Origin of the sequence: Butyrivibrio sp. AC2005, assembly GCF_000424145.1 — a bacterium.
GTDB lineage: Bacteria > Bacillota > Clostridia > Lachnospirales > Lachnospiraceae > Butyrivibrio.
This window is the reverse complement of sequence record NZ_AUJI01000037.1, coordinates 1-57,671: the sequence shown is the minus strand read 5'-3', so window position 1 is coordinate 57,671 and position 57,671 is coordinate 1. Positions and strand designations below refer to the sequence as shown.

Here is a 57,671-nt window from a genome sequence, read left to right as displayed (position 1 = left end):
TGAAAGTGATTATGATGCGGATTATCGCTCAATTTCAGAATTGAAACAGTTTGCAACAGAAAAAGACTTAGCAATACTCTTGATTAGTCATAATAGGAAATTTGTTGACCCTACTGACCCATTTGCAAATATTCTTGGGAGTACTGCGTTAATGGCTGCATGTGATGCTGCCATTGTTATTTACAAAGAAAACAGAAGAGATGATGAGAGCAACATAAGTATCACAGGCAGAACAGTTCAAAACAATGACTTCAAGGGGATATTTGATACAAGTATTTATCAATGGAGATTACTAGGCACTCTTGATGATTATGTTGAGCAACAACAAGAAAATAAGTATAGGAAAAATCCTATTGTTATTACAATCAAGCTACTTTTATCAAAGTCAAATGATGGTACTTGGTGTGGCAGATTATCAGAACTTAAAGATGCTAGTTATCAAATGGATGTACCTATTCGAGAAAGTCCACAAGCAATAGGGAGACAAATCTCAAGTATAAGCCGTCAGCTAAAACAATACGACAATATCAGCATGATTGAAAAGAAAAATGGAAGCGGCTCAAAAAGATATGAATTTATAAGAACTGTTTAAAAGCAATTTAATATTGATTTTGTTGATATCCGTTGATGGCTATTGCTATATGCAAACGGATATCAACGATATCAACGGATTTTTTTCTTAGCAATGATATGTAATGGAGGGAGTCATGAAAAAGTTTATGAGTGGCGAGGAGTGTGCTGTTTGTATCAAATGGATAAAGCAAAACTTGTCAGGAATGACAAGAAAACAAGCTGATTCCTATGTTCTTAAGCATATTTTTCAGCGTATGACTGGAATTTATTCAACTGATGAGGAATTTCAAGAGATGATGAAAATATGTGGATATGAACCAATTGAGCAGACTAAGTCACTTTTTGAAGTGAAGGTTGATTCGGTAGTTATCAAAAATTATTACAGATAAAGGGAGGAGATAAAATGAGTCACACACAATGGTATTTTAATCAAGTACAGAGGCATAGAGCAGGACTTAAGGCACTACATGAAAAATATGATGCTGAACTCAATAAAATTGAACAGTATAGCGGTAGTGAAGGATATGAGCAGGAAAAAGCTGAAATTGAGAAAAATCGTAGGGCAGAGCTTACAACTTTTCAGCAGAAGTGCCTTAAGGACTTCATGGTTACAATAGGCGAGATGAGAAAAAGTGCAAAAAATAAGGAGATGATTGCTCCCACATCGGATGAGCTTGCTCTATTGCAGGCTCTTAAGATGAGAGAAACAATAAGCAAGGATGAGCTTGAGCAGGCGGCTCGTACCCTTAAAAATTGCCCAGTAGGATTGTCTATTCTCAATGAGATTGCTGAAAAGAATGAGCTTAGAGGTGTGCATTTTGGAGCAGAGGATACTGCAAGTGTATTAGCTCATATTGATTCTCTTGAGGACAGTGCTAAGCGAATAGCCGCCCTTGAGAGGTGTGATAGCAGGCAGGAAATGGCGGCTAGGGCAAGCATATATCATCCCGAACATATTTCTAATGCTATGTATAGTTTTCGTGTGGATAGGGACTTTAATAGCGAAGCTGATGCCCTTGCTTATCTTGGTGGTGTTAATGACTTGGAGAGCTTCCGCGAAGCAGTCAATGATTGATGTGGAGGTATAAGAATGGATGGTAAAAAATCGGTTTCTTATATTGCCTATGAATCTGAGATGGTTAGGCAGGAGCGGATAAATCGCCGCTTATGGTTTCTTTCAATTATTACCTTGATGGTGCTATTACTGACAAATTCCTTATGGATATTAAAGGTGGTGATGTAATATGGCAAGGCGACTTACTGATGAAGAAATCGTATCTGCACTCATAGAGTGCGGTACGATTAAAGCCGCCGCAGAGATGCTAGGTGTGCAGATAAAGACATTATATTCTCGCATGAAGCAGGAGCATTTTAAGGAGCTTTATGCTAGGGCAAAATCTGACCTATTAAAAGCGGCGACTGCAAAAATGCAGCGTAATCTTGTGGATGCCTGCGAAGTTATAGCCGAAATCATGAAGGATGCAGACACTGCTCAACAAATAAGATTAAATGCCGCTGACTGTATCATCAGAAATACTCTTAAGATGCTTGAACAGACCGATATTATGGAAAGAGTGGAGGAGCTTGAGGCTATTATCAAGGAGAGGAGTGATATCCTATGAGTAAATCCTTAAGACGTAGATTACAAGCCTTAAGAATGGACTTAGGCAGTGCTGAGGATGTGGGAGCTATTCTAAAACTCATTGATTCGGGCGCTTATTATGATGAGCTTACTGAGGAGGAAAAAGACGCTTATTGTAGGTATTTAGGAAGCAAGCGAGATGGATATGAAGAATTATACTGCTATGTCAACGGAGATTTGCACTTTAAACTTGAATATAGACAAAAGCCTGCATCCCAGTCTGAGTTCCTAAAAAATGTAAAAGAGGTTTCTGAGATAATGGATGCTTACACACGCCAATACAATTCACCCGAAGAAAAGGCGAAGCGAGATGCGGATTATCATGAACTTGTGAATAAAGGTAAGTTATTCAAGGCAAAATGCCATGAAACCACCACTTCAACAAGGGTGTGATTACTTGTTATCACGTTCAATTGCTTCATCAATAGCACGCTTAATAAAGCCATTTACTGTTTCTGATTTAGTTGAAGCGTGTTTCTTTATTTTATCATATTTTTCAAGTGATACATCTAAGGGAATACGCTTCAATTTTTTCTTGGCATATTCATTGTGATATTGAGATTTGTCAAAAGTCATTTCTTGTAAATTCTCCAATATAAGTATTTTAGGTATTTTAACATATATTGGATAAAAATATAACTTGAGTACGTACGTAAATAATGGTACAATACGTACGTAAACATAGACAAAGCTACACATCTATTGATAAGAAAAGGGGTATGTAATGGCAAAAATGAAAAAACGTTCAGATGGTCTATACTATCAGGACTTTATATATAATGGCAAAAGGTATTATGTATATGGACATACAAAGGCAGAGCTTGAAGAAAAAGCACGTCTAAAGAAGAATCAGCTTGTTGAAGGTAAAACGAGACATGATAATCCTTCTCTTGATGAGTTCCATGAAATGTGGACAGAATCTAGGAGAGGAACTGTAAAGGAGGCTACCTTAAGATGTCAGCATTTTCAGTATGAATCATGCTCGAATGTGGTTATTCAGAGCCTTAATAAACGTCTAGGTGATATTAAGTTAAAGGAAATATCTCCCGAGGATATCAGAACTGTTCAGAGGGCTCTAATTGAAGACAATGGTAATTCTGAGCAGACAGTCAATGATAAAATTGCTGTTTTAAATCATGTATTTAATGATGCACTTAAAGAGCGTTGGATTGATTACAATCCTTGCATTGCAGTAAAGAATTTACAAAGGTCAGTTCCTCCTGCAAGAGATACTTTTCATAGAGCTTTATCTCGCGAGGAAACAGAGAGATTCTTTAAAGAAGCAGAAAATTCTGCATACTATGATATTTTCAGATTAGCAGTAAATACTGGAATGAGAGTAGGCGAAATTGGTGCGTTGTTTGAATCAGATATTTCAGATGGAATGATTCATGTAAGACGGACACTTACAAAATCAGAAGTTGGAAATATGGTAATTGGTGATACTACAAAAACCATGAAGGGCACAAGAGATATTCCTCTTAATGATGCGATTATTGGCATATTAGAACATCAAAGACAGATTAATCGTATGTTATATGGAAATAAGGTTATATCATTCAATGATACGATATTCAAGGCTCCCGAAGGTGGTTTGATAGTAGTAGCTCCTACAAATAGAGAAATAAAGAGAATATGTAAACGTGCTCACATAGAGCCATTTACAATGCACGCATTTAGAGCCACTTTTGCCACAAGATGTATTGAATCGGGTGTAGAGCCTAAGACTTTGCAGGAATTGTTAGGACATACATCTATTAAAATGAGCTTGGATTTATATGCTCATGTTATGGATAGTACTAAGAAAAATGCTATGAGACAATTGAAAATAATTTGATTTATAAGGGGAGCTGTTAGCTCCTCTTTATTCTTGTGGAGGTATAAATTCTAAGATATCTTCAATTCTGCATTGTAGAACTGTACACATACGACCTAAAACAGCGCGGTCTAATAATGAAATATCACCGCTAAGATAGTGATTAAGCTGTGTTCGCTGCAATTCTGCTCTTTGAGCAAATTTATTTTTGGATAATCCCGATTTTTTTAATTGTTCTTCGAGATTTATTTTTATAGTACCAAAACCCACGATATGCACCTCTTTTCTTATGTAGAGTATAGATAATTGCACATGATTGATTAACGTGTAATATAACTTGTGTAATTAGTTGCACAGTGGTATCATAAGACGTTGCATTTTTTAGTTTTATTTATTTAGTGGAGGTTTTTATGTCACAATATGTAACAGCAACATCAGATAAGAGTAAGAGCACCGCATTGATGTTGTGTATTTTCTTGGGTTGGTGTGGAGCACATCATTTCTATGTGGGTAATTTTGGAAAAGGAATATTATACCTATTTACAGGAGGATTTTTCTGTATAGGTTGGTTTGTTGATATTATCAAGATTGCATCAGGCTCATTCAAAGATAATGTAGGCGTACCGATTAGAGAATAATGATTAAAAAAGGCAGCTATTTTTTAGCTGCTTTTTTGATAGTATAAAGTGAAATGATGTAAAAAATGATGTAGAACATTGAAATATGCAGTAAATATGCGGACTGTTATAAAAAGTCCCATCTTCTGCATGAATTTTTATCAGTATTCATAGAGTGTTATGGAAGTACCGGAACACTAGATGGATACTGATTTTTATTTACTTTCATATTGTTCATGGTGACCTGACGGAAATCGTCTAAAACTATCGTTTTCTAATCTAAGTGATGTAAAAAGTGATGTGTTATAAAACTTGCTGAGCGAGGATATATTTTACCGTTTACAGAGAGTTCCGGAGAGTCTATTTTCACCCATAATCATGAAATAAACAATACAGGATCATCATTTTACGGAATATAGAACAGAATTCCGGAGGCAGTAGACCCAAATTTATAAAAATACAATTTTAGACTGAATGATTTGTAAGCATTGGTCAAAATATTGAAAGAATTGATTGTTATTTGAACATAGAGTTAGCCCAAAAAGAAGCAAAGTAGAAAAATAGGTTGAACAAAAACGTAATAACGATAACTTTTTTAGAAATGTTTCAGTCAATATGAAAGATTTTTTACGAATTGGGTGAACAGGCAAAAATAGTGGTAACCCAAAATGAAGATTTGTTAGCAAATAGACTGAATATCAGCCTGAAAATATATCCGCAAGCTTGTCACAGAAAAATACATTGAGAAAATCCTGCCAACACAGATAAAAGTAATCTGTACTGCATATATTAAAACAGCATGTGCAACATGGCAAATAATAATGCGCGTAGCATAGAGCATATGGCAAAAGACGGGTTTATATTTTCCTGTCTGATGCCATAAGTATGCAGTTTCCGCCGCCCTGGCAGGGAACGATTCTGGTATATTTGAAAATATTCTTAAGGCTGGCATTGGTGAGATGTGTCTGCATGGAAATGACATCCTGAGCCTCGTTCATCATGTTAAGAGCGTATATTCCGTTAGGATTAAGAAGGGAATATACGCTTTTTAATGCATATTCAGATAAAATAGTCTTGGAAGCTGAGCTTCCGGTATAGGCATCAAAAATCACCAGGTCATACTTTGCAGCAGAAGGAGCTCTGTCATAGCGGACATCGTGGCTGTAGTTACTTTCGATACCGGCGTTGTGCATGGTGGCCTCTTTTATGAATTCAAAACCATCCTTAACAACAACCTTGATTCGTTTGTCGTTAAGGTTTAGCCCAAAGTACCTTTTGGCAAGTTCAACGTAACCACCATCGACTTCGACAACGGTTATCCTGCGCTCGGGATGCCATTTTAAATAGAGCCTGGGGATGACAAAACCACCACCGCCGATAAGGAGACAGTTGTTCAATCCGGGATTGTGCTCGACCATGGTCTTAAGAGTTTTCATGTAATTAAACAGAGGATCCCTGTCACCATATTCGTCCAGGTACATGCCGGACTCCCTTACTCCATCATACAGAAGAAGCCTTACGGCGCGGTGGTTTTCGATAGTATCCCTGATTTCAATATGTCTGTCCGCAGAGCGGAAACGTGTTTTAGGAAAAATATAAAGTGATAACTGTTCTAAAATATTCATGAAGAAATTTTACAACAAACAGCGTAAAAATATAAGGCATGACTTTTTACGCGAAAAAGCGGGAATCTACGCAGAAATCCTATGTTTTGCAGGACACTTCCTTCCCAAGTGAGGGCTTGGTCCAATACGATTATTCTTTCTCCTTCGAATTTATAATTTCATCAAATACATTTTTGTCAGCCATAATATCTTTTTCATTTCCTGCTGTAGCAATTCCTGCATGATCTATAATTTCCTCCAGACTTGTGGCTGCTTCGGACTGCATTGAGAGCGAGGCATTTTTAATATCGTTTATAGTGTCCGAAATCTCATGCTCATCAGCGCCCATTAGGGATAGTAATATAGCATGGTTGACATCATTCCATAAGCCTTCCTTAAGATTTGCGTTACCATAAGCTGTAAGGATGTAGCCTTTGAATTCTTCCTCTGTTAACTCAGCGTCCTTTACATAATCTGAGATTCCTTCAAAAACCTCGATGGATTTTTTTACATTGGGATCCATATAGGAATAGCAGAACAATGTATTATATATTTCAAATGAACAGAGCCCTGCGGAATATGCGCCGTATTGGAATCTGATCTTAGGGACGATGTATTTATCATTTGCAGCGTATATAAAGGGGATATATGCACCGCGAAAATTTTTATTGTTCTTATAGGATGAATATAGAGCAGTATAGTTCTGAGTTGTTTCGGCGATTACCCCAGTTTTGCGTTTTAAGGAAGGAAGTTCATATGCTGCTGTTTCCTCATCCTTTTCATCAAGAAGAGACAGCTTTTCAAAAGCTTTTTCTATTATTTCATCCTGTTCAGATTTGGAAGCGGCAAGTCCGAAGATAAGGTTTGATTTGGTATAGGCTTTCTTTCTCGCATTGTCGAATTTTTGGAGGAGTTTATCGAACGAGCCATCAGTACTTTTTACATCCTCTGCCGCAGTCTTCATATATGTATATAAATCAGATCCGGATACATCAAGTAGCAACCGGGTGGAATCTGAAACCGGCAGACCGGCTGAAGCCATGGAAAATTGCTTTGATAGATCATAGCCTTCTTTTTTACTCATATTATACTTTTCGACATTTTTTGAAATAATATATGCAATGTCGTCTGTATCACTAAGGTCTGTCTCTGTCAAAATATTGAGAAGCAGATTAAGACTCTTTTCAAAATCCTTTGTAAGACCTTCCCAGGTAAGTAAAAGCGCTGGGTAATCCTTCTGTGCATTATTATCATGGAGATAACAGAGGGTAGAACTAAACTCATATAAAAACTCGCATTTTAGGATATCCAGTTCTTCTGCAGAGTATTTGGAGGTATCAGTATTCAGGAAAAGATTATTGTAAGCCATGAGGTCCATAAGCTCGTCTCTGCTCATGCCACTTAAGTCAAAATAGATTGAATAGCATGCCGCTCCTTGTGCGTCCACGTCTCCTGATATAAAGGTAATATCGTCCCTTGTTTCCTTTGTGAGGGAAATAGGCAGGGTATCAGGGATATCCTTCGGATCAATCATGAAATCATTGTTTGGAAGTTCGATTTCATTCCATTCGTTAAAGGCTTCTGTTTCCTTTATAAAAGCTGCTATTTCTTCATCAGACATGCTGTCCTTCATCTTCTTTAGGTATGAGGCTAACTCTTCCTCATATTTTTCTGCTGTTCCGGGCTCGGGAATACTAGCGATAAGAGCACTTCGTTTTGGCTCCAATGCGGATTTGGCAAGAGATTTTATGAAATCCTGTTTTGTGTCCGCCTTAATTTTGAAAAGAGTGTCTTCAAAAGTAGCATAATAATCTGTTTTTAAATTTGCTGCCCAGTAATTAGATAGTTTTATTGCCTGATAAACAGCGACATTACTGGAGTTTCTCGCAAAAACAGTAGAAAGCTCTGTGTCCTTTAAAACAGCATCAAGAAGGGTTGAAGAAACGCCATTTTCAGCTATATCCTTAAGAGTAAACTCTGCAATTTTCTTAAGCGCTTGCATCTGATCAGCATTTGCATTACTCATCTTAAAAGTAACAAAGGGCTTTACATTATCCGTATCATATTCAACGGATACAGGATTCTCAATGCCTTCGGCAATAAGCTTTTTATTCATGACAGAAGATGGACGATTCAATATAGAACACAAAATTGTCCAGGCATGTAATGTTTCTATATCAGCGCCCTGCAGATCTATGGAATAGGTTATAAATCCGCTGTTTTCTACGGAGTCTCCTTCATAGGCAATGATGGGCAGTACTTTTTCTATATAACCACCTTCTGTCGGAGGATCCGTATATTTGCTTAGATCAGTTCCGTTCACTTCGTATTTTGATAAATATTCAGAGTCCAGAAAATCAAGGAAAGTATCTATATTTAAATCTCCATATAAAGTAATAAGGCTGTTGTCAAAGTAATAGTATCTTTCATAAGTTTCCAAAGTGTGCTCATAGGTGAGGTCATCATAATGAAATTCTCCCAAACCTTCCAAATTAGAGGCTATTTCTCCGGGGTATAATTCATGAATAATGTTGCTTCTAACGTTCTGTTTGGGATCGGTTAAATAGCCCAGATCCTCTGCGTAAACAGTTCCGTTTATACTTATGTCTTCATCGGGATTATTAAGTTCAAATCTGATGGCTTCCCTTTTGAAAATGTTTTCGTTTTTCAGAATATCAGGAGCAACCATACAGCTCATGTAAGCGTCCATCAGCTTTATTAGCTGATTCTGATCAAGACTTGCTACCGGGTACATAGTTATTAAAGGAAGAGTAACTGCGTTTATAAAAGTTGAATAGGATTTGTTATACAGGTCAAAGAAGAGATCTTTGGCAGGATATTTTTCAGATCCTGCTATGATTGCGTGCTCAAAGACATGGTTAGTGTCTGTTTCATCGATGTAGGGAGTTTTATAAGTAATGGAAAAAGCACATTCCGGGTCTGAATTCCTAATATACACAAGATCAGCTCCACAGCCTTCATGCTTGAAGGTGTAGATGTCCGAGTTTAGGAGCGTGCTGGAATATATGTCTTTCAAGGTAAAGCCATGATAGACGTTACCTACAGTCATTTCTTCAGATGTATTTTTACCTGAAGTCTGTACAGTACTTTCTTTTTTATTTGTACTCATGGCATTGACAGCCTGATTTGTGCAGCCTGCGAGCATGCAGCAGATAAGAAGAATAGATAATATTTTTGTCTTCATCCATTTTACCTCCTTTACGAATTCCATCATAATATATGTGCATGCAGAAAAATTGCGGTATATAGAAATATAAGAAAAATATTAGAAAATGGTTAGAACTTAAGCGCTATACCAAGAATTAATTTATTTGCATAGCGGGCAGCACGGACTTAAAATTATAGTAGGACTTTGTTTGGTGATAATTAATCATTACCAGAAGGAGGTGCCTATGAAGCTGAGTTTCATTGGTGCGGATCATGTGGTTACAGGTAGTTGTCACTACCTGAACATTGGTGATAAGCACATTCTTGTGGACTATGGTATGGAGCAGGGCAGCATAGCTTTTGAGCATGCAGAGCTCCCTGTCAGTGCGGCAGAGATTGACTATGTCCTGCTTACACATGCCCATGTTGATCATTCGGGAAATCTTCCCCTTTTGTATGCAAGAGGCTTTCGCGGGAAAATTTTCATGACGAGACCGACAGCTGATCTGTGTAATATAATGCTCCGTGACTGCGCACACATCCAGATGCAGGAGGCGGAGTGGAGAAGCCGCAAGGGTAAGAGAAGTAAGGATATCAAACAGATTGAACCGCTTTATACGATGGAGGATGCAGATAATACGCTGCGTCACATTGTGTCCTGCGAGTACAATAAGAAGATAGATATATGTGAGGGAGTTACGATAAGGTTTACCGATATCGGACACCTTCTTGGGTCAGCCAGCATAGAGGTATGGGCTACTGAAAAAGGAGCACAGAAAAAGATCGTATTTTCAGGAGACATAGGTAATTACGATCAGCCTATTTTGAAGGATCCGGAGCTTACTTCCACCGCGGATTATGTTGTCATGGAATCGACCTATGGTGACAGATATCATGAAAACGAAAAGCCTGATTATGTTGCTGAACTGACAAAAATATTGGACAGAACTTTTGCAAGAGGAGGAAACGTTGTAATACCTTCCTTTGCAGTAGGAAGGACTCAGGAGATTCTGTATTTTTTAAGAACAATTAAGAAGGACCACCTGGTCACTGCAGTGGACGATTTTCCTGTTTATGTAGACTCCCCTATGGCGGTGGAGGCGACGGAGGTGTTCGGAGATCATGCTCTTGACTGCTATGACGAGGAAGCGCTGGATCTGGTAAAAAAACACATCAATCCGCTATCATTCCCGGGACTGAATCTTGCTATCACAACAGAGGAGTCCAGGGCTATAAATGAGGAAGAAACACCAAAGGTAATCATCTCGGCTTCGGGAATGTGTGAAGCAGGAAGAATAAGGCACCATTTAAAGCACAATCTGTGGCGCGAGGATTCGACGATTCTGTTTGCGGGCTATCAGTCAATGGGAACGACAGGTCGCGCTATCCTCGAGGGTGCTGATGAGATAAGACTTTTCGGAGAGACGATTGACGTACGTGCGGAAATCTGCAAGCTGTCAGGTTTGTCCGGTCATGCAGACAAGAACGGCCTTATCAATTGGATTCAGGGCTTTAAGGAGAGACCGAAGAAGGTTTTCATTGTTCATGGCGATGATGCGTCATGTACGGCTTTTGCCAATTGCCTTAGAGAAGAGTATGGCTATGATACATACGCTCCGTTTAGCGGAACAGAGTTTGACCTGATATCGGGACAGATAACTAAGGAAGGTGTTCCGAAGGCAGTGGTTAAGAAGCCCGGCAAGCTTGTATCCGATGTATTTACAAGACTTAAGGCAGCAGGTGCAAGACTTACCGCGATCATTGCAAGAAGCGAGGGCATGACCAATAAGGATAAGGCTAAATTTGCGGACCAGATTCTTGCGCTTTGTGATAAGTGGGAGATAAAGGGCGATAGCCGAAAACAGGACTGGGATTAAAAACACAATAGTCGAAAACAGGACTGGGATTACAATTACATTTAGTCAAAGTGCGAATTGAGAAAAAATATATAAATCGGTATACTATAGGGAGTGTGTTTTAACAAATGCACTCTCTATTATTTTGTGGGGATTCCTATGAAATAAAATCATTTGAGGAGGATTGGCATGAGTAAAGCAGATGAGATTTTCATAAATATGTGCAAGGACATTCTTGAAAACGGAACCAGCACAGAGGGTGAGAAGGTTCGCCCCCACTGGGAGGACGGAACCCCTGCATATACCATTAAGAAGTTTGGCGTGGTAAACCGCTATAATCTTGCGGAAGAATTCCCCATCATGACTTTAAGGAAAACAGCGCTTAAGAGTGCTACGGACGAGATGCTTTGGATATGGCAGCAGAAGTCCAACAATGTAAATGATCTTCACAGCCACATCTGGGATGAGTGGGCAGATGAAAACGGTTCAATCGGAAAAGCCTATGGCTACCAGATGAGCGTTAAGCATAAATATAAGGAGGGAATGTTTGACCAGGTGGATCGTGTGATTTACGATCTTAAGAACAATCCCTTCAGCCGCAGAATCATGACCAACATCTATGTGCATCAGGATCTGTCAGAGATGAATCTGTATCCCTGTGCTTATAGCATGACCTTTAATGTTACACAGAAAAAGGGCGACGATAAGCTGACTCTTAATGCTATTTTGAATCAGCGCTCTCAGGATGTGCTTGCAGCCAATAACTGGAATGTTGTCCAATATTCTGTACTGGTACATATGCTTGCACAGGTATGTGATATGAAGGTTGGTGAGCTTGTGCATGTAATTGCGGATGCTCATATCTACGACAGACATGTGGATATCATAAAGGAACTCATTAAGCGTGAGCCCAAGCCTGCACCGAAGTTCCACTTAAATCCTGACGTTCATGATTTTTATGAATTTACCAGAAATGATGTATCGCTTGAAAACTACGAGGTTGCAGGCGAGCAGATAAAGGATATACCTATTGCAATATAAAAAGAGGACCCTGATAAATGCCTTCCCCCAAAGGGGGGAAGGTGTCAGCGCAGCTGACGGATGAGGGGATGGAGGAGAGCATGAAAATAATTTTATCAGCAGACGAGCACTGGGGAATCGGCAACAAGGGCCAGCTCCTTATCAGAATTCCCAACGACATGAAAAACTTCAGAGCAGAAACCATGGGTAAGGTTCTTGTTTATGGAAGAAAAACACTTGAGACTTTTCCCGGACAGCAGCCGTTGGAAGGACGAAAGAATATAATCCTTTCTACTAACCCTGATTATGTGGTGAAAAATGCAACAGTAGTTCATAATCTTGATGAGCTTAAGGACGCTATTGCAGAATACGATACAGATATCGTTTACTGCATCGGTGGTGCGAAGGTTTACGAGGAGCTTCTTCCTATGTGTGATACCTGTATAGTTACCAAGATAGACAGAACCTTTGAAGCAGACAGATTTTTCACTAATCTCGACGAGTCAGACGAATGGCAGCTTGTGGAGGAAAGTGAAGAGCAGGCGTATTTCGATACCACCTACACCTTCAGAACTTATAAGAGAGTGTAATATTATGACTTCTTGTGTGAATTTCGAATTTTCGCGCAAGAAGTTATTTTTTGGTCATTTTTATAAGAGGATTATCGCTGGTTATATGTTAATTCATTCGATAATCTGTAGGGTGTAGTTTTTAAGAAAAAAGTGTAAGAATAGTCGATAAGCTGTCCTGGATTAAGAAAGTATGGTTATGGTTGACCTAATCTTTTATTTGCGATAATATATAAAAAAGCACTTTGACAGTTTAAAGTGTCAAATTGCTTAAATTACTTCACATTTGCTATAAGCTGCGAAGTGATAAGTAATAGTTTGTGAAAAAATCAATTATTTTCAAAACGAGGAGGACAGTATGAAAAAGAAGATTCTTGCCGCAATTCTCAGCGGCGCAATGATTCTCAGTATGACAGGCTGTGCACGTACAGCAGGCGGAAACACATCAGCTCCTGCAGATACTCAGGCTGATGCTTCTACAGAGGCAGAGAGCACAGAGGATGCAGCTGCAGAGGAGAGCACAGAAGAGACAGCTGATGCTGCTACAGAGGAGAGCACAGAAGAGACAGCTGATGCTGCTACAGAGGAGTCTGCAGAGGCAACTGAAGAGACAGCAGATGCTTCAGAAGCTACAGGTGAGAAGCCTGCAGAAGGAACAACCTTCCATGTAGGTGTTATCCAGCTTGTTGAGCATCCCGCACTTGATGCTGCTACCAAGGGCTTTGAAGAAGGACTTCAGGAGGCACTTGAGGCAGACGGATATTCAGTTGAGTTCGATTATCAGAACGCACAGGGTGAGCAGGCTAACTGCGCAACAATCGCTACTAAATTCGTTAATGATAAGGATGATCTTATCATGGCAAACGCAACTCCCGCACTTCAGGCAGTTGCAGCAGCTACAGGAGATATCCCGGTAGTTGGTACTTCAATCACAGATTACAAATCAGCAGGTGTTATCAATGACAACAATGCACCCGGCACAAACGTAACAGGTGCTTCTGACCTTGCTCCTGTTGACGAGCAGATCAAGCTCCTTCAGAAGCTTGTTCCTGAGGCTAAGAACGTTGGTATTCTTTACTGCTCATCAGAGGCTAACTCAAAGTTCCAGGTTGACCTAGCAGCAGCAGCTCTTGATGAAGCAGGTATTGCTTACAAGGAATACACAGTTGCTGATTCAAATGAAATACAGTCAGTTGTAACTAATGCAATTTCAAACTGCGATGCTCTGTACATCCCTACAGACAACACAATCGCTGATAACATGTCTATCGTTAAGAACGCAGCATGGCCTGAGAAGCTTCCCATCATCTGTGGTGAGGAGAACATGTGTAAAAACGGCGGCCTTGCAACTCTTTCCATCAGTTACTACGATCTTGGTGTAACAGCTGGTAAGCAGGCTTACGAGATTCTTGTAAACGGCAAGAACCCTGCAGAGATGCCTATCGAGTTTGTATCAGAGGGAATCACATCTGAGTACAATCCTGAGACAGCTGCAGCTATCGAGTTTGATGAGAGCCTCCTTGAAGGTCTTACAGCAATCGAGATGGGTGAGTAAGCATTGAATAATGCTATTGCATGAAAATAAAGAAATATAGTGACTTCCCCTTACAGGGGAAGGTGTCTGCGAAGCAGACAGATGAGGGTAAACAAGCGAAGGTGCTCGTGAAATTGGAGCACCTTCTTATCTTGTTTTTCCAGGGAAATTCATCCGCATTTTTGAAAATTAAAGCGGACAGAGAACTATGTATGCGCCTGTAGGAAGGCATATATACTATGATGAGCGAGAGAGGAAGATAGATAAAGTCTTTTTATTTATGCCTTCCCGAAGGCGCATATATAGTTTTCTGGCCGCGTACTATAACAATATTAAAGGAGTATTTTTATGGTTTCACTATTACACGCACTGCCGGGGTCAGTAGCCCAGGGACTTATTTGGGGAATATTGGCAATCAGTGTTTTCTTAACATTCAAGGTGCTTGACTACGCCGACATGACAGTTGACGGATCATTCTGTACCGGAGGCGCAACCTGCGTAATGCTGATGCTTTCAGGACAGAGCGTATATGTAGCACTTATTTGCTCATTCTTGGCGGGAATGTGTGCCGGTTATGTCACCGGATTATTACACACCATGTTGAAAATTCCGCCGATACTTTCAGGTATCCTCACACAGCTTGGTCTGTATTCAGTTAACCTGGCTATCATGGGAAAATCAAATCAGGCTATAAGCGTCGATCAGTATGCACTTATCGTCAGCCTGAGATTTATCAATTACTCAATTCTCATGAGCGTGATCATTGTGGCTATAATAATCTTCCTTCTTTACATGTTCTTTGGAAGTGAGATAGGATCTGCTATTCGTGCAACCGGTTGTAACCAGAACATGGCAAGAGCGCAGGGTATCAACACCGGAAGATGTATCAGAATCGGACTTGTTGTAAGTAACGGTCTCACAGCTTTTGCCGGCGGACTCTATGCACAGTATCAGGGAAATGCGGATGTAAACGCAGGCCGTGGCGCTATCGTTATCGGACTTGCTGCAGTAATTATCGGTGAGGTTATTTTCGGATCAAGACATAATTTTGCAGTGAGAATGGGAGTATCTGTTGTAGGTGCAATCATCTACTACATCGTAATCGCAGTAGTATTGCAGCTTGGTCTTCCTTCAACTTATCTTAAGCTTCTCAGTGCCGTACTTGTTGCTGTATTCCTTGGAATTCCTGCAATTCAGGGTTATCTTGGAATCAAGGTTAAGCAGAGATAATATAACGGAACTGTTGAACTATAGTTGCTTATGAAAAGTGACAATTTTTCATGAAAAGAAATAAGCTAAGAGGAAGCGTAAATTATGTTAGAGATAAAGAATCTTGTAAAAATTTTTAATAAAGGAACTATCAACGAGAGAGTGGCTCTTAACGGCGTAAATCTCACACTTAATGATGGTGATTTCGTTACTGTTATCGGCGGTAACGGTGCAGGAAAATCGACAATCCTTAACGCTGTTGCTGGCGTATGGCCCATTGATGAGGGAAGCATTGTACTTAACGGACATGACATCACAAAGCTTCCTGAGTACAAGAGAGCAAAGTATATCGGCCGTGTTTTCCAGGATCCCATGATGGGAACAGCTGCTACTATGCAGATTGAGGAGAATCTTGCACTTGCTGCAAGAAGAGGTCAGAGCAGAGGCTTAAAGAGCGGAATCAATAATTCTGAGAGAGCACAGTACAAGGAGCTGTTGAAGTCACTTGACCTTGGCCTTGAGGATCGTCTCACAAGTAAGGTTGGACTTCTTTCAGGTGGTCAGAGACAGGCGGTTACACTTCTTATGGCATCACTTAAAAAGCCTGATCTTTTACTTCTTGATGAGCACACTGCTGCGCTTGATCCCAAGACAGCCAAGAAGGTGCTTGAGATTTCTGAAAATATCATCAAGGAGCATGGCCTTACAGCCCTGATGGTTACTCACAATATGAAGGATGCTATCGCACATGGTAACAGACTTATAATGATGAGTGAAGGAAAAATCATCTATGATGTTTCCGGAGAGGAAAAGAAAAACCTCAAGGTTGCAGATCTTCTTCAAAAATTCGAAGAAGCCGGCAACGATGAGGTAAACGACTCCATGGTATTGTCGTAAAGAGGACGGCGCGTATGCATACGCGCCGCTTTTTTAATTCAAGGCTTCAATTAAGGCATCTCTGAGTTTTGCCGCAAGTTTAAGGTTGCTCTCAAGGGTGGGGCGGATTTCTTCGTTTCGCAGATCGTCCGTAAGCTCGCACATTACCTGGAAGAGAGGCGTGAGCGAGAGATCTGCGCAGGAGCCTTTGATTCTGTGAGAGATTACAAAGGCGTCCCTGTACTGCTTTTTATCTAGCAGGGTGCATAGATCGCGCCAATCGTTATTTGACAGAAAGGCATCTATAAGCCTCAGGTAGAAGGCTTCATCGCCAAGCATTCTTTTTATCGCTGATTCAGTATCTGCTCCCCATACGTTAAGTGCAGCTATTTTTTTGTTGTCCATACAATATCTCCATAAATGATAAATATAGCATCAGATTTCATCCAGCTGCTTCTGGATGGCTTTTGCCAGACTTGAAAAGAGCTTGTTCTGGTCAATGGGCTTTTCCAGTATCTGATCAATGCCTGCATCTGCGCATCTGGTTTCTACATCATTAGCCATATCTGCTGTGAGTGCAAAAATCGGTATGACAGCGGCATCCGGAGTAGCGAGAGATCTGATTTCTTTCGCCGCATCAAGCCCGTTCATTACAGGCATCATGAGATCCATGAAAATCGCCTGATAGTGGTAAGGGTCACGGCTTATGAACATATCAATGGCCTCCTGACCGTCTCTTGCCACCTCTGTGTGAATACCCTTTGTTTTCAACAGCTTAATAATAACCTCTGCATTTATGGTGTTATCTTCGGCGAGAAGTACTGTTTTTCCATAGAGGATCTGATCTTCATATTTTTCAGACTGGTGTGTTTGCAGGCTTATCTGCTCGTCGGTTGCGAGAGGATAGGTGAGTACAACCGTGAACTCTGTACCTACGCCCACATGGCTGGTGCAGGATATGGTTCCACCCATGAGCTCAACGAGACTCTTACAGATGTAAAGCCCAAGTCCTGTACCTTCCTGGTACGGATCATCGGAGTCGCGATCCTGTTCAAAGGGAAGGAACATTCTCTGCTGAAAATCTTCGCTTATGCCTATTCCGGTATCTCTGATTGTATAGGTGTGGATAGAAGCAGTATCGGTATAGGTTATATCGGTGGTAAAGATAATCCTTCCGCCTTTAGGAGTAAATTTGATGCTGTTGGATAACAGATTAAGGATTGATCTTTCCACATGCTTGGTGTCCATAAGAACATATCTGTCCTTGGAACCGTTTATCTTACATTCAAAGCCAAGACCGGCTTCACGCGCCTGCTCATCAGTGATTGTTGAAATGGATGTAATAAGGTTCTCTTCTCTGACAGCTGAACTGATGGAAACAACTTTTCCTGCGTTAATCTTGCTTGTCTCAAGTATTTCCTCTATAAGAGTCAGCAGATATTTGCTGGAGGTCATGATCTTATCAAGGTTATCCTTGAGTGTAGGTGTTATGCAATCCTCCTGGAGCGATAACTGAGTAAGTCCGAAAATCGCAGTAAGAGGAGTTCTCATATCGTGAGACATCTGTGAGAGGAAGCTTTCCTTTTCGTGGCTGGATCTTACCGCAGCACGGAGTGCTTTTCCCATCTCATCAATCTGTTCCTGATCATCAATCTGCTTGGTGGTATCAACAAAGGTCAGAACAAGACCCTTGATATCGCCGTTTTTACTGTCGAGAGGAAATCCTGATTCTGCATTTCCACTCATCTCGCGGTATGGTGCTATACGAATAAGATAGGTTTTCCCTGCAACAGAGGCGCATCTTTGCTCAACGGGTACGTGGGTGTTCAGTACTTCACGGCATAGTGCAAGCAGATCGATTGTTGCAAAGTTAAAGCTTATATATCGAAGTGAACGTCCGACATCCTGATCGGCCACACTGAATTCAGAAGAGATATATTCCGTGTATTTTCTGATATTAAGATCGTTGTCGACCATAAGAATACCGACCAGAGTAGAGGCCAGGAAGTTGGCCATGTCATTGTTGCTGACGGCAAGCTCAGTAACCTTGGTCTGGTACTCGGAATTGACGGTATAGAGCTCTTCATTAACCGACTGAAGCTCCTCGTTACTGGACTGAAGTTCCTCGTTGGCAGTAAGGAGCTCTTCGTTTGCAGCCTGCAGTTCTGCATTGGTTGATTCGAGTTCTGTAACTGTCTGGCGAAGGGAACTCTTGGTTACCTTAAGCTCCTGCTCCAGATCCGAAATACGATGGGATGCAGCGAGGTCGACCTTGTATTCGGCCATATCGATGTTCTCAATCTCGCGTCCCCTAATAAAGGAAACAGCAGTGAAATCAGTTTTTTCGCCGTGGTTATCGCATATAGGATGTGCGACAATTGAGACAAATTCGGCCTTTCCATCGATTTCAACAGGGATATCGGAATATGCCTTGCGCGCCTCGGATAGTCTTGCTTCTTTTAATGCAGTAGATAACGCAATTTTCAGATCAGCTCTTATCAGCTGGAAAATATCCAGGGTTACCTGTCCGGAAGGAAGAGAGATAAGTCTCTTACAATCGCCGTAGCTTCTGACAAGTTCGTTCTTTTCATTCACAAGAACGGTTGCAGGCATGAGTGCCTCCAGCACAGAGGTATCAAGCTCATGGGCCTTGTAATAGATGGAATCCTCGTCCTCAATTCCTGAGACATTTATTGGCTCGATAGGTGTTTCAATATTGCTCATTGAATAAGCAAACTGCTCGTGTGCGGGAGCATTGCCCTCTGCATAGTGTATGAAAATCTTTTCATCAGCGCATACAACGCGGAATACATCTGCGTAGTCAATGACTGATTCCGATCGTCCAAGGAACAGATATCCTCTGTCGGATAGCGCCATGTGAAAAATAGCAAAAAGGTTACGCTGCAGGACTGCCTGGAAATATATAAGTACATTTCGGCAGCTGATTAAATCCAGTTTTCCGAAGGGCGGATCCTGGAAAACGTTGTGCTGGGCGAAGATGATCATTTTTCTTATGTCATGATGGATGACATATTTATTTCCTTTTCTTGTAAAAAATTTGGAAAGTCTTGCTACAGACACATCCTCTATTATGTTGTTGCCGTAAATTCCTCGTACCGCTGTACTTATTGAGTCGGGATCAAGGTCGGTTGCAAATATCTTTACGCCTCTGTGTATGGCAAGCTCCTCCATGGCTTCTGCAAAAAGAATTGCGATGGAGTATGCCTCTTCACCGGTTGAACAGCCTGCTACCCAGATTCTTAGCTCATCGTCAGGATGCGAACTTGTGATAAGCTTTTTAACCACGGTTTCCTTTAATACCTCAAAGTAATCGGGATCGCGGAAAAATGAGGTAACACCGATAAGTACTTCCTTTGCAAGGAGCTTAGCCTCCTCCGGGTTGTTGGTCATATAGTTGACGTACTCACGAAGGTTTCTGTTATGGGTTACCACAAGCCTTCGCTCGATTCTTCTGAGGATTGTGGTCTGTTTATAGTAAGCATAATTTATGTTGGTGACATTTTTTAATATTGAAAAAACCTTGGAAAGAAGGTCTTCATCAGTAACACCGAGCTGTGCTTCGGCATCCACGACGGATTTTGCGATGTGAGCGAGCTCTCTTGCTATGGAATCGGGCTTTAGCATCAGATCAACAAACCCTGTGCTTATGGCATTCCTTGGCATTCCATCGAATTTAGCTGACTCAGGGCTCTGAACGATGATCATTCCGTTTTGTTCCTTGATGGCTCTTATTCCGTTTGTACCATCGGAACCTGTTCCGGAAAGGATTACAGCAACGGAGCGATTTTCATAAGCATTCGCAAGCGAACGGAAGAAGATGTCTATGGGATGACTTATCTCCTGAGAATTCTGCTCCTTGAGGTTTAAGACGTTGTTGTGTATTTCGACATTGTATTTGGGAGGGATCATGTAAATATGATTTCTCTCAACCTGCATTCCGTCCTGGATTTCTATTATGGGCATGGAATTATATTTTCCGAGAATATCAGCGAGCATGCTCTTGTGATTGGGAGCAAGATGCTGGATTATGACAAAAGCCATACCGGTATTGGATGGAAGGAAGGTCAGAAACTGCTGAAGGGCTTCAAGACCACCGGCAGAAGCACCGATACCTACTACGCAATGTGGCTGAATGTTAACTGGAATGTCCTGAGGATTATACATATTATGTCACCTTCCTATATTTTTATAGATTCCTGTGATACTAAATTAAAATTTTAATTAATTGTTATTTAATAGATATGATGTCAGTATATATGGTAATATTATCTCAAGATTTCACGATATTTTCTAGAGGGGAAATGTGATGATAAATGATAAAAATAAGGAACTAATAGAAAAGCTTATCGAGACAAAACATAAGCTTTATTTTAGCGACTCTTTTCTTGAACAGATGAGCAGAAATGTCAGGGGGCCTCTGTATTCCATTATTGAATTTTCCAAGATTGCAAAAGATGCCGGTAATGATGAAGTGGCGGTAAATCATTATCTTGATCAGATAAACCGCGCAGGCCATTTGATGAATGAGTCTATGGATGATGTTATGGCCATTCGTCAGATAGCTATGAAAAATGTGAGCCTTCACCCGGAATTTGTGGATTTGGATGAGTTCCTGGAGGTTTTACGTGGCGATGTGGCGCATTTTCTTATTCCCATAGGAATAATGCTTAACATTGAGAAAAAAGGTCTGGACAAATGCTATATCAGTGCTGATTATTCAATTCTTTTTCAGGTTCTCAGGAAAATGATAAGAATAACCGCTGAGACTATGCCTAACTTAAGCACACTTTATCTGGAGGTTGAGAATAAAGGAAGTATAGATGAGAATATTGAAATCAGCTTCACTGTAATAGGAAAAGAAGCTGCTCTTTCAAGCAGTCAGCTTCAGGCTCTTAAGGAGGAGTTTGGCGCACTTGAATACGATATGTATTCAACACTTGATTCTATGGATCCGAAGGTAATCATTATCAGATTCTATGCCCATGAGATGGGAGCGGATAATATTGAGATTACTCCGCATCCGGAGGGTGGGTTAAACATGCAGGTTACATTTAAATTCCCTGTTGTTTCCGGAAAAGAGTATAGTGCACTGATCAATCGTACCTTTGATTTTTCACAAAAGAGGATTCTTGTTGCGGATGATGATGAGATAAATCTTGAAATCATAGATAAGCTTCTCAGGGAAAAGGGCGCAGAGGTAATAACGGTACGTGACGGAAGAGAGACTCTTCTGACCTACAGAACTGAGCATGGGAAGTTTGATCTGATTCTGCTGGACATTGTAATGCCTGATATAGACGGGCTCTCGGTTGCAAGGCAGATAAGGGAGAATACAACAATTCCTTCATCAAAGAAGATACCAATCATAGCCATGACTGTGAATGCTTTTCATGAGGATTATGAGCAGAGTCTCAAGGCCGGGATGAATTCACACCTGGTAAAACCGATAGACTCCGGAAGACTGTATAACACGATTGCGGAATACATTTGAGTGTAAACGGATGCGGATACATTGCTGATTCTTACATAGAGCTGAAAAAGAACTTGTGCCTTGAAGTATGGGTATGAGTTCTTTTTTACATTTTCCCCAATAAGGTGGATTGCGATGGCAGTGATTACTGTGAAATAGAGAGAATGAAGCATATCACAGCTAATGGGATCCTGGATAGGCTGTGAAAAAACATAAAAGGAACAAACCACAGCGAAGAATACAACAAGAAGATATTACCGAAATGTAATATGGATTCTGTAAAAAAAGCGTAGATTTAAATATATAATGACCTAAAATGGTTAATAAACGGTTGAAATATGATATAATTTCAACAGGATACCCGAATGCGGTTATAAAATGATTCGAAAGTATAGATTCCTGCTTCATTGATGGACAACAGAAAAATGTAAAATTAAGAGGAACAGTCAATGACGATTGAAGAAATGAAAAAGAAAAAAAGAGAGTTTGGCTACTCTTATAAGAAACTTTCGGAATTATCCGGGGTACCGCTGGGAACTATACAGAAGATATTCGGTGGAGAAACCAGGTCACCGAGACATGATACGATTATGATGCTACTAAAAGTGCTTGAACCGGAGAAATATGCCGAGGAAGAAAATGCATCATATTCAGGTGATTACGAGGAAGATATTCCATACTCTGAGAAAGGTGTTTCATACGCTGACAATTATAATGAAAACGAGAAAAGCGGCTTTAGAGAAGAACCTGCCATAATCTATGGGAGTAGAAAGACCATTGATCTTGAGCATTTTAATGGTAAGAAGCAGGGAGAATATACGCTTGAGGATTACGAGGTACTTCCGAATGATGTAAGAGTTGAGCTTATTGACGGCTTTTTCTACTACATGGATTCACCTTCGACCAGGCACCAGCTAATTGGAGGAGAGATATATGCTCAAATCCGTAATTTTATCAGAAAATACAAAGGAGGTTGCATACCTTTTATTTCACCGACTGATGTGCAGCTTGACAGAGATGAGAAGACGATTCTGGAACCCGATGTCTTTATTGTTTGTGACCCTTCGAAGATTACGGAGAAAAGAATATATGGAAATCCGGACTTTGTTGTAGAAATATTATCGCCATCTACATCCAGGAAAGACAGGTATATAAAGGCGAAAAAGTACAAGTATGCCGGTGTAAAAGAGTTTTGGCTTGTGGACCCGAAAAAAAAGAACGTGCTTGTATACAGCTTTGATGACGATGATAGCGATGATGTAACAATGTATGGTTTTAAGGATAAGATTACCGTGGGAATATATGGCGGTAAGCTGCAAATAGATTTTGCGGATATATCAGAGTATGTTGATTCGGTCTGTGGGCATATCGAATGATTATATTTTGAGAATAAAAATATATTGAAAGTATTAGGACAGGAATGAGATACATATTTGAAGAAATAGATAATAAAAAAGACGAAAAATATCTGGTTATTAAAGGATGCGAGGATTCTTGCAGAAAATTGGTGATTCCGGAGAAAGGAAGAAATAATCCCCCAGAGAAAATCAGCAACTCAAAGGATGCTGAGGGTGATTCGCTGGCAAATACAGCTGAGCTTCCGGTTAAGGTCATCGGAAACCATGCTTTTTCATCCAGAAAGGATCTGGTTGATGTTGTTATCCCTGATTCAATCCACACGATACTTGGCTTTGCTTTTCACAACTGTGGGAATCTTAAGAGAATAACTTTGACTGATTCGGTTCAGGAGTATCTGGACGGCGGAACCAGACAGTGTGAAAGCCTTGAAGAAATCGAAGTTTTCATTAAAAATGATAATAACTATATAATCAGAAGAATCCTCGAGGATAATGACAGGAGGCTTACGTTTAGGATCCACATGAAGGACGGCGAGGCACTTTTGGTATTTCCGGGGTTTAACTACGATTTTGTGGAAAACACCATGGCCAGGACAATTCAGTTTACCATTGAGGGCACCGGATATGCATATAGAGAGTGTGTGAAAAGTGACCTCATTAACATAAGAGAGTATGATAATCTGTTTTCAAAGGTTTCGGCTGATGATAAGGGCACAGCGGAGATGATTGCGATGGCAAGGCTCCTTAAGCCCTACGAACTCTCAGAGGAGGCACGTGAAGCTTATGAAAAGTGGCTTTGCGGACATGCACTCAAGAGCTTGACCAAAGTAGTCAAAGAATTGGATTTAAAAGCGACAGATCCGATAGGAACTTTTTATGACTATTTTCGAAATGCAGAGGAGCATATAGCGTTTTATCTGGACAGAGGACTTCTTGATAAAGGTGAGGCTGGAGAATTAGCACATATAGCTGCTGACAGAGGTATCACCGCAATAGTTAGTATGCTGATGAACTACGCAGAAAATGACAGAAATGAGACTACCGGTGACAGTAGTGTGAAAAAAGAGAATGACAACAGCGTCATAAAAGGAAAAGGAGCCGGAATCCTGGAGTTGGATTTTTGATATGGAAAAAAGTAACCAAGCAGAAAAATTAGGAAATCAAATATGGAACAGTGTAAAGACGGAGCTTCTTTTATCGATGAGGTTTATGGCACCCGCTCTTTCCATGCTGGAAATAAAACGTGACATGTCTACCACATCTGTCGGTACCGATGCGGTCAGTGTGCTTTACAATCCAAATTACGTTTTCAAGACCTATGTTGAGGATCCGAATAAGCTTAACAGAACCTACCTTCATATGCTGATGCACTGCATGTTCAGACATATGTACAGAGCCTCAGAGTATCCTGATGGAGAATTGTGGGATCTTGCCTGCGACATAGCAGTTGAGAGTATTCTTGATTCGATGGATTATCAGTGTATCTACAGAGTGAGTTCTGATTTGCGGGAGCGCTGGTATGGGAAGCTTTCGGAAGAAATAAAGGTGCTTACAGCTGAGAAGGTTTACAGCTTTTTCGAGCGGCATTGTGAGTGGAAGAAATATCAACCCGAAAAAGATGATATAAATCTCATCACAGAGGATATCTGGAACCGCCTGGTGCGTGAGTTTAAATTGGATGATCACGGTTTCTGGGACAGATTGGAGAATCAGGACGAGGAACCACAGAAGGAAGATAAGCCCGACATCGATATGCAGATGCAGATGCGGCTTAGAAGGGCAAATAAAAAGGAGATAGAGGATGCCTGGAAGAACACCGCAAAGCGCATAAAAAGTGATATTGCAAGTCTTGGAGATGAAAAGAGCACAGAGACCGGAAGTCTTAAGTTTTATCTGAAGGCAGATACACAGGATAAGACCTACTATACCGATTTCCTTAATCAGATAGCCGTTGTGCGAGAGGAGATACGCATAGATCCTGATTCCTTTGATTATGGACTATACAATTACGGCATGGAAATATATGGGAATATGCCTCTGATAGAGGAGAATGAGTATAGTGAGACACATAAAGTGGACGAACTGGTTATAGCCATTGACACATCGGCCTCCTGCTCAGAGGAGCTGGTACAGATATTTCTTAATGAAACTGCCGGAATCCTCAGACAGAGCGAGAATTTTTTTAGGGAGATACACGTTCATATAATCGAGTGTGATAATAAAATTCAGAACGACATTATGATAAATCATCCCGAGGATATGGAGCATTATGCTGACAGGTTTGAGATTTCCGGTGGGTATGGCACAGACTTCAGACCGGTATTTTCATATGTTGATGATCTTAGGAGAAAAGGCGAGCTAAAGCACCTGCGAGGGCTCATGTACTTCACGGATGGATTCGGGGATTACCCGGAGAATCCGACGGACTATGACACGGCATTTGTATATCCGGCAGATAAGGAAACCGGCGCAGACAAAATGCCAAACTGGGCAATACAACTTTACATATAAAATTGAGGAAGGCAAACGAATGAACATAAAACAGGCAAAACAGGAAATTATCAACACAATCAAGGCATATCGCGAAAAGGACGAGATGGGGAACTACCTAATTCCCGTACAGAAACAGCGCCCGATTCTTCTCATCGGACCTCCGGGAATCGGTAAAACCGCAATCATGGAGCAGGTGGCAGAGGAGCTGTCGGTCAATCTGGTTTCCTATACCATAACCCATCACACAAGGCAGAGTGCGATAGGTCTTCCTTTCATATCCAAAAAGGAATACGGAGGAAAAGAGACCTCTGTAACCGAGTACACCATGAGTGAGATTATTGCCTCGGTTTACGACAAGATCAATCAGACAGGTGTTAAGGATGGAATACTCTTCCTTGATGAGATCAACTGTGTTTCTGAGACCCTTGTGCCCACGATGTTGCAGTTCCTTCAGTACAAGACCTTTGGCGCGCACAGAGTTCCGGAAGGCTTCATCATTGTAACTGCAGGAAATCCGCCTCAGTACAACAAGGCTGTAAGAGATTTTGACATAGTTACCCTGGACCGTGTTAAGAGAATCGATATTGAAGAGGATCTGGAAGCGTTTAAGGAATATGCGGATGTAAACGGAATTCATGGTTCAATCCTTGCTTATCTCGATATTCATAAGGACAATTTTTACAGGATAAAAAATGACATCCAGGGTAAGCGCTTTGTCACAGCCAGAGGCTGGGAGGACCTTTCACAGCTTATCAGGGCCTATGAGAGGCTTGGAATTGACGTTGATGAAAAGGTGACAAGTCAGTATCTGCAGGAACCTGAGGTTGCCAGAGATTTTGCCATGTACTATGCCCTCTATCACAAGTATGAGGATGTCTATAACATTGACGAGATTCTTAAAGGCAGCGTCCCTGAAGAAAGAGATAAGCTCCGCAAGGCTCCTTTTGATGAGAAGCTCAGCATAATAAACCTTCTGATAGACAGACTTAATCAGGAATTCAAGGCTTATGACGGAGAACTGACCGTACAGAAAAAGTTGCAGAAGGAGATTACAGACATAGTTAAGGGTAATGTCTTTTCAGAGGAGCCATCTATCTATAAGAGGCTTCAGCTTCGCATTAAGAATATGCGCGATGATTATGAAAAGAAGGCCGGTGAACATCTCATGGACAAGTCATCGGAAATTGTCCTTAAGAGAGAAATTCAGGCTCTTGAGAACCTTGGCAGGGAGCTTGCAGGTTCTGAGATGGAGGAAAACAGAGAACTTATCAAATCCTGGTTCGCAAACAGAGAACAGAAGAGAAGAGAATCCGCTGAGAACACAGGGGTACATTTGGCAAATTGTTTCTCCTTCCTTCAGCAGATTTACGGGGAGGAACAGGAGATGGTCCTCTTCCTTACAAGGCTCGATGCAGGTCATTACAGCCTGAACTTCATACAGAACGAAGGCTCTGAGGAGTACTACAAATACAATAAGTTACTGCTACTTCGTGACAGACGCAGAGAGATTGTGGCACAGGTATTGGAAGTGTAATGGTGGTATAATGAAAAAGTAAGGAATGTATCAGTTAGGAGGTGACTTCTAATGACAGGTAATCTAATGAGCTGGAAAGAAATACAAGAAAAATATCCTGATAAGTGGGTAGCGCTTACTGAGACAGAGAAAGAAGGCTCGAGGATATTGGCGGCTATTCCTATAAAGGTGTGCGATGAGAGTGAAATGTATGATGCAGAATTAGAACTTAAGGCTGCGGGAATACAGTTTACATGGAGAAGAACAACAGAATTGGAAGGTGCTAATATTTTATGCGAGTTGGCAACAAAAGACTGAGCTTTGAAATAGATCGAGATGATAAAGCAGTTATATATATTAAAACAGAAAGTGGTGATGATATATCCTGTATGATTGATACAGGAGCGAATGTTCCTGTCTGGTTTATGGGGGAGGAATTTTTACAATTACGTTTTCCCAGTGCATTTAGAACGGAAAAGATGACAATAATTCATGGGTTAGGAAAAGAACCGCTTTTGGATGTGTCTATATGGAATGTGCCTCATTTTGATATAGAAGATGATGAGGGAAATATGATTACTTTTTATAATATGCTTGTTCCTGTAATTAAGGCAAAGAGATATTCATTTAATATGATTTTGCCATTGACTATTTTAAATAGGACAAAGTTTTCTTTTGATTATGGAAAGTCAGCAGTATCAGCATATTTTACTATTGAGACTAATAAGGATAGCTATTATATAAGACCTATCTACTTATCTGGAAATGATAAATACATAAATAAAATACAAGCATTTTATCAGAATGAGATTGACGAAGCATCATGATAAAAATATATAGCATGGTTATGGAAAAAGCTTTTCATGAACATGCTGTTATTTTATACAATGGAATTTAGTATTTAAATGTAAAATTTTCCTAAATAATCTCTTATACCGGGACTATTCCCTTATAATTTTGAAATATTAATCCGATATATTTTCTAGAGATATGATTTTATGTTTCAAAAGTTGGTTAGGGGAAAGGATTTCTGCCATGAAGAAAAGGCTTATTCTAGGGATATTCTTTTGTTTTTTCATGTTATTTAGTATAAAGATGACCGGTGCTTGTGAAGGTGGACCTAATCCATTTGGGGCTACACAAATTCAAGTACCGGGGCAGGATGATGGAGAGGTTGAGAATGGAGCAGATGATTGGTACTATTTTGATGCTCCAACAGTGACTAACGATGAATGGCTGATACTGAGGCTTACAGGGCAGCAAGAGAGAGGAACTATCAACTATGAGATACTGGATGAGCAGCTGAATTCTGTTAAGGGAAGTTATACCTTGAGTGGCAGTCATGTGGGTGAGATAGTCTGCCGAATGGAAAATACCATTGAAGGCACAGTTGATACATTTATCCCACGCCTTTTGTTTGGAAAAAGATATTATATTAGACTAAGCGGAAGCGGCGAATATCTAATCGATATTACTACATATGAGGATGACTATCCGGGATCGTTTAGTAGGGCGACAGCACTTACAACAGGCGTTACTACTACAGGATATTTGGAACGAGATGACGATATAGACAGTTTCAAATTTCAGGTACCTAACGGAAATGCTTATAACATAAAAATATTTGCAACGAAAAAAATGAATGTCAGGATATCGGATGCGGATAATTACACTCTTAATACAAATGCTCTTAGAGTAATGAGAGATAATTCAACCTCTGAATACACTGTGAGTGGATATGGGGATATACGTTACTTTTTCCTATATGGGTCAGGAGGGACAAAGTATACTATAAATGTCACAGTAGCTCCTACGCCAAATAATAATACTTTAGGGAGCTGGACACAGGTACTTGCTCAAAATGGAAATAACTTCATAAACATAACTACAAGAAGAGGTGCTAAAGTCACAATAATCGTAAAAAAGAAAAGTGGTAATGGAAGACTAAGATTAACAATAAATAATAAGAAAAAATATACTAAGAAACAAAAACAAGCAACAAGAACATATTGGTTAAACAGACCATTGCTACCAGGAGACAAGGTAATCATAACCATTAGAAAAAAGAGGTATAAAGATTTTCATGCAAAGATAAAGATACAATAAATCAAGGATGAGAAATGGGGGATTGAGATGAAAAGAATAATGCGCGGTTTACTTGGACTACTTATTGCCATAGTACTGACCTGTAATGCATCAGCCTTGCCTGTTCATGCGACTTTTTCGGATCTGGCAAGAAATGGCGTAAACTTTAATCTCGGAAAAGGGAACTGGGTAGAGGTATATTCAAAAATACCCGGAAAGAAAGGACTTACAAAATTCTATGCTAAAATCACAAAGTATAGAAAGAGTACATTCCCACCGCCAAGAAAGGGAACGTCCTCTACAGCAAATCAACTGGCTGCAACAAACACAGTTGCAGTGACCATTCAGGTGCAGATACCCAAATTGTTGTCCAAGAAGCAAGCGAAAAAGCTGTTGGAAGCCGGGCATGATTATATAGATTATCTGGATGTCCTTGTTGTCGATAAGAAGACAGGGGAAAACCTTGATACATCCGCGACCTCTGAGGATGGAGTTAATAACCATGATGTCTCGGTGACACAGACAGAATGGAAGGGCTTTAAGCCTCAGAAGCTTGCCTGGAGTAACGGCACAGTTTATCAGTATTATGTGTCTTATGTAAAGACTGTAATCATCAAGTATCCCGACACATATAAGAGAGCCTGTGTAGGCATATGCGGAACTCATGTCGGCGATTACGACAAGATGACTGACTGGAATGAAGCTTTTATCAAGGGGTACACCGTGCTTTCGGATACAACACATGTAAAGCTTGGAAAAAAAGGTACTACTAAAAAGCTAGCCCATTTCTTCCAGCTTAAGAAGTAGTGTTTATATTCAGAACCAAGCCCGGAAATTGAAGCATTTCCGAATTGTGGGGTTCGTTATATAGGATTCTAAAAAATGCAGCTATTTGAGTAAACTCGATATCTGCATTTTTTAATAATTCAACCTGGTTAGAAAAATCTAATAACTAAAAAAACGATAAAAAATTTTAAAAATTTTGTATATCTACGCAAAAAAAATTTTCGGCGCGTATAATATAGGCAGGAACATTTGGTCATTTACGAAAACTATGCGTGAGGTTTTCATGAAAAAGATTCTGATTGTAGATGATGAAAGAATAACACTGCGAATGACGCAGCACATACTTGCACCTCACTACGAGACCATCTGTGTTACATCCGGAGCAGAGGCTATTGAGAAGTACAAGCATGAGAGACCGGACATGATACTGACAGATCTTCACATGCCCGGAATGTCAGGCTTTGAGCTTCAAAATACACTGCAGGATCAGTATGCGGAGCACATCCCGGTTATGTTTATGACCGCGGACGAAGATGAGGAGACAGAAGGAAAAGGCTTCGAGCAGGGAGCCGTTGATTTTATTCGAAAACCTTTCCGTGCAGATGTGCTTATTAAGCGTGTTGAAAACATTTTAAAGAATGTGGAGCAGATTAAGGGACTTAAGGCAGCAGCTGAAACAGACCCCATGACAGGGCTCCTAAATAAATCATCCTCGCAGACTGAGATTGGCGCTATGTGCAGAGATACTCGCGGCGTTCTCATGATGATAGACCTTGACAGCTTCAAGCTTGTAAATGATATTTATGGTCATAGCATGGGAGACAAGGTTCTTATCAGATTTGCTGAGATCATAAGAGCAGTAATAAGAGCCAATGATGTAGCGGGCAGAATGGGCGGTGATGAGTTTATCGCCTTCTGTCAGAATGTCATGGATGAGAAAGTTATTGCTGAAAAAACAAGATACATAAATGAAGAATTGTTAAAGTCAGCAAGGGAGTTCATGGGAGAAGATATGAACATTCCCCTTGGGGCGTCAGTCGGTGCAGTTCTTGCACCTGAGGAAGGTACCGATTTTTTAACTTTATATAAAAAAGCCGATAAAGCGTTATATAATGTAAAGCAGAACGGAAAACACGGACACAGCCTGTTTGTGGAATCCGAGAGTTCTTCGGAGGAAACGGTTTCAGTACCCACCGATATCGGCCAGGATATGATGATACTTGGCGAAAGGAGTACGGGAAAAGGCGCTTTCAGCCTAAATGCCGATCAGTTTAAACTGATCTACAGATTCCTTTGCAGAGTCGAGGACAATTATCAGGTTGGTAATCACTACATTGTATTCACAATAAGTCCCGAGGATGCAGAAAAGAACACTATTCCTGCGGAAATAGGGGATAAGTTCTACGACGTGGTGAGGGAGTCACTGCGAGGAAGTGATGTGGTGTCTCAAAACGGTAAGAGTCATGTACGGGTGCTGTTGCTTGAGGCTGAGTCAATCAATAGCGATATGGTAATAAGAAGGATCATTGAAAACTGGAAAGAAGAGGATCCATCGGGGGAGTATATCGTTACTTACGAGATGGAAATGGTTAGAGCGTAATGGCAGATAACATTAGAAAAATTATCCAGGATAGAAAAGTTCATTATCTGACGGGGCTTCCGAATGCCGGTGGATACATAGATGAGGTCCACGGAAGGATTATTATTGGCACAATTAAGGATTATACAGCCTTCTTCTTTAACCTCAAGGGCTTTGGAAACGTAAATCAACGGTACGGAATTGCAACCGCTGACGACATTGTAGTGAGATTTGCCGATAAGGTTAAGGAATTTCTTGATGAAGATGAAGTGCTGGGACACCTTGGCGGAGACAATTTTGTTGCCCTTGTCCGCAAGGAAAGAAAGGAAAAATTCTGCAGACTTCTTAACGGCATAGAAGTTACCTTTAATAAAGACGGCAGAGAAGAAAAGGTTAAAATTCCGTCCACCATCGGGTTGTGGGACATCGAGGAGGATTTTGAAGATCCCGGTGAAGCAATAAGCAGACCATCCATAGCGCTGCAGCATGCAAAGCACATCCTGCATATTCCTGTAGTCAGTGTGACAGAGGAAATGTTAAAAAGAGTTGCCGTGCAGAAGACTGTGCTTGAACAGTATCAGAGCGCACTGCAAAATAAAGAATTCATGGTATACTATCAGCCCAAGGTTGATTCCAGAAACAATATGCTTGTTGGTGCAGAAGGCCTTGTTCGCTGGAAGCATGATGGGCAGATGGTTTCGCCCGGAATTTTCATCCCACCGCTGGAGCAGAACGGTGAGATTGTTATGCTGGATTACTATGTTTTGAAGAGAGCCTGCGAGGATATAAAGCGTTGGCTGGAACAGGGCCTTGAACCTGTCACCATATCAGTCAATTTTTCAAGAAAAGACCTGTTGGATCCCGACCTTGCTGAGAATATTGACCGCATTATTATCAATTCAGGCATAGATAAAAAGTACATAGAGGTTGAGCTCACTGAGACTGTGGACGAGCAGGAGCACGGAGAGCTAGCCAGATTCATTGATAATCTGTATGACCGCGGAATTATGACAGCTATTGATGATTTCGGTGCCGGCTATTCATCTCTGGCGACTCTTAGAGAATTCCAGGTACACACTCTGAAAATTGACCGCTCATTTATAAATACTCCCGAATTTTCATGGAAGGATGAGATAATCCTAAGAGACATCATCCACATGGCTCAGGGACTTAGAATGGAAGTTGTCACAGAGGGTGTCGAGCGTCAGGATCAGATAAACTTCATAAATAAGGTTGGATGTTATGTCATTCAGGGATTCTTCTATGACAGACCCTTGCCGGTAGAGGAGTTTGAAGACAGACTTAAAAACAAGATTTATCCAAAGAAAAAAGAATAGATAGAAGGCTAACCACCTTCTATCTATTCTTTTTATTAGATCACTTAGTGCTATTATTCATGAACTTAATTCTGATCAACGTTAAAAGTTAATCCTCATCTTCTTCAGTTTCATCACCCGATGCACCGATGATACTCAAAATGGCTTCGGATAAAGCGTCTATTTTCGTATCATCGTCATAGGTGATTTCAGTTTTGCCATCCTTGTACTGATGTACCGCATCGGTAATACCTTCGGGATCAAGCCAGGGAACAGCGCTGAAATCTAGGATTGAAGGCATCATATTAAGATCGGGTTCAGTCACGGATTCATTGGAAACAAATTTTCCTTTTTCCATTTTTCCAAGCTTAAGCATTCCTGAAAATGCGCCGCCACAGCCATAGGCGTCCATGAAATTACCGACAACGCAATCGCCGCCACCGGGTTTCGTGCCTATGATAGTGGCAAGTCCATTCTGCTGTGCAAAATAGGGAAGGGCATTACCGCATGAGTAGGAGGACGGGCTCGTCATTATATAGAAATCATACTCTCCGCCAAAGCCATCCTTGTCATCTGCGATGCCATCCAGATTGGTATCTACATGGTAGCATTCTTCTCTGTAGCTCTTTGATAACAAATCCATATCGGTGATTGTTACCTCTCCGTCCTTAGACAGGAATCCTAAAATCGTAATAAGTGCGGAAGCAGCACCTCCGCCATTGGTGGACAGGTTGATGACAACATTTTTTACTTCCTTGTGCTTCTTGATATCTTCGAAGCAGCTATAGAAAAATGCAAAATTGTTATCTGCAATATCGTCCTCGGTCATGGGATCTAAATAGAAGGACGGATCTCTCGCAGGATTATCCTTGAATTGATTAAAATAGATAACTGCGGTATCATCACAATAATCTATGCGCTCGTCGTCGTAATCCTTAGGAGTAACTTTTTCAAAATAGGCCGACCATGCATAAAGCGGGATAATTTCCGGAAGGAGGAACCCTTTTTCTGTTAATGCACCAAGAATGGCATCGTCTAATGCATCTGCAGCATCCAAACCTGTTGTATTTGTAGCATCTTCAAACAGATTCTTTCCTTCATCGGAATTTTTGATGTCGTTAATTATTTCCCCAGCCTGAGCCTTATCCTTAGTATCAACTTCACCAAAAACTGTATTGCCTCCAAGAAAAGCGTCATGGCCTGAATCAAAAAGATAGAAGAATATCAGTGTTTCAGCCAGAGAAACCTTTGAAATATCTGTGGAACAAAGGGATGCCTTGGCATTGATTCGGGTAAAGTAATCATCAAATGTGGTTATATTTTTTTCTTCCTTATGACCAAAGTACAGATCCAGAAGCAGACAGGTTGCATAATAGCTGTAGTCGGCGTAGTCCTGGGAAGGAGCCTCTTTCTCACTGAAAGGCCCGCTGTATATGGCATTAAAATATGGCATTTCTTCCTGAGGTACATCAGGATTATTCAGATGATAATCTGATGAAGCATGAACATTGTAATAATCTTTTCCGTTGTAGCAAAGGAGGTTATTCCATGTAATGGCACCGAAGGTATTCTGCAGAGCTAAAAATGGCATCAGAATATCATCTTCGTACTCTGCAACGGGCATATGATAATCAGCCAATGATATTTTCAGAGGCTCTATTTTTGTCTGAGTGGATTTGTTTTTAAGAGAGGGCATTACTACATTCATCTCATCTGCTTCCAAAATAGCGCCCTCGATTATACTGTCAGAACGGAACTTTGAGGTGTTTTCAAAGGATATCGTATCTGTAGCAGGATCGATTATTGCCTCTGTGCCGTTTTTTGTAACTTTAAGAACCCCGTCCTCGAAGGATGAATGAGCCTGCTTTGAAAAGATGATATCAAGATAATTCGATGCTTTTACAAAGGGTACATCTTCATATCCTTTTACCTCGTAAGTCGGCATGATGTAGTAAGAACCAAGACTGGTTCCTTTGAAAACGCGGCTGTCTTCCCACAACAGAGAAATATCTTTTGAGGATATTTCTTCAGATGAAGCAGGCTTAGCTGCTACAGCATGTGCGGAGGTTTCGCTGCAAACAACAGCAGATGTGATCATAGCAATTGATAAGAAACAGCTGATAATTCTTTTTATTTTCATTAGCAACCACCTTTCTTATAGTGCGGATGAAATGTCAGACATATGTATATTATAAGGTGGGAATGGCTGTAATTGTTAAAGTTTAGCGTTTTTTAATAAAAACGAAAGGAACTATGCCTCGTCAGACATAGTTCCCTATTTAAAATTCCCTCTATATTCCTATACTCTGAAGACTGATCTTATTGTTCATGACTGCGAGTTTGGATTTTCTGTTTCGGGTATTGCTATTCGTTGTTTGTTTTTTTATTACCAGACAAAGGTTACTGCGTTTGCAACATCTTCAGTAATGGTATTGTCTTTTACCAGTTTCTTCAGCCAAAGTTCAATGTCGTCTACCTTATGGTCTGTCTCGATAAAGTGAATGCTCTTTCCGTTTACATCTTTTGCAAGAAACAATTCGTACATATACATATGGTTTACCTCCGCTGTTACTGGATTTATATTTGCTTCATGCAATCGGCCGTTTTGCATCTGTTTTTGTGTGTTCACTATTATTATCGAGTAGCTTTGGTGAAAAGTTTATAGGAAAAATAAATGTTTTAAATTTTCATTTTCAGATAATTCTATTGAAATTAAATATTGGCTGTTTTGCAAGCACCTATGCGAGGAGTTTGGAAACTTAATAATAGATAAACGGGAATAGCATGAATTATAAGTTGACAAATGGAAACGCAGGTTTTAATATTTCAAAGTGATTTAGTTAAAAAATATTTAGTTAAAACGGAGGAAACAAAAATGAACTTTGAAGAGCTTAAGGAACTTGTAGCAGAAATTCTTGCAGTAGATGAGGATAAGATCAAATTAGAGTCCAAGCTTATCGATGATCTTGGTGCTGATTCACTCAGCGTTGTTGAGCTTCACATGGAAATCGAGGAGAGACTTGGAATCAAGATTCCTGATGAAGAGGTTGCAAACCTTACAACAGTTGAGGACGTACTTAAGGCAATCGAGGCACATAAATAATATAGGGGTATCCTTGAGGCGAGATTATCCTCTAAAAAGCCTTCTCCCTTGGGGGCGCTCAACGTCTGGGGACGTTGGCTCAGCGCGGACCGAAGCGGAGCGTAGACAGGTGGCACGAAGTGCCGGATGAGGGGAAAGGAGACTTCAAAATGGGAACATTTCTTGACTCATTATCATTTCCCGCGAGAGTAAGGAAGGATTTGGGTGAGGTTTTTCTGAAAAAGGACAAGGAACCGGTTTTCATACAATGCAAAGCCTGTAACAGGAGAGCCCTGAAGCAGGACTGGCAGAAAAACTATTACGTATGTCCGGTTTGCGGACATTACAGAGCAATCGGAGCATATTACAGACTCTCCCTGATTCTCGATAAGGGGACATTTAAGGAATTAAACGAGGGCATGGAGCCCAAGGATCCGATGTCGTTCCCGGAATACAGGGATAAGCTCAAGGTCCAGACTGAAAAGACAGGGCTTCCCGAAGCAGCAGTAACTGCAACAGGAAAAGTTGGTGGACACAAGGTTGTTGCAATAGTTTTGGACAGTCGCTTTTTCATGGGCAGTATGAGCAGTACTGTCGGTGAAAAGGTCACAAGAGCAGTCGAGTACGCAACCGAGAAAAAGCTTCCGCTTATCATTTTCTCTGCCAGCGGTGGAGCGAGAATGCAGGAAGGAATATACAGCCTGATGCAGATGGCCAAGACCGCTGCGGCAATTGAGGAGTTCAATGCTGCGGGCGGCCTTTACATAAGCTTCCTTACACATCCCACAACGGGTGGTGTTACGGCAAGCTTTGCATCACTTGGAGACATAACACTCGCAGAGCCAGGCGCCCTTATAGGTTTTGCCGGCCCCAGAGTAATCGAGCAGACAATTCATAAAAAGCTGCCCAAGGGCTTCCAGAGAAGCGAGTACCTTGAGGCCCACGGCTTTGTAGACAAAATCGTCCCCAGGAGCGAGATGCGCGACACGCTTATTCAGCTAATTGAGTTGCATACGTAAGCTAATTGAGTTGCATACGTAAGCTAATTGAGTTGCATGTATTAATTAAAGCCTTCCCCTTGGGGGGAAGGTGCCCCGAAGGGGCGGATGAGGGGTCGCGAAGCAATGAATTAGGGGAAGCTAATTGAGTTGCATGCATTAATTAAAGCCTTCCCCTTGGGGGGAAGGTGCCCCGAAGGGGCGGATGAGGGGCCGCGAAGCAATGAATTAGGGGAAGGAGGACCACATGCTGGAAAAAGTTCTTAAATCAGTAGAAAAACTTGATAAAAAGATCACCACCCTTGAAAAAAAGGCAGCAGGCGAGACAGAAGAACTCGTTAACGCCGCCTACGAAAGTGATGAAATCCTTGAGGACATAAAGGAAGAATATGAAGCCTGGGAATATCACGGAACTGAAATTGACAGACTAAAACAGCTCCGAGACTACCTTCTCCAGGACTGCACCAAACTGACACCGGATGAAAAGGTTTTTCTTGCAAGACATCCAAAGAGACCTCACATTGATGATTTTATAGAGGGACTTTTCACGGACTTCTTTGAGCAAAAAGGAGACCATCTCTTTGATGAGGACAGAAGCATCTATGGCGGAATTGCAAGATTCCACGGCATTCCGGTGACAGTTCTCGGACATAGAAAAGGACATACCATGGAGGAAAGCATGGCCTACAATTTCGGAATGCCCTGTCCCGAAGGCTACAGAAAAGCTTTGAGACTGATGAATCAGGCAGAGAAATTCAGAAGGCCCATAATTACCTTCATAGATACGCCTGGTGCCTATCCGGGACTTGAAGCTGAGGAGCATGGACAGGGGGAAGCGATAGCGACAAACCTTGCAAAAATGAGTCAGTTTCATGTGCCTATAATCGCAGTTGTAACAGGCGAAGGTAATTCCGGTGGAGCCCTTGCAATTGGCGTGGCCAACAGGATTTTAATGCTTGAAAATGCAGTATATTCAATCCTTAGTCCGGAGGGCTTTGCAAGCATTCTGTGGAAGGATGCGGACAGACATAAGGAGGCCTGTGAGCTTATGAAGCTGACTGCCGATGACCTTCTTAAAGCAGGAGTGGCTGACGGAGTTGTGAGGGAACCTTTGGGAGGTGCCCAGAGAGACTACAAGGAAGTATTCAAAAACCTTGATGAAGCTCTTTATGCAAACCTCAAGGAACTAATGACACTGTCACCTTCAGGCTGCAAGAGCGAGAGGCAGATGAAGTACAGGAAGATCGGATGATCATATGGAAAATATAGAGATAATCGGAACCGGAATGGCGGTTCCATCCAAGGCCATCACTAATGACGACCTTGCAAAGATAGTAGATACCAGCGACGAGTGGATAAGTACAAGAACAGGTATAAGGAATCGTTTTTTTTGCAGAGAGGATGAGTGTGCCAATTCTCTTGCTATTGAGGCGGCAGGTAAAGCACTTGAGGATTCCGGTCTGAATGCAGAGGATATCGGAGTTTGCATATGTGCAACTGTTTCCGGAGATTTTGCAACACCAAGCATGGCCTGCATGGTTCAAAGACATTTGAGACTGCGGGAAAACATACCATCCTTTGACATTAACGCAGCATGCAGCGGCTTTTTATACGGAATAGAAGTTGCAAGAGGACTCCTAAACGGCACCGGAGAAAAATATGCACTTGTTGTCGGATGCGAGCAGCTCTCAAAGCTTCTTGATATGACCGACAGAAGTACCTGCGTGCTCTTCGGTGATGGTGCGGGCGCAGCGGTAATAAGGCTGTCGAATGAAAAAATCTACGCATCGACACTTGGCACAAGAGGCGGCTATGAAATCATGGCTGAAGGACCGGGAAAAAAGCCCAGCCATCTCAGAATGGATGGCAAGGAAGTTTTCAAATTCGCAACCACCATTATACCTAAGTGTATAGAAGAGCTTAAGGAAAAAAGCGGTCTTGGAATTGAGGATGTTGATAAGGTTATCTGTCATCAGGCAAACGAGAGAATCATAGATTTTGTCGTAAGAAGAATGAAGGCGGATCCTTCCAAGTTTTACAAAAACATGGATCGATACGGAAATACCAGTGCGGCATCAGTACCGATAGCTCTTGATGAGCTTGTGAAGAAGGGCGAAGTGAAAAGCGGAGACCTTCTTCTGATGGTTGGCTTCGGAGGCGGACTTACCTGGGCCGGAGCACTTATCCGCTACGCCGGGAGGAAGTTATTATGAATACAAATATAAAGTATTTCCTGGCAGGAGAGATGAATATAAATCCTTCTTTGGCAGGAGAGATGAATAAAAATCTTTCTTTGGCAGGAGAGATGAATAAAAATCTTTCTTTGGCAGAAGAGATGAATAAAAATCTTTCTTTGGCAGAAGAGATGAATAAAAATCTTTCTTTGGCAGGAGAGATGAATAAAAAAATAAAAGCCTTCCCCCACTGGGGGAAGGTGTCAGCGAAGCTGACGGATGAGGGGACACTATGAAAAAACTTAACGAAATACTCGGAACCGAATTCCCCATCATCCAGGGCGGCATGGCCAACATCGCCACAGGTTCCTTTGCTGCAGCCTGCTCAAATGCAGGAGCGCTGGGACTAATCGGTGTAGGTGGAATGACGCCCGAGATGCTAAGGGAAGAAATCAGGATATGCAAGAGCAAAACTGACAAGCCTTTTGGCGTAAACATAATGCTTATGCATCCTGCCGCAGATGAGTTTGCGGACATTGTTGTGGAAGAGGGCGTAAAGGTTGTCACAACCGGAGCCGGAAACCCTGCAAAATACATGGACAAGTGGAAGGCAGCAGGAATAACGGTTATCCCCGTAGTTGCAGCGCCCATACTTGCAAAAGCTCTTGAAAAAAGCGGAGCTGACATGATAATCGCAGAGGGCTGCGAGAGCGGCGGACACGTCGGTGAGATGACTACAATGACACTTGTTCCACAGACGGTTGATACAGTAAGCATTCCTGTTATTGCAGCAGGTGGAATCGCAGACAGCAGACAGGTAAAGGCAGCCTTTGCACTTGGTGCTTGCGGAATACAGGTGGGGACATGTCTTCTTGCAAGTAATGAATGTCCTATTCACGACAACTATAAAAAGGCAGTTGTTAAGGCAAAGGGCACAGATGCCATCGTAACAGGAAGAATAGGCGGAACACCCGTCAGAGTTCTTAAGAACAAGATGACACGTGAATACATCAAGCAGGAAAAGGCAGGAGCAGATGCCATGGAGCTCGAAAAATTCACACTTGGCAGCCTTAGAAGAGCCGTCTTTGATGGCGACACCGATACCGGAAGTCTTATGGCAGGTCAGACCTGCGGACAGCTTAAGGAAATAAGGCCTTTGAGAGATATTTTTGAGGAGCTGATGAGGGTATGAATTCAAATATGAAAACAGCATTTTTATATGCGGGACAGGGCAGCCAGCACAAGGGCATGGGCGAGGACCTTTACCGCGATTTTGATGAATTTAAAAACGTTTTTGACAAAACAGATCTTCCGTTTGACTTAAAAAAAATGTGCTTTGAGGATCCTGAGGAAAAGCTTAGTAAGACTAAGTATACTCAGCCCTGTATGGTAGCTTTTGCCGCAGGTATTACAGCGATCCTGAACAAAAACGGAGTAAAACCGGATTACCTTGCAGGTCTTTCACTTGGTGAGTATTCTGCACTTCAGGCATCCGGAGTATGGGATGCAGAGACCGCGATTAAGCTTGCTGCCTTCAGAGGAAATGCCATGACAAAAGCAGCAGAAGGTGTTGAAGCAGGCATGTCTGCAGTTATGGGGCTCTCAAGAGATGAGCTGCAAAAGTGTGTGGACGAAGCACAGAGCGAGGGCGTTGTGTCTATCTGTAACGACAACTGCCCCGGACAGATCGTAATCGGAGGCGAGAAGAAAGCAGTCGATAAGGCAGCTGAGCTTGCAAAGGAAAACGGCGCAAAAAGATGCATGCCACTTAATGTAAGCGGACCTTTTCATACAAAATTCATGAGCCCCGCAGGAGAAGAACTCAAGGAATATTTCAAGGACATAAAGTTTAACGACGAACAGATTCCGGTTGTGTTTAACGTCACTGGATCGGAGCGTTCATCAGAGGAAACTGTTCCGGAGCTTCTTGAAAAGCAGGTTCAGAGCGGTGTTAAGATGACTCAGACAATAGAGTATCTTCTTGATAACGGCGTTCGCAGATTTGTAGAAATCGGCCCCGGCAAGGCTCTGACCGGATTTGTAAAGCGCACCGCCAAAGAGAAGCAGGTTGAAGATATTGAATGCATCACTCTTGAGACATCAGAGAGTATTAAAGATTACCTTGAAAAGATTCGGAGTAGAAGGACGTAAATATGACAAGAACAGTAATTGTAACAGGGGGGAGTCGCGGAATAGGCCGGGAAATCGCAGTGGGATTTGCAAAAAAAGGCTACAACGTGACCATCAGCTATGCAGGGAATGACAGTGCAGCTGCTGAAACAGAGAAGCTCTGCAAGGATAACGGTGCTGCTGAGGTTGTTCTTTTCAAGGGTGATGTCGCAGACGAGAAAGCCTGTGAAGAGCTTGTAAAGACAACTGCTGAAAAGTTCGGCCAGATTGATGTACTTGTAAATAACGCAGGTATCACAAGAGACGGACTTCTTGCAAGAATGAGCGCAGAGGATTTTGACAGCGTTATAGCAACCAATCTTCGCGGAGCATTTTTAATGAGCAAGCTTGTGACAAAGTCCATGATGAAGCAGCGTTACGGAAGAATAGTAAACATCTCAAGTGTTGTCGGAGTTCACGGAAATGCAGGTCAGGCCAATTACAGCGCAAGTAAGGCAGGAATTATAGGCATGACCAAGAGCATAGCCAAGGAACTGGCATCAAGGAACATCACAGTAAATGCTGTTGCTCCCGGAATGATAGCAACTGACATGACGGCGGTTCTTACAGATGCGCAGAAGGAAAAAATCAATTCATCCATTCCCGCAAAGAGAATGGGAGAACCTGCAGATGTCGCAAATGCTGTTCTTTTCCTTGCAGATGAAAACAGTAGTTACATAACCGGTCAGGTATTAGGCGTAGATGGAGGGCTATGATGAGAAGAGTAGTAGTAACAGGTCTGGGAACCGTAAACCCGACCGGTAATTCTGTTAAAGAGAGTTGGGCAAGTGTTAAGGAAAGCAAGATAGGAATAGGTAAAATAACTTCCTTTGATACCACTGATTACAAGGTAAAGGTGGCAGCAGAGGTCAAGGATTTTGAGCCTGCCACAAAGCTTGATAAAAAGGAGCTCCGTCATATAGCGAGATTTACACAGCTTGCAATGTATGCTGCAGAGGAAGCTATTGAGGATGCGGGACTCTGCAAGGAGGAGGACGGAAGCTATAAATTCGATACCAAGGTTTCCGAAATTCCCGCAGACAGATGCGGAGTAATCGTTTCAAGCGGAATCGGCGGACTTGATGAGATTGAAAAGAACGATCAAAAAGCACAGACAAAAGGCTACAACTTTGTAAGTCCCTTCTTTGTGCCCATGGCTATCTGCAATATGGCAGCAGCCAGAATCGCTATTGCACACGGCTTTAAGGGAATGTGCACCTGCCCGGTAACGGCATGTGCAGGTGGAAGTAATGCCATCGGAGATGCGTTCTTCAGAGTAAGAGACGGATATGAGGATGTCATGATCTGCGGAGGAACAGAGAGCAGCATCACACCGCTCGGAATCGCAGGCTTCCAGAACATGAAGGCACTTTCAGATACCGAGGACCCGGAGAGAGCAAGCATTCCTTTTGATAAAAACAGAAATGGTTTTGTCATGGGTGAAGGTAGCGGAATACTCGTACTTGAGGAGTATGAGCATGCAGTAAAAAGAGGTGCTCACATCTATGCCGAAATAGTAGGCTATGGCAGCAACTGTGATGCATACCACATCACATCTCCTTCACCTGACGGACAGGGCGGCGCAGCCTGCATGAAACTTGCAATCAAGGATGCCGGAATTGATGAAAAAGACGTGGATTACATCAATGCCCACGGCACATCCACAAGTCTTAACGACAAGTATGAGACCGCAGCAATTAAGTCAGTGTTCGGAGATTATGCAAAGGACCTTTATGTTTCCAGCACAAAGTCAATGACAGGACATCTTCTTGGTGGTGCAGGAGGAGTTGAAGCAGTATTTTCCGTAAAAGCCCTTGAGGATGGTTTTGTTCCTGCAACCGTAGGGCTTAAGGAAACCGAGCCTGAGATGGACTTAAACTACGTTCCCAGAAAAGGTGTAAACGCTGATCTTAAGTACGTCCTCAGCAACAGCCTCGGCTTCGGCGGTCACAACGCCTGCCTTATATTTAAGAGATACGAAAACTAAAGCCTCCCATGGAGCGAAAGAAAAAAATTTAAGTCCCATATGGAGCGAAAGAAAAAAATTTAAGTCCCATATGGAGCGAAGGAAAAATATTTAAGTCCTATATGGAGCGAAGGAAAAATATTTAAGTCCCATATGGAGCGAAGGAAAAAGATATAAAGCCTTCCCCCTCTGGGGGAAGGTGTCAGCGAAGCTGACGGATGAGGGCCCAAATGAACAAATTAGATTTATCACGCGAAACCAAAAATCCACTCACCGCCGAGGAGATAGCCGGCATCATACCTCACCGCTATCCCTTTGCCTTAGTGGACAGAATCATCGATCACGAGCCCGGAGTATGGGCGGTTGGCAGAAAATGTGTCAGCATGGATGAACCTTTTTTCCAGGGACATTTCCCCGGAAAACCAATAATGCCGGGAGTACTTATAATAGAAGCTCTCGCCCAGACAGGAGCAGTAGCAGCTCTTGCCCTTCCTGAAAACAGAGGAAAGATAGCACTTTTCGGAGGCATAAAAAATGCCCGCTTCAAAAAGCCCGTCACCCCGGGAGATGTGCTTGAACTTCGCTGTGAAATGGTAAGATGCAAAGGCCCTGTAGGCGTTGCAGAGGCAGAAGCCCTGGTTGACGGAACAGTTGTAACAAAAGCAGAAATCACATTTTCAATCCTATGATATAATGATGATTGTAGAATTGCTTCAAACGGGGTAATTCATCTTATCGTCAATATTTTATAGAGAAAAAGGATAGAACATGTTTGATTATGCAATAGCCCACATATATGAGAAAATTCGTCTTCACCTTTTCATGAAGGTGTATTCGCGCTTTGAAAATAGAGAGGCTACACTTACCACAGTTGAGACCTTCAGTATGGAGGTCATAATGGCAATGGAGGAGCCCACGGTTGCTCAGTTCGCCAAGATGCTCGACATCTCATCCCCCAATGCAGCGCACAGAATTAAGTGCCTTATGCAGAAGGGATATGTTGAAAAGGTACAGTCCAAGGATGACGGCAGAGAGTACCACTTAAGGCCGACCAAAAAATATCTTGATTACTGTAAAATAAATGATGATTATCTGAAAATCATAATGAAAAGATGTGAAAAAAGATTTTCACCCGAAGACTATCAGAAACTCAACGAGATGCTCGATATCATAAACAATGAACTGATGCCTGAGCTTGATATTAAAGCTTTCAAAGACTCCTTTACGTGATGTCTATGAAAAAGAGAATTCTTGCAGCTGTGGCCTTTGTTTTCATGCTTGTGATAATGATGGCTGTATATTGGAAGATAGGCTTTAGTGATTACAAATACTTCAGTATGGTATTTAAAAAGTACACTGACAGCTCACCCTCCGATTTTGTGAAGTAGTTGAGGAGAGAAAATGAATATCAATGGAAAAGAGCTTCCGCATGGAATAATCCAGGGCGGAATGGGGGTAGGTGTTTCGCTCTCTAATCTTGCGGGCAATGTTGCAAGAGAGGGATGCATGGGCGTTATCAGCTCAGTAAATATCGGATATAATGAGCCTGATTTTATGGAGAAGCCTTTTGAGGCCAATATAAGAGCTCTCAAGGAACACATAAAAAAGGCTAAGGAAATATCAGAAGGAAAAGGTCTTATCGGTGTAAACATCATGGTTGCCGTAAGTCACTATGAGGAGACGGTTAAGGCTGCGATAGAAGCAGGCGCTGACGCCATCATCTCCGGAGCAGGTCTTCCGCTTAATCTCGCAGAGCTTGTAAAAGGAAGCAAGACCTTATTTGCACCAATTGTTTCAAGCAAAAGAGCGGCAATGCTTCTTTGCAAAAACTTTGTAAGAAGAGCAGGAAATCTTCCGGACTTCATGGTAATAGAGGGCTATAAGGCCGGCGGACATCTTGGTTTTTCAGCAGATGATCTTGAGAATAAAACCTGCCAGCCTAACCTTCAGATTCTTAAGGAAGTGAAGGAAGCAATCAAGCCTTTTGAGGAAGAATTCAAAAAGAAGATTTATGTTTTTCTCGGTGGCGGCGTGTTTGATGGAAAGGATATCGCGGAAGCTAAGAAAGCCGGTGCGGACGGAGTTCAGATCGGAACACGTTTTATTGCTACAAAGGAATGCGATGCTGACGATGTTTTCAAGCAGGTAATTGTTAACTCAAAGGAGGAAGATATTCGCATTATTAAGAGCCCTGTCGGAATGCCTGCCCGTGCGATTTACACACCTCTTCTTCAGAATCTTGATAAGGGAAAATCTTTTCTTGCAAAGAGATGTAACAACTGCCTCACAGCCTGCCCCAAGGGAGATAAGGTCCCCTATTGTATCAGCAGAGCGCTCATTGAAGCAGTGCGTGGAAACCGTGAGGAAGGATTATTCTTCTGCGGAGAGAATGCTTCAAGAGTTGAGGGCATTGTGACAGTTAAGGAACTGATCGATGAACTTATGACGGATTATAAATTGAATATGGCATAAATGAAGAGCGCCTGTTACTATGGATGTTCTATTAGTAAGTACTATTATAGAAGATTCATGGTGGCAGGTGCTTTTTGTCTGTTATTTTATTGATACGCCTGGCGTTTGTCTGCGGTAGTTCACCCGATATTTTATGTTTTCTCAAGAAGGGATTAACGATAGGGAGAGATAATTCACCCAATAATCTATTTGTTCTCATAGAGGGTTACGATCAAGCTATATAAGGTCACCCGGAATTCTAAATATACTTTTAAAGGTTTACCATTTAGTTGTGATGGTTCATCCATATTATAAATTTGTTCGCGAGTAGGGTGAATCCAGACAGGGACATACTTCCCGCAAGCCTAAGAAATTCACCCAATAATCAATAATATTTCACAAAGGATTAACTCTAATCAGAAATAGTTCACCCAACAACCTATATCTACTCATAACGGGTTACTACTAGCTACAACTGTTCACCCATAATATGAATTTGTACGCGCATGGGGTGAAATCCAACAGAAACATCCTTTCCGCAAGGATAAGAAGTTCAACCAATACATTTCACCTTCCAGACATTTTTGTTTTAGGTTCATTTTAGGTTAGAAGAATATAATCCTCGTTGTTGAAAAAATGCTGATGCCACTGAGCCAGGTCACTATTTATACTTAGCTCAAGTTAAGGTTCAAAGCAGCATTAAATCAACTACAAAGACTCATTCAACAGTTACAAAACTACAGGGAGGAGCAAGCCGTGCAATTTAGACATGAGTTAAAGCATGAGATTACTGCTTCGGATATGATTGCCATCAGACAGAGGCTCAGGGCGATAGCAATACCTGATCCACACACAATAGATGGAAAATACCTGATACGAAGCTTGTACTTTGACACACCTGAAGATAAAGCACTTTTGGAAAAGCAATCGGGCGTAAGCAGAAGACAGAAGTTTAGAATCAGATATTATAACGGCAACAAGTCAGTCATACACCTTGAAAAAAAGAGTAAGGTCGGAGGGCTTGGCACCAAGGTTTCAGCGCCATTATCCGAAGAACAGGCAGGAAAAATTGTAAAAGGGGATATCGACTGGATGATAAGTGAAGATAATTCACTGATCAAAGAGTTGTATTCCAAAATGGTTGGTGAGAGACTTCGGCCCAGAACAATTGTTGATTATACCCGTGAACCCTTTATATATGGCCCTGGAAATGTCAGGGTAACACTTGACTACAACATCCGAACCGGAATGCTGAATACGGATTTTCTCGATACGGAATGTATCACCCTGCCGGCAGCAGACGGTATATGCATCATGGAGGTCAAATGGGACAACTATTTACCGGAGATAATCCGGGATGCTGTACAACTTAAATACGCTAGAACAGGTTCGTTTTCAAAATACGAAGCCTGCAGGCAACCAATGATATAAACCAATACTGAACCAAGCAAAATCATAATTTTTCATGGCTTGGCTCTAAAAAACAAAAGAGAATGATAGGAGAACTAAACCAATGACTTTTAATGACATCTTTAAATCAAGCTTTCTTGAGAATGTAACCAGCATAAGCGTACTTGACATGGTGATTGCCATGGCGCTTGCTTTCGCAATAGGACTGTTTATTTTCCTGGTTTATAAAAAGACCTATCAGGGAGTAATGTATTCCTCAAGCTTTGGAGTAACTTTAGTAGCACTTACAATGATCACGACACTTGTAATACTTGCAGTAACAAGTAACGTAGTTCTTTCACTTGGTATGGTCGGTGCCCTTTCAATCGTACGATTCAGAACAGCAATCAAGGAGCCACTTGATATAGCATTTTTATTCTGGTCAATTGCAGTAGGTATCGTACTGGCAGCAGGACTTATTCCTCTTGCAGTTTTCGGAAGCATCATTATCGGTGTGATCCTCATGGTATTTGTAAATAAAAAGTCCTACCTCATGCCTTACATTGTTGTTATTAACTGCGACGGACATGATGCAGAGGTTAAGGCATCTGAATACATTAAATCAAAGGTAGAGAGATTTGTAGTAAAAAGTAAGAGCGCTCAGAAGGGTAACTTAGAGCTCAACATAGAAGTAAGACTTAAGGAAGATAACACTGATTTCGTAAATGAACTTGCTGATCTTGACGGCGTAAACAGCGCAGTACTTGTAAGCTACAACGGCGAATACATGGGATAAAAGTATAAAGGAAAGAAAATGACAACAAGTAAAAACATAAACAGAATATGCGTCATTATTACTGCCATAGCTGTGCTTGTTACCGTTCTTTTTATGAATGCAAAGGCCCTTGGAGTATCAACAATAGATACGATTTCCTTTGAGTATGAGACTTCACTTTTTGATGACAGCTATGTGCATACTATTGACATTACTATAGATGATTGGGACGGGCTTATTGAAAATGCCACGTCCGAAGAGTACTCGGCAGCAGATGTAACTATTGATGGGGAGACAGTTAAAAATGTAGGAATACGTGCTAAGGGAAACACTTCTCTTAGTACAGTATCCCAGCTGGATAGTGAAAGATACAGCTTCAAGATTGAGTTTGATGCGTATGAGACTTCCGGTAATTACCAAGGTCTTGACAAGCTATGCTTAAATAACCTGATTCAGGATTACACCATGATGAAGGACTATATCACCTATAAGCTGATGAATGAATTCGGAGTTGCATCTCCTTTAGTCAGCTATTGTTTCATAACAGTTAACGGTGAGGACTGGGGATTATATCTTGCAGTTGAAGCAGTTGAGGATTCCTTCCTTGAGAGGAATTACGGAACAAACTACGGAGAGTTATACAAGCCCGACACAATGTCCATGGGTGGCGGCCGTGGTAACGGTGGCGATTTTGATATGAAAAATGTGGACTTCGATAAGATGGGCATGAAGAATCCGTTTGAGAGAAATGATAGTGATTCAGGAAGCGATGGCGATTCAGAAGGTGGATTCCCCGGTGGTGGTTCCCCAGGCGGTGGCTTTGGAATGGGCAGCAGTGATGCCAAGATCCAGTACATAGACGATGATACTGACAGCTACTCGACTATTTTTGACAGTGCTAAGACGACTATAAATAAGTCAGATAAGAAGCGCCTGATCAGCTCAATCAAATCACTTAATGAAGGAATAGAGGAAGGCGATTCCGAGAAAATCGAAAGTGCTATAGATACAGACGCACTTATGAGATACATGGTAGTTCACAATTTTGTTGTGAACGGTGACAGCTACACAGGAAGCATGATCCATAACTACTATTTATATGAAGAAGACGGACTTATGACAATGCTTCCCTGGGATTACAACCTTGCCTTTGGAACCTTCCAGGCAGATGATGCTTCATCCGCAGTAAATGATCCTATTGATACACCTCTTTCAGTTACTGAAGAAAGTAACGACAGACCGATGTTTTCATGGATTACATCCTCTGAGGAATATACAGAAGAGTACCATGCACTCTATCAGGAATTCCTTGATCAGTTTTACACCAGTGGATATCTGACAGATCTCATTGATACTACCTACGAGATGCTTCATGACTACGTTGACAGAGATCCTACAAAATTCTGCACTACAGAGGAATTTGAGACAGCGGTAGATACCATCAGACAGTTCGTAACCTTGAGATGCGAGAGTATTGAAGGTCAGCTCGACGGAACGATTCCTTCAACTGACTCAGGCCAGGAAGCAGATTCTTCAAATCTTGTTGACGCATCTGCCATTACCCTTAGCGACATGGGTTCCATGGGAGGCGGCATGGGCGGTGGCCCTGGCGGCAGCGGTGGACCGGGCCGTAATGGTGGTCATGGCAGACATGATGAAAACAGTCAGGATGGCTCCGGTGAAAATGCCCAAGGTGGTGATAACTCTACAGGAGATGAAAAAACTGTGGAAGATAACGGTTCAAATGGAAGTGCGCTTGAAGAAATGAGCAGTCCGGAGAGTGTGGAAAGTACAAACAGCTCAGAAAGTACCGATATTACAGATAGTTCTGGCAGTACTAACAATTCCGACAGCGAAAATAACAACTTCCCCGGTGGCAATTTCCCTGGCGGAAATGGAGATTCCGGTAGTGATTCTGCAGACGGAAACAACTTCCCCGGAGGAAATGGTGGTCCGGGTGGTGACTTCCCCGGAGGAGACTTTGGACAAATGTCATCAGTTTCAACAACTGATTATATTTACGCAGGGGGCTGCGTGGCAGCTATTCTTGCAGCAATAGCATTTGCCTTCTTTTTTAAGAGAAAGAGACTACATATTTAAATGAAGACTTCGTATTACGGTTTGAGATTATTCTCTTATCGTAGTACGAAGTTCTTTTTATTTCATGGAAATTGTTCTGAAATTCCTGTGAAACCAAAAGCGATCCGCTATGGATGAGCACTCTCGCGAGTAGTAAAATAAATAGATGAGGAGGTGATAGTAATATGGGTTCAACACAAAAATTTAAAAAGGTTAAGACAGCAGTAATTGGCTGCGGAATGATCAGCGATATATATATACGTAACCTGAAGGAGCTTTTTGATATTATTGATCTGGTAGCGATAGCTAACCGTTCGATGAATGCAGCAAAGGAAAAAGCCGAGACCTTTGGAATAGACAGGGTAATGACAATAGACGAGGTTGCAACTTCTGAGGATATAGAACTTGTTGTAAATCTTACGCCTGCAAATGTGCACTACGAGATAATAAAGAAGATGCTCGAAGCCGGGAAGCATGTATATACGGAAAAGATGTTTACCACAAGGCTTGAGGAGGCCGAGGAGCTCATAAAAATTGCTGAGGAAAAGAAGCTTCAAATAGCGGTAGCGCCCGACACAGTTCTTGGAGCAGGTATACAGACCGCAAGAAATTATCTGGACTCCGGAATTATAGGTGAGGTTACAAGTGGCTTTGTAAGTGTTAATCGCGACCAGTGTCTTATGTCAGAGCTTTTCAGATTCCTGCAGCAGGAAGGCGGGGCAATACCTTACGATGCAGGTATTTACTATATTGGAGCGCTGATAACACTGCTTGGTAGTGTGAAAAGAATTTCCGGTTTTGGCGCACCTGCTCTGTTACATAATAAACAGCTGTTATTTGTGAAGGGGAATCCGGATTCATGGCAGCTTCCCGGAACAAATGTGCTTTGCGGGTCGCTTGAGTTTGAAAATGGGGCACTCGTATCACTTCATTTCAATGGAAATAATGTCGGTGGTGAAAGAACCAGATTTGAACTGTTCGGCACAAGGGGAAACATGGAGCTGGGTGATCCCAATAAATTTGATGGTCCTGTTACTATATCCCTTCCTGAAAATGAGCCGGTAAAAATGCCCTTCACACACGGCTTTAATGGCAAAAATATGCTTGGAGAGCCACGACCTTTTGATGGATACGGCCATCGCGGAGTTGGTGTCGCAGATCTGGCGTATGCTATCAGACAGGGAAGGAAAAACAGACTCAGTAAGGAATACGGCTATCATTGTATGGAGATTCTGCTTGGGCTTGATGAATCGATTAAGACAGGAAAAGTCTACGAGCTAAAATCGAGGGCAGAGGTCGAACCCTTAAAACCGGGATTTTATTCCTCTATGTTTGACGGCATGCTCAGAGCTGATGCGGAGCTGTCACTTATTTATCCGCGGAACTGAGCATAAATATGTGAAAATTCATGGGCGCATATCAGGATTACCGTATTAAGGTTGGCGAGAGCTTTGTGAAAATCCAGGAATACAACCCGAAAAATAAGAAGATTTACAAAGTCGGCGATGAGGTATATCTTAACTTTGAGGACAACACTTTGTACGCACTTTGATAAAAGTATACGGAGTACCATATGACATTAAGCAATATCTACAACTTTCTACAAAGTACAAATAATATGGCAGTCGCGATACGACTGGTCATAGCCACTGTCCTGGGCGGACTTGTGGGCTGGGAACGTCTAGTCAGGCATCACAGCGCAGGTATAAAAACCTTCGCTCTTGTAAGTCTTGGCTCTGCAGTATCCACCGCCCTGAACATCTACCTTGCCATGCTTCCGGGGGTCAGCGCTGATGTAAGCCGAATCCCTGCGGGCGTAGTAAGCGGCATAGGTTTCCTTGGCGCAGGAACAATCCTCGTCACAGGAAAAAAGCAGATTAAAGGACTATCCACAGCCGCATCACTCTGGGTTACAGCCTGCATGGGTATGGCAATCGGCGGCGGATACCTCGAGGTCGGAGTGGCAGGATTTTTACTGATAGCATTCTCTAACTCAGTGCTGCTTCGTATAAGTAAGCACGTTGAGGAAAAGAGCAAATTTATGAGCATTTACATCGAGGTCACCAAGGATCAGGGTGTAACAAAGCTCAGTAAGGAAATCGATAAACAGGGCTTCATGATTATCAGTATGAACAAGAGCAAGGAGAAAACCCTTAGATCTTCCGATACAGGACTCTTTATCGATCTTGAACTTGACGCAAGTCGTCAGCACAATTCAATACTCCAGATATTCAATTCCCTTGACTACGTAAATTACGTGGAAGAGGTATGATGGTGGAAATGTAAAATACCCGGAGCAAAATTGAAAATGCTTCGGGTATTTTTATGCTTTCAACTATGGCAATTATTAAATTTTTATTTCGAAAATTAATAGTATTATTAGATATTTTTCTTCAAATGTGAACAAAGTGTGTTTTTATCACGAATTATCGATTAATGTAATTATAAACTTTTTATAAAATATATAAAAACTGCCAGAAGGGGTATTTTTACTGGAGTTGACGGTGATGATAACGAGGCGGTAAGATAGTTAATGTCACGGATATATGTCAGATTTATCGGTATGACGTATATCAAAAAAGTTTCGTATGGAGGGCAAAAGATGAATATTAAGAAATTATCAGCAACGCTACTTGCAACCACTCTTGCAGCAGCGTTTGCACTGGCACCCGTAACTGAGGTAAAGGCAGCACAGCAGCCGGATTGGGTACGCGAATTTGATGCTAATGGGAATCCTATTGACGTGATTGATAGGAATGTCAAGAAGGTTAGGGTAGAAGGCGTATCAACAGGAGATGAAGCGAGTCTATTAAAGGCTAAAGCGGATTTGTTAAATAAGGCCGTAGCTCAGGGAATACTCGAGGAAACAGATAGAAATGACTATGATTATTATATTGAACTTGAAGATGGCGAAAAGACAGTAACTAAGTATTATAAATTTATCAATGAAGGATGGAGTGAGGATGACGATGAGCGTGTATCAGATACGTCTTCTGATGGGAAAACTATCAGACTTACTTATTCATTTTACTATACGGAGTTCAAGAACAGTATAACGGGTGAGACTTCATTTGATTTGAATGCACTTAAAGGTCAGGGGTATACAGAGTCGCAGAAGATAAATGCTTATCCTGAGAAGGTAAGGGTTTATACAGGTGGAACGAATATAGTTTATGTAACGCTTGGCAGTGGTAATATTAAGCTTAAGAAAGTAAAATCTTCTAACAAAAAGGTTATCAAGGCAAAAATTGTAGAAAACGAAGAATATACTACAACCCAAAATTACACTTTCAGAAAAGATTCAAAGGGATATTATTATGAGTCAGTGGCAGGTGAAAAAGTTTACGTTTCATCACCAACTGATAAAGTTAATATGTCACGAGCTAAAGTGGGCATTAAGTTATATGGTGTTAAGGATGGAAAAGCAACAGTAAGCTTTGATATCTATGATATTAACGGCAGTAAGACAGGGAAAGGAAAAATCACTGTTGTTTCTGATACTAATCTACCAATAAAGGATATTACTTTTGGCGGACAGTCACTTGAGCAGGGAGTTAAGATTGGTGAGACAAATAATAATTACATTTATAAAGGAAAGGATTTTAACACTTTCTATGCATACACCAAAAAGAAGAGCGGAAAGCTTAAAGTGACTACAAGTAAGGATTATAAGATCGAAAGAATTCAGGTTGGAAAACTTGAAAAGTATAATTGGAATACTTCACAGATTCCTGGTTACGATTCTTACTACAATTATAATACAGGTGATAGATCTGAAAATAATTCGTTAAAAATTGAAACAACAAAACCTCATCCTGTTGATTTAAATGGCGATGGTGATTTTAAAGATATAGTAAATGGAATGGACGAATCGAAAGTTGAATTCCGCTTTAAGACTGTAAAGAATGGAAAGAAGATAAAGCTTTCAAAGATACCTTCTTATACTACATTTTCTGCAGATGATTCAGAGTCATATGCTAATAATCAGGATCTTAATTTCTCAAATTCATATAAGTATAACAATAAAAAGGCTATGGCGGTTGCGCCTACAGCTATTAGAGTTACTCTATTCAATAAGGTTACAAAGGAATATGAGATTTACACATATTATATCAATTTGAAGATTAAGAAGTACTAAAAGTGATCGGAAGCATAGTTGAAATGAATTTTTATGGAGGTTTTATATATGAATAAGAGAATATTGGCTCTTGGTCTTGCAGGTGCACTTGCAATGACATCTGTTGTTATACCATGTTCACCTACATCGTTGAGTGTAGAGGCTGCTTATGTGGTAACGAGTGTTAGTCTTGAAGAAAAAAGTTTGACGTTTCCGAAGATTGTTTCAACAACAAGCGGAGAAGAAAAATATGAAAATTGTGCTTTTGCAGTAGGTGAGAAAAGGACAGCTGTAGTGTCTGGTAAGGTTATAACGATGACAACAAATAATCTAAGCGATGATAGAGTTGTTTATTATGATATGCGGGATGATAAATTTGTTGATGAGCCCAACCAGGATACGATTTCAGTCTATCATGTGAAACTTAGTGATCTTACTAATTGGCGTAGTGATACTGAAAGTGTGGCAACTGTAGAAAATGGTGTTGTAACTGCTAAAGACGTAGGACGTGCTTTGATAGAAGCAGATTTTACTTATAAAGATGAGAATAATGAAGATGTGCCTGTAACTTTCAGTCAAACGGTGGTAGTTACAGATAGAATACCGGGAGATGAATTAATTAGCGAGGAAGTGGATTTAACGATAGGGGATTCTTATACAATTAATCCTACATTCTTTAAGAGTACTATTGATAAAGGCACAATAGACTATGATATTTATGATGTCGAATTTGGCGATGATTATAAGTGGGATGATAATCATGAAGTAATAACAGGAAGTGTTGCTACATTTAATACAAAGACGGGTATACTAAATGTTAAAGATATAGGATATATCGAAATTGATGTTTGGGCGAAGAATACTACAGATGGTAGATGGTATCAAGCGGAATACACTTTTATTATTGGTCCTGCAATAGGTGCTACAGTCAAGGATTGGGATAACACCGGCAAATATACTATCTTGAATACAAAAGAGGTTGCTTTTGCTGGACAGCTAAATGGAAATTCTAAACTGGTTATTCCTGGACGTATTTATATAAAGAATAAATATTACGATGTTGTAGAAATTGCTGATGGTGCACTTGAAGGATCAAATATTAAATCCGTTCTTATTCCTGATTCTGTAAGGAAGATCGGTACCAGAGCATTCAAGAAGTGCAAGAAGCTTAAAAGGGTTGACCTTTCAAGCACTGATGTAACAGAAATTGGCGACGAAGCATTTAGTGATTGCGATAAGCTTAAGGAAGTTATTCTTGATGCTGATAAGATTACCAAGATTGGCAAGAAGGCATTTAAGGGTAAGAAGAAGGGGCGCAAGTACTATATTGTTTCATCTAAAAAGAAAGTACACAAGAAGTTTGTCAAGAAGCTTAAGAAGGCTAAGGCTAAGGGCCAGTTCCTTGAGCAGAATATGGCTGAACCAGAAGCATTTGAAGTTGAACAAGATGAGCGGAGATGATTTCATAAGCTAAATAATTGATTATCATGTTTTTAGCAAGCTTCCATTCATAAGATAATGTTGGGGTATCTCGTGACAAAGAACCAAAAAACATGATAATAAAAGCTCCCGGAGTTATGCAGCTTCGGGAGCCTTTTTTATAATATGTTGAAATTATAGATGATTATTCTGCCACTTCCCACTCAACGAGTTCTCTGCTGGCTGAATCAAATGAAACTCCAATTTTAAACAGCTTTCGGGAATCTGCTTTAAAGGGAAGAGCATAATCCTTAGACTCTATCTGCTGCAATGCGGATTTGGCTGACTCATCTCGTTTGAATTCAAAAAGGTAAATATAATGAGCAGTTTCTACCTTACAATCAATACGCCCAGTATATGTGTGCATCTCACATTGAGTGATTTTCCCTAAAAGTGTAAATACTAAATAAATTACGGACTGGAAGTAGTGCTCAAAAGGATCTGCTTCAACGGTATAGGTTATGTTTGCAAATAAAGCGGTAAGCACATCCATTATTTTATTAAGCTGACCACTCTCAATATATTCATCTAATGTGAAAATGTCTAATCCATTTCCGGGGGTGGCCTTTGGTACGTAAGAGGGCATCAGACTTTCAAGAAAACCGTATTTTACCTCTTCGTTAGGAAAGCACAAAGTATATCGCTTTTTTTGTTTATCATAATCCGCAATGGTTAAGTATCCGGTTTGATAGAGGAGTGGAACCAAATCCAGAGAATCACCGGTATAATCCTTAAGCATGGCTTCACTTGCATAGATTGTCCTATCAGTAAACTTCCTAAGATCAAAGCTACTTTCCTTAACTTTGTCTATTAAATAAGTGGGCGTTCCGGTTTCGAACCAATAAGAGCCAAATTCCTTTGAAAATAGCGCGGTCAACACGCTATAAGGATTGTAGACACCGGCTCCGCTATAATGAAAATGGTAGCCGTCATATTGATGCTTTAACGTGTTCAGGCAATCAGCTTCTGAAAGTTCCTGACGGTTTGCAAGTTCAATGACTTCAGGCATAAAATATGATTGAATATTTTCATCTGTCATTCCGCAAAGTTCAGCATAATCTGCATCAAGAGAGATGTCCTTAAGCTGATTCAAGTCACTGAATATACTCACTTTATGGAATTTTGAAACTCCTGTAATGAAAATGAATTGAATGGATTCGTCAGCTTTTTTTAATCTGCTAAAGAAGCCTTTAAAAACATCCTTAACGTGTTCTTGTAAATCCTTATCATCAATTGTGTCCAAGAGAGGTTTATCATATTCGTCAATTAAAACCACGCTTCTGCGACCGCTTTTTTCTGCTGCAAGTTCAAGCACTTTTTGAAAACGGTCTCCTAAGGTGCGATCCTTGTAGCTATCTCCATAGATGGCTTCCCAATCACGCAGCATACCATCGAGTACGGTTTCTATTGTTGTCTCTTTGTAATTATCCCCATTGAAGTCAAAATAAAAAACGGGATATGGATTCCAGGCATCTGAATTGTTTTCTTCAAGCTTTTCTATTGCAAGTCCGTTAAAAAGATCCTTCTTTCCCTCCCAATATGCTTTCATTGTTGATAATAGAAGGCTTTTTCCAAATCTTCTGGGTCTGCGCAGGAAATAAGGAACATTGTTATGAACAAGCCTATAAATATATTCTGTTTTATCTACATACAGGAAATTATCAGTTCTTAGTTTTTCAAATCCCTGTATCCCAACGGGAAGCTTTCTTTCCACAGAAGCATCCTCCAAACGCATATTGATATAAACATTATGATTACTTTTTTGAACTGACTATACCCACGGGCAAGCCCATGGGGTTCTGATTGGCAAGCGTAGCTTGTAATCGTACATCATTTTCAGACTTTGGAGTTACAAGTGTAAATCTGTTTGAATCAGGACTTTCATTA

At 41.2% G+C, this 57,671-nt stretch carries 55 protein-coding genes (1 of these 55 running past the window's edge); 46 read left to right on the top strand and 9 right to left on the bottom strand.

Annotated features, from left to right (window positions below; translation table 11 throughout):
* The 6 genes from G602_RS0111480 to G602_RS0111455 all read left to right on the top strand — a co-directional run.
* A protein-coding gene (locus G602_RS0111480; protein ID WP_026659125.1) for an AAA family ATPase crosses the window boundary here: on the top strand, positions 1-592 show its 3' portion. 620 nt of this gene lie to the left of the window's left edge; the window shows 592 of its 1,212 coding nt (coding positions 621-1,212); the start codon falls outside the window, past its left edge; the stop codon is at positions 590-592.
* Positions 593-707: 115 nt separating this feature from the next.
* The gene (locus G602_RS0111475; protein ID WP_026659124.1) at positions 708-962 is read left to right on the top strand and encodes a hypothetical protein; all 255 of its coding nucleotides are present in this window, start codon (positions 708-710) and stop codon (positions 960-962) included.
* Positions 963-976: 14 nt separating this feature from the next.
* Positions 977-1,648, top strand: a complete 672-nt coding sequence (locus G602_RS0111470; RefSeq protein ID WP_026659123.1) for a hypothetical protein — start codon at positions 977-979, stop codon at positions 1,646-1,648.
* Positions 1,649-1,663: 15 nt separating this feature from the next.
* A complete protein-coding gene (locus G602_RS30410) occupies positions 1,664-1,816 on the top strand; it encodes a hypothetical protein (RefSeq protein ID WP_155829832.1) in 153 nt (50 codons plus the stop codon).
* 1 nt (position 1,817) lies between these two features.
* Positions 1,818-2,195 carry a helix-turn-helix domain-containing protein gene (locus G602_RS0111460; protein WP_026659122.1) on the top strand — a complete coding sequence of 126 codons (378 nt, stop codon included), beginning with the start codon at positions 1,818-1,820 and terminating at the stop codon, positions 2,193-2,195.
* Entirely contained in the window at positions 2,192-2,608 is a 417-nt protein-coding gene (locus G602_RS0111455) for a hypothetical protein (protein WP_026659120.1), read from the top strand. The genes G602_RS0111460 and G602_RS0111455 overlap by 4 nt, the downstream gene beginning before the upstream one ends.
* Here G602_RS0111455 and G602_RS0111450 read toward each other — a convergent pair whose 3' ends face one another.
* Positions 2,609-2,791 (bottom strand): ribbon-helix-helix domain-containing protein, encoded by a 183-nt coding sequence (locus tag G602_RS0111450; protein ID WP_026659119.1) that lies wholly within the window; start codon positions 2,789-2,791, stop codon positions 2,609-2,611.
* Between the two features lie 148 nt (positions 2,792-2,939).
* Here G602_RS0111450 and G602_RS28910 point away from each other — a divergent pair, with 148 nt between their 5' ends.
* Positions 2,940-4,052, top strand: a complete 1,113-nt coding sequence (locus G602_RS28910) for a tyrosine-type recombinase/integrase (protein WP_049945191.1) — start codon at positions 2,940-2,942, stop codon at positions 4,050-4,052.
* Between the two features lie 27 nt (positions 4,053-4,079).
* On the opposite strand, the gene G602_RS0111440 is transcribed toward G602_RS28910, so the two are convergent.
* Entirely contained in the window at positions 4,080-4,301 is a 222-nt protein-coding gene (locus tag G602_RS0111440; RefSeq protein WP_026659118.1) for a helix-turn-helix domain-containing protein, read from the bottom strand.
* Positions 4,302-4,441: 140 nt separating this feature from the next.
* Here G602_RS0111440 and G602_RS26300 point away from each other — a divergent pair, with 140 nt between their 5' ends.
* Positions 4,442-4,669: a TM2 domain-containing protein gene (locus G602_RS26300; RefSeq protein ID WP_049945190.1), complete on the top strand. Its 228-nt coding sequence runs from the start codon at positions 4,442-4,444 to the stop codon at positions 4,667-4,669.
* Positions 4,670-5,505: 836 nt separating this feature from the next.
* Here G602_RS26300 and G602_RS0111430 read toward each other — a convergent pair.
* Together G602_RS0111430 and G602_RS0111425 are read right to left on the bottom strand one after the other, a co-directional pair.
* Positions 5,506-6,273, bottom strand: coding sequence for a spermidine synthase (locus G602_RS0111430; RefSeq protein WP_026659117.1), 768 nt, complete (start codon positions 6,271-6,273; stop codon positions 5,506-5,508).
* A 130-nt stretch (positions 6,274-6,403) separates the two neighbouring features.
* On the bottom strand, positions 6,404-9,457 hold the full coding sequence (locus tag G602_RS0111425; RefSeq protein WP_026659116.1) for an insulinase family protein: 3,054 nt from the start codon (positions 9,455-9,457) through the stop codon (positions 6,404-6,406).
* A gap of 208 nt (positions 9,458-9,665) precedes the next feature.
* Between G602_RS0111425 and G602_RS0111420 the strand changes: the two genes are divergently transcribed.
* From G602_RS0111420 to G602_RS0111390, 6 genes are all read left to right on the top strand, one after another.
* Positions 9,666-11,297, top strand: coding sequence for an MBL fold metallo-hydrolase RNA specificity domain-containing protein (locus G602_RS0111420; protein WP_026659114.1), 1,632 nt, complete (start codon positions 9,666-9,668; stop codon positions 11,295-11,297).
* A gap of 168 nt (positions 11,298-11,465) precedes the next feature.
* The gene (thyA, locus tag G602_RS0111415) at positions 11,466-12,317 is read left to right on the top strand and encodes a thymidylate synthase (RefSeq protein ID WP_026659113.1); all 852 of its coding nucleotides are present in this window, start codon (positions 11,466-11,468) and stop codon (positions 12,315-12,317) included.
* 80 nt (positions 12,318-12,397) lie between these two features.
* Entirely contained in the window at positions 12,398-12,886 is a 489-nt protein-coding gene (locus tag G602_RS0111410; protein ID WP_026659112.1) for a dihydrofolate reductase, read from the top strand.
* Between the two features lie 337 nt (positions 12,887-13,223).
* A complete protein-coding gene (locus G602_RS0111405; protein WP_026659111.1) occupies positions 13,224-14,420 on the top strand; it encodes an ABC transporter substrate-binding protein in 1,197 nt (398 codons plus the stop codon).
* Positions 14,421-14,747: 327 nt separating this feature from the next.
* Positions 14,748-15,629, top strand: coding sequence for an ABC transporter permease subunit (locus G602_RS0111395; RefSeq protein ID WP_044931896.1), 882 nt, complete (start codon positions 14,748-14,750; stop codon positions 15,627-15,629).
* Positions 15,630-15,713: 84 nt separating this feature from the next.
* A complete protein-coding gene (locus G602_RS0111390; protein ID WP_026659108.1) occupies positions 15,714-16,505 on the top strand; it encodes an ABC transporter ATP-binding protein in 792 nt (263 codons plus the stop codon).
* A 33-nt stretch (positions 16,506-16,538) separates the two neighbouring features.
* Here G602_RS0111390 and G602_RS0111385 read toward each other — a convergent pair whose 3' ends face one another.
* Both G602_RS0111385 and G602_RS28905 read right to left on the bottom strand, forming a co-directional pair.
* Positions 16,539-16,889, bottom strand: coding sequence for an Hpt domain-containing protein (locus tag G602_RS0111385; RefSeq protein ID WP_026659107.1), 351 nt, complete (start codon positions 16,887-16,889; stop codon positions 16,539-16,541).
* Between the two features lie 30 nt (positions 16,890-16,919).
* Positions 16,920-20,669, bottom strand: coding sequence for a chemotaxis protein CheB (locus G602_RS28905; RefSeq protein ID WP_049945189.1), 3,750 nt, complete (start codon positions 20,667-20,669; stop codon positions 16,920-16,922).
* A gap of 142 nt (positions 20,670-20,811) precedes the next feature.
* Here G602_RS28905 and G602_RS0111375 point away from each other — a divergent pair, with 142 nt between their 5' ends.
* The 11 genes from G602_RS0111375 to G602_RS0111325 all read left to right on the top strand — a co-directional run bounded on the left by G602_RS0111375 (position 20,812) and on the right by G602_RS0111325 (position 33,126).
* On the top strand, positions 20,812-21,996 hold the full coding sequence (locus G602_RS0111375; protein WP_026659106.1) for a response regulator: 1,185 nt from the start codon (positions 20,812-20,814) through the stop codon (positions 21,994-21,996).
* 428 nt (positions 21,997-22,424) lie between these two features.
* Positions 22,425-23,351: a Uma2 family endonuclease gene (locus G602_RS0111370; protein ID WP_026659105.1), complete on the top strand. Its 927-nt coding sequence runs from the start codon at positions 22,425-22,427 to the stop codon at positions 23,349-23,351.
* A 44-nt stretch (positions 23,352-23,395) separates the two neighbouring features.
* A complete protein-coding gene (locus G602_RS28900; RefSeq protein ID WP_049945188.1) occupies positions 23,396-24,457 on the top strand; it encodes a leucine-rich repeat protein in 1,062 nt (353 codons plus the stop codon).
* A 1-nt stretch (position 24,458) separates the two neighbouring features.
* Positions 24,459-25,844: a vWA domain-containing protein gene (locus G602_RS26285; RefSeq protein ID WP_044931894.1), complete on the top strand. Its 1,386-nt coding sequence runs from the start codon at positions 24,459-24,461 to the stop codon at positions 25,842-25,844.
* 19 nt (positions 25,845-25,863) lie between these two features.
* Entirely contained in the window at positions 25,864-27,360 is a 1,497-nt protein-coding gene (locus tag G602_RS0111355; protein ID WP_026659104.1) for an ATP-binding protein, read from the top strand.
* 51 nt (positions 27,361-27,411) lie between these two features.
* A complete protein-coding gene (locus tag G602_RS0111350; protein ID WP_026659103.1) occupies positions 27,412-27,657 on the top strand; it encodes a hypothetical protein in 246 nt (81 codons plus the stop codon).
* 71 nt (positions 27,658-27,728) lie between these two features.
* Complete coding sequence (locus G602_RS0111345) at positions 27,729-28,166, top strand: hypothetical protein (RefSeq protein ID WP_155829830.1); 438 nt, start codon at positions 27,729-27,731, stop codon at positions 28,164-28,166.
* Between the two features lie 208 nt (positions 28,167-28,374).
* Positions 28,375-29,445, top strand: a complete 1,071-nt coding sequence (locus tag G602_RS0111340) for a hypothetical protein (RefSeq protein WP_026659100.1) — start codon at positions 28,375-28,377, stop codon at positions 29,443-29,445.
* 27 nt (positions 29,446-29,472) lie between these two features.
* A complete protein-coding gene (locus tag G602_RS0111335; RefSeq protein WP_026659099.1) occupies positions 29,473-30,231 on the top strand; it encodes a hypothetical protein in 759 nt (252 codons plus the stop codon).
* Positions 30,232-30,493: 262 nt separating this feature from the next.
* The gene (locus tag G602_RS0111330) at positions 30,494-31,810 is read left to right on the top strand and encodes a GGDEF domain-containing response regulator (RefSeq protein WP_026659098.1); all 1,317 of its coding nucleotides are present in this window, start codon (positions 30,494-30,496) and stop codon (positions 31,808-31,810) included.
* Complete coding sequence (locus G602_RS0111325) at positions 31,810-33,126, top strand: putative bifunctional diguanylate cyclase/phosphodiesterase (RefSeq protein WP_026659097.1); 1,317 nt, start codon at positions 31,810-31,812, stop codon at positions 33,124-33,126. Before G602_RS0111330 ends, G602_RS0111325 begins: the two co-directional genes overlap by 1 nt.
* A gap of 88 nt (positions 33,127-33,214) precedes the next feature.
* Here the strand turns inward: G602_RS0111325 and G602_RS0111320 are convergent, their stop codons facing one another.
* Positions 33,215-35,245: a S41 family peptidase gene (locus G602_RS0111320; RefSeq protein ID WP_026659096.1), complete on the bottom strand. Its 2,031-nt coding sequence runs from the start codon at positions 35,243-35,245 to the stop codon at positions 33,215-33,217.
* Between the two features lie 246 nt (positions 35,246-35,491).
* Positions 35,492-35,656: a hypothetical protein gene (locus G602_RS30405; protein ID WP_155829828.1), complete on the bottom strand. Its 165-nt coding sequence runs from the start codon at positions 35,654-35,656 to the stop codon at positions 35,492-35,494.
* A 324-nt stretch (positions 35,657-35,980) separates the two neighbouring features.
* Here G602_RS30405 and acpP point away from each other — a divergent pair, with 324 nt between their 5' ends.
* The 21 genes from acpP to G602_RS28895 all read left to right on the top strand — a co-directional run bounded on the left by acpP (position 35,981) and on the right by G602_RS28895 (position 55,766).
* Positions 35,981-36,208 (top strand): acyl carrier protein, encoded by a 228-nt coding sequence (acpP, locus tag G602_RS0111310; protein WP_026659095.1) that lies wholly within the window; start codon positions 35,981-35,983, stop codon positions 36,206-36,208.
* A gap of 149 nt (positions 36,209-36,357) precedes the next feature.
* Positions 36,358-37,206 (top strand): acetyl-CoA carboxylase, carboxyltransferase subunit beta, encoded by an 849-nt coding sequence (gene accD / locus G602_RS0111305; protein WP_026659094.1) that lies wholly within the window; start codon positions 36,358-36,360, stop codon positions 37,204-37,206.
* A 226-nt stretch (positions 37,207-37,432) separates the two neighbouring features.
* Entirely contained in the window at positions 37,433-38,437 is a 1,005-nt protein-coding gene (locus tag G602_RS0111300) for an acetyl-CoA carboxylase carboxyltransferase subunit alpha (RefSeq protein ID WP_026659093.1), read from the top strand.
* A 4-nt stretch (positions 38,438-38,441) separates the two neighbouring features.
* Entirely contained in the window at positions 38,442-39,398 is a 957-nt protein-coding gene (locus tag G602_RS0111295) for a beta-ketoacyl-ACP synthase III (protein ID WP_026659092.1), read from the top strand.
* Positions 39,395-39,655, top strand: coding sequence for a hypothetical protein (locus G602_RS0111290; RefSeq protein ID WP_026659090.1), 261 nt, complete (start codon positions 39,395-39,397; stop codon positions 39,653-39,655). Before G602_RS0111295 ends, G602_RS0111290 begins: the two co-directional genes overlap by 4 nt.
* Positions 39,652-40,551, top strand: coding sequence for a DUF561 domain-containing protein (locus G602_RS0111285; RefSeq protein ID WP_026659089.1), 900 nt, complete (start codon positions 39,652-39,654; stop codon positions 40,549-40,551). Before G602_RS0111290 ends, G602_RS0111285 begins: the two co-directional genes overlap by 4 nt.
* A complete protein-coding gene (gene fabD, locus G602_RS0111280; protein ID WP_242835588.1) occupies positions 40,548-41,510 on the top strand; it encodes an ACP S-malonyltransferase in 963 nt (320 codons plus the stop codon). Before G602_RS0111285 ends, fabD begins: the two co-directional genes overlap by 4 nt.
* Positions 41,511-41,512: 2 nt before the next feature.
* Positions 41,513-42,244, top strand: coding sequence for a 3-oxoacyl-[acyl-carrier-protein] reductase (gene fabG, locus G602_RS0111275; protein ID WP_026659087.1), 732 nt, complete (start codon positions 41,513-41,515; stop codon positions 42,242-42,244).
* Entirely contained in the window at positions 42,241-43,515 is a 1,275-nt protein-coding gene (gene fabF / locus G602_RS0111270) for a beta-ketoacyl-ACP synthase II (protein ID WP_044931892.1), read from the top strand. The genes fabG and fabF overlap by 4 nt, the downstream gene beginning before the upstream one ends.
* Positions 43,516-43,724: 209 nt before the next feature.
* On the top strand, positions 43,725-44,183 hold the full coding sequence (gene fabZ / locus G602_RS0111265; RefSeq protein WP_044931891.1) for a 3-hydroxyacyl-ACP dehydratase FabZ: 459 nt from the start codon (positions 43,725-43,727) through the stop codon (positions 44,181-44,183).
* A 79-nt stretch (positions 44,184-44,262) separates the two neighbouring features.
* Entirely contained in the window at positions 44,263-44,724 is a 462-nt protein-coding gene (locus tag G602_RS0111260; protein ID WP_026659084.1) for a MarR family winged helix-turn-helix transcriptional regulator, read from the top strand.
* Between the two features lie 5 nt (positions 44,725-44,729).
* Positions 44,730-44,882, top strand: a complete 153-nt coding sequence (locus tag G602_RS30400) for a hypothetical protein (RefSeq protein ID WP_155829826.1) — start codon at positions 44,730-44,732, stop codon at positions 44,880-44,882.
* A 13-nt stretch (positions 44,883-44,895) separates the two neighbouring features.
* Positions 44,896-45,966: an NAD(P)H-dependent flavin oxidoreductase gene (locus tag G602_RS0111250; RefSeq protein WP_026659083.1), complete on the top strand. Its 1,071-nt coding sequence runs from the start codon at positions 44,896-44,898 to the stop codon at positions 45,964-45,966.
* A 735-nt stretch (positions 45,967-46,701) separates the two neighbouring features.
* Positions 46,702-47,376 carry a polyphosphate polymerase domain-containing protein gene (locus tag G602_RS0111245; protein WP_026659081.1) on the top strand — a complete coding sequence of 225 codons (675 nt, stop codon included), beginning with the start codon at positions 46,702-46,704 and terminating at the stop codon, positions 47,374-47,376.
* A gap of 82 nt (positions 47,377-47,458) precedes the next feature.
* The gene (locus G602_RS0111240) at positions 47,459-48,130 is read left to right on the top strand and encodes a DUF4956 domain-containing protein (protein ID WP_026659080.1); all 672 of its coding nucleotides are present in this window, start codon (positions 47,459-47,461) and stop codon (positions 48,128-48,130) included.
* An 18-nt stretch (positions 48,131-48,148) separates the two neighbouring features.
* Positions 48,149-50,209: a CotH kinase family protein gene (locus tag G602_RS26280; RefSeq protein WP_049945187.1), complete on the top strand. Its 2,061-nt coding sequence runs from the start codon at positions 48,149-48,151 to the stop codon at positions 50,207-50,209.
* A 164-nt stretch (positions 50,210-50,373) separates the two neighbouring features.
* Positions 50,374-51,576: a Gfo/Idh/MocA family protein gene (locus tag G602_RS26275; RefSeq protein WP_049945186.1), complete on the top strand. Its 1,203-nt coding sequence runs from the start codon at positions 50,374-50,376 to the stop codon at positions 51,574-51,576.
* A gap of 20 nt (positions 51,577-51,596) precedes the next feature.
* Positions 51,597-51,740 (top strand): hypothetical protein, encoded by a 144-nt coding sequence (locus G602_RS30395; protein ID WP_155829824.1) that lies wholly within the window; start codon positions 51,597-51,599, stop codon positions 51,738-51,740.
* A 21-nt stretch (positions 51,741-51,761) separates the two neighbouring features.
* Positions 51,762-52,460 carry an MgtC/SapB family protein gene (locus tag G602_RS0111220; protein ID WP_026659079.1) on the top strand — a complete coding sequence of 233 codons (699 nt, stop codon included), beginning with the start codon at positions 51,762-51,764 and terminating at the stop codon, positions 52,458-52,460.
* 330 nt (positions 52,461-52,790) lie between these two features.
* Positions 52,791-54,326, top strand: a complete 1,536-nt coding sequence (locus G602_RS0111215; protein WP_026659078.1) for a hypothetical protein — start codon at positions 52,791-52,793, stop codon at positions 54,324-54,326.
* A gap of 48 nt (positions 54,327-54,374) precedes the next feature.
* A complete protein-coding gene (locus tag G602_RS28895) occupies positions 54,375-55,766 on the top strand; it encodes a leucine-rich repeat domain-containing protein (protein ID WP_049945185.1) in 1,392 nt (463 codons plus the stop codon).
* A 163-nt stretch (positions 55,767-55,929) separates the two neighbouring features.
* On the opposite strand, the gene G602_RS0111205 is transcribed toward G602_RS28895, so the two are convergent.
* Positions 55,930-57,498: an ATP-binding protein gene (locus tag G602_RS0111205; RefSeq protein ID WP_049945184.1), complete on the bottom strand. Its 1,569-nt coding sequence runs from the start codon at positions 57,496-57,498 to the stop codon at positions 55,930-55,932.
* Positions 57,499-57,671: the final 173 nt, after the last annotated feature.

What these genes read in the sequence shown, in the direction of transcription:
- G602_RS0111475 (WP_026659124.1), top strand. Translation starts at nt 708, where the DNA reads ATGAAAAAGTTTATGAGTGGCGAGGAGTGTGCTGTTTGTATCAAATGG.
- G602_RS0111470 (WP_026659123.1), top strand. Translation starts at nt 977, where the DNA reads ATGAGTCACACACAATGGTATTTTAATCAAGTACAGAGGCATAGAGCA.
- G602_RS30410 (WP_155829832.1), top strand. Translation starts at nt 1,664, where the DNA reads ATGGATGGTAAAAAATCGGTTTCTTATATTGCCTATGAATCTGAGATG.
- G602_RS0111460 (WP_026659122.1), top strand. Translation starts at nt 1,818, where the DNA reads ATGGCAAGGCGACTTACTGATGAAGAAATCGTATCTGCACTCATAGAG.
- G602_RS0111455 (WP_026659120.1), top strand. Translation starts at nt 2,192, where the DNA reads ATGAGTAAATCCTTAAGACGTAGATTACAAGCCTTAAGAATGGACTTA.
- G602_RS0111450 (WP_026659119.1), bottom strand. Translation starts at nt 2,791, where the DNA reads ATGACTTTTGACAAATCTCAATATCACAATGAATATGCCAAGAAAAAA.
- G602_RS28910 (WP_049945191.1), top strand. Translation starts at nt 2,940, where the DNA reads ATGGCAAAAATGAAAAAACGTTCAGATGGTCTATACTATCAGGACTTT.
- G602_RS26300 (WP_049945190.1), top strand. Translation starts at nt 4,442, where the DNA reads ATGTCACAATATGTAACAGCAACATCAGATAAGAGTAAGAGCACCGCA.
- G602_RS0111430 (WP_026659117.1), bottom strand. Translation starts at nt 6,273, where the DNA reads ATGAATATTTTAGAACAGTTATCACTTTATATTTTTCCTAAAACACGT.
- G602_RS0111425 (WP_026659116.1), bottom strand. Translation starts at nt 9,457, where the DNA reads ATGAAGACAAAAATATTATCTATTCTTCTTATCTGCTGCATGCTCGCA.
- G602_RS0111420 (WP_026659114.1), top strand. Translation starts at nt 9,666, where the DNA reads ATGAAGCTGAGTTTCATTGGTGCGGATCATGTGGTTACAGGTAGTTGT.
- thyA (WP_026659113.1), top strand. Translation starts at nt 11,466, where the DNA reads ATGAGTAAAGCAGATGAGATTTTCATAAATATGTGCAAGGACATTCTT.
- G602_RS0111410 (WP_026659112.1), top strand. Translation starts at nt 12,398, where the DNA reads ATGAAAATAATTTTATCAGCAGACGAGCACTGGGGAATCGGCAACAAG.
- G602_RS0111405 (WP_026659111.1), top strand. Translation starts at nt 13,224, where the DNA reads ATGAAAAAGAAGATTCTTGCCGCAATTCTCAGCGGCGCAATGATTCTC.
- G602_RS0111395 (WP_044931896.1), top strand. Translation starts at nt 14,748, where the DNA reads ATGGTTTCACTATTACACGCACTGCCGGGGTCAGTAGCCCAGGGACTT.
- G602_RS0111390 (WP_026659108.1), top strand. Translation starts at nt 15,714, where the DNA reads ATGTTAGAGATAAAGAATCTTGTAAAAATTTTTAATAAAGGAACTATC.
- G602_RS0111385 (WP_026659107.1), bottom strand. Translation starts at nt 16,889, where the DNA reads ATGGACAACAAAAAAATAGCTGCACTTAACGTATGGGGAGCAGATACT.
- G602_RS28905 (WP_049945189.1), bottom strand. Translation starts at nt 20,669, where the DNA reads ATGTATAATCCTCAGGACATTCCAGTTAACATTCAGCCACATTGCGTA.
- G602_RS0111375 (WP_026659106.1), top strand. Translation starts at nt 20,812, where the DNA reads ATGATAAATGATAAAAATAAGGAACTAATAGAAAAGCTTATCGAGACA.
- G602_RS0111370 (WP_026659105.1), top strand. Translation starts at nt 22,425, where the DNA reads ATGACGATTGAAGAAATGAAAAAGAAAAAAAGAGAGTTTGGCTACTCT.
- G602_RS28900 (WP_049945188.1), top strand. Translation starts at nt 23,396, where the DNA reads ATGAGATACATATTTGAAGAAATAGATAATAAAAAAGACGAAAAATAT.
- G602_RS26285 (WP_044931894.1), top strand. Translation starts at nt 24,459, where the DNA reads ATGGAAAAAAGTAACCAAGCAGAAAAATTAGGAAATCAAATATGGAAC.
- G602_RS0111355 (WP_026659104.1), top strand. Translation starts at nt 25,864, where the DNA reads ATGAACATAAAACAGGCAAAACAGGAAATTATCAACACAATCAAGGCA.
- G602_RS0111350 (WP_026659103.1), top strand. Translation starts at nt 27,412, where the DNA reads ATGACAGGTAATCTAATGAGCTGGAAAGAAATACAAGAAAAATATCCT.
- G602_RS0111345 (WP_155829830.1), top strand. Translation starts at nt 27,729, where the DNA reads ATGATTGATACAGGAGCGAATGTTCCTGTCTGGTTTATGGGGGAGGAA.
- G602_RS0111340 (WP_026659100.1), top strand. Translation starts at nt 28,375, where the DNA reads ATGAAGAAAAGGCTTATTCTAGGGATATTCTTTTGTTTTTTCATGTTA.
- G602_RS0111335 (WP_026659099.1), top strand. Translation starts at nt 29,473, where the DNA reads ATGAAAAGAATAATGCGCGGTTTACTTGGACTACTTATTGCCATAGTA.
- G602_RS0111330 (WP_026659098.1), top strand. Translation starts at nt 30,494, where the DNA reads ATGAAAAAGATTCTGATTGTAGATGATGAAAGAATAACACTGCGAATG.
- G602_RS0111325 (WP_026659097.1), top strand. Translation starts at nt 31,810, where the DNA reads ATGGCAGATAACATTAGAAAAATTATCCAGGATAGAAAAGTTCATTAT.
- G602_RS0111320 (WP_026659096.1), bottom strand. Translation starts at nt 35,245, where the DNA reads ATGAAAATAAAAAGAATTATCAGCTGTTTCTTATCAATTGCTATGATC.
- G602_RS30405 (WP_155829828.1), bottom strand. Translation starts at nt 35,656, where the DNA reads ATGTATATGTACGAATTGTTTCTTGCAAAAGATGTAAACGGAAAGAGC.
- acpP (WP_026659095.1), top strand. Translation starts at nt 35,981, where the DNA reads ATGAACTTTGAAGAGCTTAAGGAACTTGTAGCAGAAATTCTTGCAGTA.
- accD (WP_026659094.1), top strand. Translation starts at nt 36,358, where the DNA reads ATGGGAACATTTCTTGACTCATTATCATTTCCCGCGAGAGTAAGGAAG.
- G602_RS0111300 (WP_026659093.1), top strand. Translation starts at nt 37,433, where the DNA reads ATGCTGGAAAAAGTTCTTAAATCAGTAGAAAAACTTGATAAAAAGATC.
- G602_RS0111295 (WP_026659092.1), top strand. Translation starts at nt 38,442, where the DNA reads ATGGAAAATATAGAGATAATCGGAACCGGAATGGCGGTTCCATCCAAG.
- G602_RS0111290 (WP_026659090.1), top strand. Translation starts at nt 39,395, where the DNA reads ATGAATACAAATATAAAGTATTTCCTGGCAGGAGAGATGAATATAAAT.
- G602_RS0111285 (WP_026659089.1), top strand. Translation starts at nt 39,652, where the DNA reads ATGAAAAAACTTAACGAAATACTCGGAACCGAATTCCCCATCATCCAG.
- fabD (WP_242835588.1), top strand. Translation starts at nt 40,548, where the DNA reads ATGAATTCAAATATGAAAACAGCATTTTTATATGCGGGACAGGGCAGC.
- fabG (WP_026659087.1), top strand. Translation starts at nt 41,513, where the DNA reads ATGACAAGAACAGTAATTGTAACAGGGGGGAGTCGCGGAATAGGCCGG.
- fabF (WP_044931892.1), top strand. Translation starts at nt 42,241, where the DNA reads ATGATGAGAAGAGTAGTAGTAACAGGTCTGGGAACCGTAAACCCGACC.
- fabZ (WP_044931891.1), top strand. Translation starts at nt 43,725, where the DNA reads ATGAACAAATTAGATTTATCACGCGAAACCAAAAATCCACTCACCGCC.
- G602_RS0111260 (WP_026659084.1), top strand. Translation starts at nt 44,263, where the DNA reads ATGTTTGATTATGCAATAGCCCACATATATGAGAAAATTCGTCTTCAC.
- G602_RS30400 (WP_155829826.1), top strand. Translation starts at nt 44,730, where the DNA reads ATGAAAAAGAGAATTCTTGCAGCTGTGGCCTTTGTTTTCATGCTTGTG.
- G602_RS0111250 (WP_026659083.1), top strand. Translation starts at nt 44,896, where the DNA reads ATGAATATCAATGGAAAAGAGCTTCCGCATGGAATAATCCAGGGCGGA.
- G602_RS0111240 (WP_026659080.1), top strand. Translation starts at nt 47,459, where the DNA reads ATGACTTTTAATGACATCTTTAAATCAAGCTTTCTTGAGAATGTAACC.
- G602_RS26280 (WP_049945187.1), top strand. Translation starts at nt 48,149, where the DNA reads ATGACAACAAGTAAAAACATAAACAGAATATGCGTCATTATTACTGCC.
- G602_RS26275 (WP_049945186.1), top strand. Translation starts at nt 50,374, where the DNA reads ATGGGTTCAACACAAAAATTTAAAAAGGTTAAGACAGCAGTAATTGGC.
- G602_RS30395 (WP_155829824.1), top strand. Translation starts at nt 51,597, where the DNA reads ATGGGCGCATATCAGGATTACCGTATTAAGGTTGGCGAGAGCTTTGTG.
- G602_RS0111220 (WP_026659079.1), top strand. Translation starts at nt 51,762, where the DNA reads ATGACATTAAGCAATATCTACAACTTTCTACAAAGTACAAATAATATG.
- G602_RS0111215 (WP_026659078.1), top strand. Translation starts at nt 52,791, where the DNA reads ATGAATATTAAGAAATTATCAGCAACGCTACTTGCAACCACTCTTGCA.
- G602_RS28895 (WP_049945185.1), top strand. Translation starts at nt 54,375, where the DNA reads ATGAATAAGAGAATATTGGCTCTTGGTCTTGCAGGTGCACTTGCAATG.